52 protein-coding genes and 1 tRNA gene (1 of these 53 running past the window's edge) are annotated in these 56,432 nt (G+C 70.0%); 26 read left to right on the top strand and 27 right to left on the bottom strand.

Annotated elements, in window-relative coordinates:
* Positions 1-234: 234 nt before the first annotated feature.
* Complete coding sequence (locus tag ACWGKT_RS11995; protein ID WP_453273472.1) at positions 235-2,490, top strand: transglycosylase domain-containing protein; 2,256 nt, start codon at positions 235-237, stop codon at positions 2,488-2,490.
* A gap of 129 nt (positions 2,491-2,619) precedes the next feature.
* Positions 2,620-4,128 (top strand): glycosyltransferase family 87 protein, encoded by a 1,509-nt coding sequence (locus tag ACWGKT_RS11990; RefSeq protein WP_453273471.1) that lies wholly within the window; start codon positions 2,620-2,622, stop codon positions 4,126-4,128.
* A gap of 91 nt (positions 4,129-4,219) precedes the next feature.
* Here the strand turns inward: ACWGKT_RS11990 and ACWGKT_RS11985 are convergent, their stop codons facing one another.
* From ACWGKT_RS11985 to ACWGKT_RS11975, 3 genes are all read right to left on the bottom strand, one after another.
* Positions 4,220-5,251, bottom strand: a complete 1,032-nt coding sequence (locus ACWGKT_RS11985) for an alanine racemase (protein WP_453273470.1) — start codon at positions 5,249-5,251, stop codon at positions 4,220-4,222.
* 65 nt (positions 5,252-5,316) lie between these two features.
* Positions 5,317-6,438 (bottom strand): peptidoglycan bridge formation glycyltransferase FemX, encoded by a 1,122-nt coding sequence (gene femX, locus ACWGKT_RS11980; protein ID WP_235451733.1) that lies wholly within the window; start codon positions 6,436-6,438, stop codon positions 5,317-5,319.
* Positions 6,439-6,617: 179 nt separating this feature from the next.
* A complete protein-coding gene (locus ACWGKT_RS11975) occupies positions 6,618-6,932 on the bottom strand; it encodes a hypothetical protein (protein WP_356143662.1) in 315 nt (104 codons plus the stop codon).
* A 273-nt stretch (positions 6,933-7,205) separates the two neighbouring features.
* On the opposite strand from ACWGKT_RS11975, the gene rpsF reads away from it, so the two are divergent.
* From rpsF to rplI, 4 genes are all read left to right on the top strand, one after another.
* Positions 7,206-7,496: a 30S ribosomal protein S6 gene (gene rpsF, locus ACWGKT_RS11970; RefSeq protein ID WP_005482942.1), complete on the top strand. Its 291-nt coding sequence runs from the start codon at positions 7,206-7,208 to the stop codon at positions 7,494-7,496.
* Between the two features lie 75 nt (positions 7,497-7,571).
* A complete protein-coding gene (locus ACWGKT_RS11965) occupies positions 7,572-8,168 on the top strand; it encodes a single-stranded DNA-binding protein (protein WP_453273469.1) in 597 nt (198 codons plus the stop codon).
* Positions 8,169-8,225: 57 nt separating this feature from the next.
* A complete protein-coding gene (gene rpsR, locus ACWGKT_RS11960) occupies positions 8,226-8,462 on the top strand; it encodes a 30S ribosomal protein S18 (protein WP_003949403.1) in 237 nt (78 codons plus the stop codon).
* Positions 8,463-8,480: 18 nt separating this feature from the next.
* Positions 8,481-8,927, top strand: a complete 447-nt coding sequence (gene rplI, locus ACWGKT_RS11955; protein ID WP_356143658.1) for a 50S ribosomal protein L9 — start codon at positions 8,481-8,483, stop codon at positions 8,925-8,927.
* Positions 8,928-9,087: 160 nt separating this feature from the next.
* Here rplI and ACWGKT_RS11950 read toward each other — a convergent pair whose 3' ends face one another.
* Positions 9,088-10,425 (bottom strand): MATE family efflux transporter, encoded by a 1,338-nt coding sequence (locus ACWGKT_RS11950; protein WP_453273468.1) that lies wholly within the window; start codon positions 10,423-10,425, stop codon positions 9,088-9,090.
* A 460-nt stretch (positions 10,426-10,885) separates the two neighbouring features.
* Here ACWGKT_RS11950 and dnaB point away from each other — a divergent pair, with 460 nt between their 5' ends.
* Positions 10,886-12,361 (top strand): replicative DNA helicase, encoded by a 1,476-nt coding sequence (dnaB, locus tag ACWGKT_RS11945; protein ID WP_235451728.1) that lies wholly within the window; start codon positions 10,886-10,888, stop codon positions 12,359-12,361.
* Between the two features lie 107 nt (positions 12,362-12,468).
* Positions 12,469-13,848, top strand: coding sequence for a serine hydrolase domain-containing protein (locus tag ACWGKT_RS11940; protein ID WP_453273467.1), 1,380 nt, complete (start codon positions 12,469-12,471; stop codon positions 13,846-13,848).
* 56 nt (positions 13,849-13,904) lie between these two features.
* Here the strand turns inward: ACWGKT_RS11940 and ACWGKT_RS11935 are convergent, their stop codons facing one another.
* Both ACWGKT_RS11935 and ACWGKT_RS11930 read right to left on the bottom strand, forming a co-directional pair.
* Positions 13,905-14,357, bottom strand: a complete 453-nt coding sequence (locus ACWGKT_RS11935) for an N-acetyltransferase family protein (protein ID WP_453273466.1) — start codon at positions 14,355-14,357, stop codon at positions 13,905-13,907.
* A 9-nt stretch (positions 14,358-14,366) separates the two neighbouring features.
* Positions 14,367-14,825, bottom strand: coding sequence for a MarR family winged helix-turn-helix transcriptional regulator (locus ACWGKT_RS11930; protein WP_356143650.1), 459 nt, complete (start codon positions 14,823-14,825; stop codon positions 14,367-14,369).
* A 142-nt stretch (positions 14,826-14,967) separates the two neighbouring features.
* Here ACWGKT_RS11930 and ACWGKT_RS11925 point away from each other — a divergent pair, with 142 nt between their 5' ends.
* A complete protein-coding gene (locus ACWGKT_RS11925; protein ID WP_356143648.1) occupies positions 14,968-16,176 on the top strand; it encodes an MFS transporter in 1,209 nt (402 codons plus the stop codon).
* A gap of 108 nt (positions 16,177-16,284) precedes the next feature.
* Positions 16,285-16,707: a GlcG/HbpS family heme-binding protein gene (locus ACWGKT_RS11920; protein WP_453273465.1), complete on the top strand. Its 423-nt coding sequence runs from the start codon at positions 16,285-16,287 to the stop codon at positions 16,705-16,707.
* Between the two features lie 114 nt (positions 16,708-16,821).
* On the opposite strand, the gene ACWGKT_RS11915 is transcribed toward ACWGKT_RS11920, so the two are convergent.
* A complete protein-coding gene (locus ACWGKT_RS11915) occupies positions 16,822-17,688 on the bottom strand; it encodes a GNAT family N-acetyltransferase (protein ID WP_453273464.1) in 867 nt (288 codons plus the stop codon).
* A 596-nt stretch (positions 17,689-18,284) separates the two neighbouring features.
* On the opposite strand from ACWGKT_RS11915, the gene ACWGKT_RS11910 reads away from it, so the two are divergent.
* Entirely contained in the window at positions 18,285-19,787 is a 1,503-nt protein-coding gene (locus tag ACWGKT_RS11910) for a globin domain-containing protein (RefSeq protein WP_453273463.1), read from the top strand.
* Between the two features lie 4 nt (positions 19,788-19,791).
* Here ACWGKT_RS11910 and ACWGKT_RS11905 read toward each other — a convergent pair whose 3' ends face one another.
* From ACWGKT_RS11905 to ACWGKT_RS11885, 5 genes are all read right to left on the bottom strand, one after another.
* Positions 19,792-20,274 (bottom strand): NUDIX domain-containing protein, encoded by a 483-nt coding sequence (locus ACWGKT_RS11905; protein ID WP_235451720.1) that lies wholly within the window; start codon positions 20,272-20,274, stop codon positions 19,792-19,794.
* An 89-nt stretch (positions 20,275-20,363) separates the two neighbouring features.
* Positions 20,364-21,263, bottom strand: a complete 900-nt coding sequence (locus ACWGKT_RS11900) for a LysR family transcriptional regulator (protein ID WP_453273462.1) — start codon at positions 21,261-21,263, stop codon at positions 20,364-20,366.
* A 226-nt stretch (positions 21,264-21,489) separates the two neighbouring features.
* Complete coding sequence (locus tag ACWGKT_RS11895; protein WP_453273461.1) at positions 21,490-22,671, bottom strand: cystathionine gamma-lyase; 1,182 nt, start codon at positions 22,669-22,671, stop codon at positions 21,490-21,492.
* Entirely contained in the window at positions 22,668-23,159 is a 492-nt protein-coding gene (locus ACWGKT_RS11890) for a low molecular weight protein-tyrosine-phosphatase (protein ID WP_453273460.1), read from the bottom strand. Before ACWGKT_RS11890 ends, ACWGKT_RS11895 begins: the two co-directional genes overlap by 4 nt.
* Before the next feature lie 7 nt (positions 23,160-23,166).
* Positions 23,167-23,544 (bottom strand): phage holin family protein, encoded by a 378-nt coding sequence (locus tag ACWGKT_RS11885; RefSeq protein ID WP_453273459.1) that lies wholly within the window; start codon positions 23,542-23,544, stop codon positions 23,167-23,169.
* Between the two features lie 59 nt (positions 23,545-23,603).
* Here ACWGKT_RS11885 and ACWGKT_RS11880 point away from each other — a divergent pair, with 59 nt between their 5' ends.
* The 4 genes from ACWGKT_RS11880 to ACWGKT_RS11865 all read left to right on the top strand — a co-directional run bounded on the left by ACWGKT_RS11880 (position 23,604) and on the right by ACWGKT_RS11865 (position 25,872).
* Entirely contained in the window at positions 23,604-23,921 is a 318-nt protein-coding gene (locus ACWGKT_RS11880; RefSeq protein ID WP_235451715.1) for a cupin domain-containing protein, read from the top strand.
* A 143-nt stretch (positions 23,922-24,064) separates the two neighbouring features.
* The gene (locus ACWGKT_RS11875; RefSeq protein WP_235451714.1) at positions 24,065-24,277 is read left to right on the top strand and encodes a DUF5326 family protein; all 213 of its coding nucleotides are present in this window, start codon (positions 24,065-24,067) and stop codon (positions 24,275-24,277) included.
* 197 nt (positions 24,278-24,474) lie between these two features.
* The gene (locus tag ACWGKT_RS11870; RefSeq protein WP_356143631.1) at positions 24,475-25,335 is read left to right on the top strand and encodes an IclR family transcriptional regulator; all 861 of its coding nucleotides are present in this window, start codon (positions 24,475-24,477) and stop codon (positions 25,333-25,335) included.
* A 99-nt stretch (positions 25,336-25,434) separates the two neighbouring features.
* A complete protein-coding gene (locus ACWGKT_RS11865) occupies positions 25,435-25,872 on the top strand; it encodes an SsgA family sporulation/cell division regulator (RefSeq protein ID WP_453273458.1) in 438 nt (145 codons plus the stop codon).
* A gap of 91 nt (positions 25,873-25,963) precedes the next feature.
* Here the strand turns inward: ACWGKT_RS11865 and ACWGKT_RS11860 are convergent, their stop codons facing one another.
* Positions 25,964-27,442, bottom strand: a complete 1,479-nt coding sequence (locus tag ACWGKT_RS11860) for a YibE/F family protein (RefSeq protein WP_453273457.1) — start codon at positions 27,440-27,442, stop codon at positions 25,964-25,966.
* 241 nt (positions 27,443-27,683) lie between these two features.
* On the opposite strand from ACWGKT_RS11860, the gene thiC reads away from it, so the two are divergent.
* A complete protein-coding gene (gene thiC, locus ACWGKT_RS11855; protein WP_453273456.1) occupies positions 27,684-29,477 on the top strand; it encodes a phosphomethylpyrimidine synthase ThiC in 1,794 nt (597 codons plus the stop codon).
* Positions 29,478-29,574: 97 nt separating this feature from the next.
* On the opposite strand, the gene ACWGKT_RS11850 is transcribed toward thiC, so the two are convergent.
* From ACWGKT_RS11850 to ACWGKT_RS11840, 3 genes are all read right to left on the bottom strand, one after another.
* The gene (locus ACWGKT_RS11850; protein ID WP_453273455.1) at positions 29,575-30,441 is read right to left on the bottom strand and encodes a hypothetical protein; all 867 of its coding nucleotides are present in this window, start codon (positions 30,439-30,441) and stop codon (positions 29,575-29,577) included.
* Positions 30,442-30,622: 181 nt separating this feature from the next.
* Positions 30,623-31,699, bottom strand: a complete 1,077-nt coding sequence (locus ACWGKT_RS11845; RefSeq protein ID WP_453273454.1) for a metallophosphoesterase — start codon at positions 31,697-31,699, stop codon at positions 30,623-30,625.
* A gap of 261 nt (positions 31,700-31,960) precedes the next feature.
* On the bottom strand, positions 31,961-33,073 hold the full coding sequence (locus tag ACWGKT_RS11840) for a LacI family DNA-binding transcriptional regulator (RefSeq protein ID WP_453273453.1): 1,113 nt from the start codon (positions 33,071-33,073) through the stop codon (positions 31,961-31,963).
* Between the two features lie 438 nt (positions 33,074-33,511).
* Here ACWGKT_RS11840 and hisC point away from each other — a divergent pair, with 438 nt between their 5' ends.
* The 4 genes from hisC (at position 33,512) to cydD (ending at position 41,164) form a co-directional block, all read left to right on the top strand.
* Positions 33,512-34,591 (top strand): histidinol-phosphate transaminase, encoded by a 1,080-nt coding sequence (hisC, locus tag ACWGKT_RS11835; RefSeq protein ID WP_235451706.1) that lies wholly within the window; start codon positions 33,512-33,514, stop codon positions 34,589-34,591.
* 391 nt (positions 34,592-34,982) lie between these two features.
* The gene (locus ACWGKT_RS11830; protein ID WP_356143617.1) at positions 34,983-36,491 is read left to right on the top strand and encodes a cytochrome ubiquinol oxidase subunit I; all 1,509 of its coding nucleotides are present in this window, start codon (positions 34,983-34,985) and stop codon (positions 36,489-36,491) included.
* 20 nt (positions 36,492-36,511) lie between these two features.
* The gene (gene cydB, locus ACWGKT_RS11825) at positions 36,512-37,516 is read left to right on the top strand and encodes a cytochrome d ubiquinol oxidase subunit II (protein ID WP_453273452.1); all 1,005 of its coding nucleotides are present in this window, start codon (positions 36,512-36,514) and stop codon (positions 37,514-37,516) included.
* Between the two features lie 60 nt (positions 37,517-37,576).
* Positions 37,577-41,164, top strand: a complete 3,588-nt coding sequence (gene cydD / locus ACWGKT_RS11820; protein WP_453273451.1) for a thiol reductant ABC exporter subunit CydD — start codon at positions 37,577-37,579, stop codon at positions 41,162-41,164.
* A gap of 60 nt (positions 41,165-41,224) precedes the next feature.
* On the opposite strand, the gene ACWGKT_RS11815 is transcribed toward cydD, so the two are convergent.
* The 6 genes from ACWGKT_RS11815 to ACWGKT_RS11790 all read right to left on the bottom strand — a co-directional run bounded on the left by ACWGKT_RS11815 (position 41,225) and on the right by ACWGKT_RS11790 (position 47,577).
* The gene (locus ACWGKT_RS11815) at positions 41,225-42,112 is read right to left on the bottom strand and encodes a Cof-type HAD-IIB family hydrolase (RefSeq protein ID WP_453273450.1); all 888 of its coding nucleotides are present in this window, start codon (positions 42,110-42,112) and stop codon (positions 41,225-41,227) included.
* A gap of 102 nt (positions 42,113-42,214) precedes the next feature.
* Positions 42,215-43,126 (bottom strand): LLM class flavin-dependent oxidoreductase, encoded by a 912-nt coding sequence (locus ACWGKT_RS11810; protein ID WP_356143609.1) that lies wholly within the window; start codon positions 43,124-43,126, stop codon positions 42,215-42,217.
* Between the two features lie 154 nt (positions 43,127-43,280).
* On the bottom strand, positions 43,281-43,829 hold the full coding sequence (locus ACWGKT_RS11805) for an RNA 2'-phosphotransferase (RefSeq protein WP_356143607.1): 549 nt from the start codon (positions 43,827-43,829) through the stop codon (positions 43,281-43,283).
* A gap of 122 nt (positions 43,830-43,951) precedes the next feature.
* Positions 43,952-44,902, bottom strand: coding sequence for a MerR family transcriptional regulator (locus ACWGKT_RS11800; protein WP_453273449.1), 951 nt, complete (start codon positions 44,900-44,902; stop codon positions 43,952-43,954).
* 69 nt (positions 44,903-44,971) lie between these two features.
* Entirely contained in the window at positions 44,972-46,738 is a 1,767-nt protein-coding gene (locus ACWGKT_RS11795) for an SDR family oxidoreductase (RefSeq protein WP_453273448.1), read from the bottom strand.
* Positions 46,735-47,577 carry a M24 family metallopeptidase gene (locus ACWGKT_RS11790; RefSeq protein WP_356143601.1) on the bottom strand — a complete coding sequence of 281 codons (843 nt, stop codon included), beginning with the start codon at positions 47,575-47,577 and terminating at the stop codon, positions 46,735-46,737. The genes ACWGKT_RS11795 and ACWGKT_RS11790 overlap by 4 nt, the downstream gene beginning before the upstream one ends.
* A 215-nt stretch (positions 47,578-47,792) precedes the next feature.
* On the opposite strand from ACWGKT_RS11790, the gene ACWGKT_RS11785 reads away from it, so the two are divergent.
* The 5 genes from ACWGKT_RS11785 (at position 47,793) to ACWGKT_RS11765 (ending at position 51,676) form a co-directional block, all read left to right on the top strand.
* The gene (locus ACWGKT_RS11785; RefSeq protein ID WP_356143714.1) at positions 47,793-48,758 is read left to right on the top strand and encodes an ABC transporter ATP-binding protein; all 966 of its coding nucleotides are present in this window, start codon (positions 47,793-47,795) and stop codon (positions 48,756-48,758) included.
* On the top strand, positions 48,748-49,656 hold the full coding sequence (locus ACWGKT_RS11780) for an ABC transporter permease (RefSeq protein WP_453273447.1): 909 nt from the start codon (positions 48,748-48,750) through the stop codon (positions 49,654-49,656). The genes ACWGKT_RS11785 and ACWGKT_RS11780 overlap by 11 nt, the downstream gene beginning before the upstream one ends.
* A complete protein-coding gene (locus ACWGKT_RS11775) occupies positions 49,653-50,564 on the top strand; it encodes an ABC transporter ATP-binding protein (RefSeq protein WP_235459565.1) in 912 nt (303 codons plus the stop codon). The genes ACWGKT_RS11780 and ACWGKT_RS11775 overlap by 4 nt, the downstream gene beginning before the upstream one ends.
* A gap of 10 nt (positions 50,565-50,574) precedes the next feature.
* A complete protein-coding gene (locus ACWGKT_RS11770) occupies positions 50,575-51,294 on the top strand; it encodes an ABC transporter permease subunit (protein ID WP_235459564.1) in 720 nt (239 codons plus the stop codon).
* Positions 51,295-51,457: 163 nt separating this feature from the next.
* A complete protein-coding gene (locus ACWGKT_RS11765) occupies positions 51,458-51,676 on the top strand; it encodes an SGM_3592 family protein (protein WP_453273446.1) in 219 nt (72 codons plus the stop codon).
* Between the two features lies 1 nt (position 51,677).
* Here the strand turns inward: ACWGKT_RS11765 and ACWGKT_RS11760 are convergent, their stop codons facing one another.
* The gene (locus tag ACWGKT_RS11760) at positions 51,678-51,905 is read right to left on the bottom strand and encodes a hypothetical protein (protein ID WP_453273445.1); all 228 of its coding nucleotides are present in this window, start codon (positions 51,903-51,905) and stop codon (positions 51,678-51,680) included.
* Between the two features lie 492 nt (positions 51,906-52,397).
* Here ACWGKT_RS11760 and ACWGKT_RS11755 point away from each other — a divergent pair.
* Positions 52,398-52,482 (top strand) — tRNA-Ser (locus tag ACWGKT_RS11755).
* 72 nt (positions 52,483-52,554) lie between these two features.
* Here ACWGKT_RS11755 and ACWGKT_RS11750 read toward each other — a convergent pair.
* The 4 genes from ACWGKT_RS11750 to efeB form a co-directional block, all read right to left on the bottom strand.
* Positions 52,555-53,358 (bottom strand): HAD family hydrolase, encoded by an 804-nt coding sequence (locus ACWGKT_RS11750; RefSeq protein ID WP_453273444.1) that lies wholly within the window; start codon positions 53,356-53,358, stop codon positions 52,555-52,557.
* On the bottom strand, positions 53,355-54,632 hold the full coding sequence (gene serS, locus ACWGKT_RS11745; protein WP_356143589.1) for a serine--tRNA ligase: 1,278 nt from the start codon (positions 54,630-54,632) through the stop codon (positions 53,355-53,357). The genes ACWGKT_RS11750 and serS overlap by 4 nt, the downstream gene beginning before the upstream one ends.
* Before the next feature lie 530 nt (positions 54,633-55,162).
* Complete coding sequence (gene pheA / locus ACWGKT_RS11740) at positions 55,163-56,095, bottom strand: prephenate dehydratase (RefSeq protein WP_356143587.1); 933 nt, start codon at positions 56,093-56,095, stop codon at positions 55,163-55,165.
* Between the two features lie 79 nt (positions 56,096-56,174).
* Positions 56,175-56,432 carry the end of an iron uptake transporter deferrochelatase/peroxidase subunit gene (gene efeB, locus ACWGKT_RS11735; protein ID WP_453273443.1) on the bottom strand. It continues 1,032 nt past the right edge of the window, so 258 of the gene's 1,290 nt are visible here — the last part of the coding sequence; the start codon falls outside the window, past its right edge — the gene reads right to left on this strand; the stop codon is at positions 56,175-56,177.

The raw sequence follows: 56,432 nt of genomic DNA, 5'->3' as shown, positions 1-56,432 counted from the left end.
TCCCAGGACTCGGGAGGTGCAGAGCAGTACGGCAGCCGTGCCGAGGCGCGGCGCGCGGCACAGAGAAGCGGAGGGAGTCGCCGCAGAGCGGCCGACAACGTGGGGCCGGGCGGCAGGCGCGGCGGTCCGGGCGGACCGACCGGGCCCGGGCGTGGCAGGGGCCGCGCGACCGCACCCGGAAAGAAGCGGTTCATCGACTACCCCCGGACGGGCAGGTTCGGATGGCGCCGCTGGGTGCCCTCCTGGAAGCTCGTCACCGGACTGTTCGTCGGCTTCGTCGGCAGCCTCGTCGCCATGGTCGGCGTCGGTTACGCCATGGTCTCGATCCCCAACGAGAACGACGCGGCACAGTCCCAGAACAACGTCTACTACTGGTCCGACGACACCCAGATGGTCGCCACCGGCACCGGTACGAACCGTCAGAACGTCACCATCGACCAGATCCCCAAGGCCATGCAGTGGGCGGTGATCTCGGCCGAGAACAAGAGCTTCTACACGGACTCCGGCGTCGACCCCATGGGTATCGCGCGCGCCCTGGTCAACATGGCGCGCGGCGGTCAGACCCAGGGTGGTTCCACGATCACCCAGCAGTTCGTCAAGAACACCTACCTGAGCCAGGACCAGACGCTGTCCCGGAAGTTCAAGGAGATGTTCATCTCCATCAAGGTGGGGACGAAGCTCAAGAAGGAGCAGATCCTTCAGGGCTACCTGAACACCTCGTACTACGGCCGTGGCGCCTACGGCATCCAGGCCGCCGCGCAGACCTACTACGGCAAGGACGCGGTCGACCTCAAGCCGAGCGAGTGCGCCGTCCTCGCCGCGCTGCTCAAGGGTCCGACCTACTACGACCCGGCCGGCAACCAGGACCTCGACACCGCGGCGACGCCCAAGGCCAACCGCACGCGCTCCGAGGAGCGCTGGCGCTGGATCCTCGGCGAGATGCACAAGGACAAGCGCATCACCGACACGCAGTACCAGACGGCCATCGCGAAGTACCCCGTGCCCCAGGGCCGCAAGGCGACCAAGGGCATGACCGGCCAGATCAGCTACCTGGCCGACACGGCGAAGAAGTACGTCCTGGCCCACTCCCACATCACGGAGGCGGAGTTCGACAAGGGCGGCTTCCAGATCTACACGACCTTCGACAAGAAGAAGGTCAACGCCCTGAGCGCGGCCGTGAAGAAGATCGAGAAGCAGCGCCTCAACCCGAAGCGCGAGCTCGACAAGTACGTCCAGTTCGGTGCGGCGTCGGTGGTGCCCAATGACGGCGCGATCGTCGCGCTCTACGGTGGCGCGGGCTACGAGAACAACCACTTCACCAACAACGCCGACACCTCCGGTGTCCCCGTCGGTTCGACGTGGAAGCCGTTCGTGCTCGCGGCGGCCATGCAGTACGGCACCTACCAGTCGGACGGTGTCGGTGTCTCGCCGCTGAGCAAGTACAACGGCAATGACCATCTCAAGGTCAGAAACCAGGACGGTACATTCGTCCTGAACAAGGACAACTCGGTCTTCTATCAGAACAACGAGAGCAACCACCGCTGGGGCTACATCACCCTGCGCAAGGCGATGGAGCAGTCCATCAACACGCCGTTCGTCCAGCTCGGATGGGACGTGGGGATGTCCCACGTGAAGGACGTGGCCAAGCGGTCCGGCATCCTGGACGGCAGCTTCGCCACGCTCAACCCGTCCTTCGCGCTCGGCACCTCGACCCCCAGCGCGATCCGTATGGCCGACGCCTACTCGACCTTCGCCGCCTCCGGCAAGCACACGGAGCCGTACTCGGTCACCAAGGTCAAGCAGGACGGGCAGGACCTGTCCGGTTTCACCAAGCCCAAGTCGACCCAGGCGATGCCGACGGACGTGGCGAACAACGTGACGGACACGCTCCAGAACGTCATCCAGAACGGTACGGGTCAGAACGCCAAGGCCCTGGGCCGTACGGCGGCCGGCAAGACCGGTACCACCGACAGCAACAAGTCGGCCTGGTTCGTCGGCTACACCCAGCAGCTGTCGACGTCCGTCGCGATGTTCCGCGAGAACCCCAAGGACCACGAGCTGCTCTCCATGAACGGCACGGCGGGCGTCGCGTCCATCCACGGTGGTGACATTCCGACGTCCGTGTGGACCGAGTACATGAAGGCCGCGCTCAAGGGGAAGTCCGACCCCGGCTTCCCGGACGCCGAGAAGATCGGTGAGATCACGGACGAGGCGGGCGCTCCCTCCCCGACCCCGTCCGTCACCATCACGCCGAGCCAGACGCCCAGCGACACGCCGAGTCCCACGCCCAGTGAGACGCAGACGTCACCGTCGCCCACGCCCAGCGACACCTGCAATGGCGGCCTGGGCAACTGGAAGTGCGGCAACAGCGGAGGCCAGGACGGTGGCACCACAGGTGGAGTCACCCCCTCTCCGACGGCCACCGATACGAGTGGAACGAGTACGAGAGGCAACGGGAACGGAGGCATCTTCGCCGGGCAGAACGGCTAGCCGAGGCCTCGGCCGATGAGCGGTCATATCGCCCGCCATGGGTGTTTCACGTGAAACACGGGCCGCCGCACCCCACCGGGTGCGGCGGCCCTCGGCGTTTTCTCAGACAGGTACGGCAGGATGTGGCCCATGCCCAGTGCAGAAACGACGCCCGCGAGCGTGCACGAGCCGGAACCGGTGCGGCCGACCCGCGAGGACGAGATCGCCGCGGCCGGCAGCGAGCTGATCGGCGGCCCCATCGGGCGGCGCGCCCTGCTCGGGACGTCCTGGTGGACCCCCGTACGGATCGTCGCGCTCGTGGCGATCGGCATGTTCGCCCTCGGCCTGGTCCAGAAGCTGCCCTGCTACGACGGCGGCTGGTTCTTCGGTGCCAGTTCGCAGTACACGCACGCGTGCTACTCGGACATCCCGCACCTCTACCAGGGGCGCGGCTTCGCCGACGGACGCGTGCCGTACTTCGACAAGCTCCCCGGCGACATGGAGTACCTCGAATACCCGGTGCTCACCGGTGTGTTCATGCAGGTCGCCGGCTGGCTCACGCCTCACAGCGGCAGCATCCAGCACCAGGAGCAGTGGTACTGGTTCGTCAACGCCGGGCTGCTGATGGCTTGCGCCGCCGTCATCGTGGTCTGTGTGAGCCGTACGCACGCCCGGCGGCCCTGGGACGGCCTGCTGGTCGCCCTGGCGCCCGCCTTCGCGCTCACCGCCACCATCAACTGGGACCTGCTGGCGGTCGCTCTGACGGCCGCGGCGATGCTGATGTGGTCGAGAGGCCGTTCCCTCGCGTTCGGCGTCCTGCTGGGCCTTGCCACGGCCGCCAAGCTGTATCCCGTGCTGCTGCTCGGCCCGCTGCTCTTGCTGTGCTGGCGCGCGGGCAAGTGGCGGGACTTCGGCAAGGCCCTGGGCGGCGCGGCGATCGCCTGGCTCGTAGTGAACCTGCCGGTGATGATGTTCGCCTTCGAGGGCTGGTCGAAGTTCTACACGTTCAGCCAGGAGCGGGGCGTGGACTTCGGTTCCTTCTGGCTGATCTGGGCGCAGAACACGAGCAACCCGCCCTCCACCGACACCGTCAACATGCTCGCCACGCTGCTGATGCTGCTGTGCTGCGCGGGCATCGCGGCGGTCACCTTCACCGCCCCGCGCCGACCCCGCTTCGCCCAGCTCGCGTTCCTGATCGTGGCGGCCTTCATCGTCACCAACAAGGTCTACTCGCCCCAGTACGTGCTGTGGCTGGTGCCGCTGGCGGTGCTGGCCCGTCCGAAGTGGCGGGACTTCCTGATCTGGCAGCTGTGCGAGGTGGCGTACTTCCTGGGGATCTGGATGTACCTCGCGTACACGACCAGCGGAGACGCCCACAAGGGCCTGCCCACCCACGGCTACCAGTGGGCCATCGCTGTGCACCTGCTGGGCACGCTCTACCTGTGCGCGATGGTCGTGCGGGACATCCTCATGCCGGAGCGGGACGTGGTGCGCCGGTCCGGCGACGACGACCCGTCGGGCGGGGTGCTCGACGGTGCCGAGGACGTCTTCGTCCTCGGTGCGGCGGCCCATCCCCCGCGCCACGCCGCCCACTTCGACGGTCCCCCGGTGGAGTGGGGCAGCCAGGGACAGGACCCCTCCCACGACCGTTCGCTCTGAGCGAACTGAGGCGCCGCCGACCGGCCCAGGAAACGGAAAAGGCCGTACACGGGAGAACCGTGTACGGCCTTTCGGCTGCCAGGGGGCTTTCTCAGCGGTCCACGATCCGGTCGAACTGGGTGGTGGTGTGCCGCAGATGGGCCACCAGCTCCTCGCCGACCCTCGGCTCGGGCGCGTCGACCGGCACGAACAGGATCGACACCTGCATGTGCGGCGGCTCCGCGAACCAGCGCTGCTTGCCGCCCCAGACGAACGGCGAAAGGTTCCGGTTCACCGTGGCCAGGCCGGCCCGTGCGACGCCCTTGGCGCGCGGCATGACGCCGTGCAGAGCCTTCGGGGCCTCCAGGCCCACCCCGTGCGACGTACCGCCCGCCACGACCACCAGATAGCCGTCGGAGGCCGCCTTCTGCTGGCGGTAGCCGAAACGGTCGCCCTTGGCGACGCGGGTGACGTCCAGGACGGCGCCGCGGTACTCGGTGGCCTCGTGGTCCCCCAGCCACAGCCGCGTGCCGATGCGGGCGCGGAACCGGGTCTGCGGGAACTGCTGCTGCAGCCGGGCGAGTTCGTCGGCCTTGAGGTGGCTGACGAACATCGTGTGCAGCGGCAGCCGGGCCGCGCGCAGCCGGTCCATCCAGCCGATGACCTCCTCGACGGCGTCCGAGCCGTCGGTGCGGTCCAGCGGCAGGTGGATGGCGAAGCCCTCCAGCCGGATGTTCTCTATGGCGGAGTGCAGCTGCGGAAGGTCCTGCTCGCTGATGCCGTGCCGCTTCATCGTGGACATCACCTCGATGACCACACGGGCACCCACGAGGCCGTACACGCCGTCGATGGACGACACCGAGCGGATGACCCGGTCGGGCAGCGGAACGGGCTCCTCACCGCGCCGGTAGGGCGTCAGCACCAGCAGGTCGCCGCCGAACCAGTCCTTGATGCGCGCGGCCTCGTACGTCGTGCCGACGGCGAGGACGTCCGAGCCCAGTCGCGTGGCCTCCTCGGCCAGCCGTTCGTGCCCGAAGCCGTAGCCGTTGCCCTTGCAGACCGGGACGAGTCCCGGGAACTGCTCCTGCACGTGCTTGTGGTGCGCCCGCCAGCGCGCGGTGTCGACGTAGAGCGTGAGCGCCATGGCCGGACCTGGAACCTTTCTGGTGGCTGCGGTGTGTCAGAGGTATGGAATCACTGAATGTGACGTCAGCGGCGCGACATGTAGATGTCGAGCGCCTTGTGGAGCAGCTTGTTCAGCGGGAAGTCCCACTCGCCGAGGTATTCGGCGGCCTGCCCACCGGTGCCCACCTTGAACTGGATCAGGCCGAAGAGGTGGTCGGTCTCGTCCAGCGAGTCGGAGATGCCGCGCAGGTCGTAGACGGTGGCGCCGAGCGCGTAGGCGTCGCGCAGCATCCGCCACTGCATCGCGTTCGAGGGCCGGACCTCACGGCCGATGTTGTCGGAGGCGCCGTAGGAGTACCAGACGTGTCCGCCGACGATCAGCATCGTCGCTGCTGAAAGGTTCACGCCGTTGTGGCGGGCGAAGTACAGCCGCATGCGGTTGGGGTCCTCGGTGTTGAGGGCCGACCACATGCGCTGGAAGTACGACAGCGGGCGCGGCCGGAAGTGGTCGCGCACGGCCGTGATCTCGTACAGCCGCTGCCACTCCTCCAGGTCCTGGTAGCCGCCCTGGACGACCTCGACACCGGCCTTCTCGGCCTTCTTGATGTTGCGGCGCCACAGCTGGTTGAAGTTCTTGTGGACCTCTTCCAGGGAGCGGTTGGCCAGCGGCACCTGGAACACGTAGCGCGGCTGCACGTCACCGAAGCCGGCACCGCCGTCCTCGCCCTGCTGCCAGCCCATGCGGCGCAGCTTGTCCGCCACCTCGAAGGCGCGCGGCTCGATGAAGTCGGCCTCGATGTCGCGCAGGCGCTTCACGTCCGGGTCCTGGATGCCCTGCTTGATGGAGTTGGCCTCCCAGCGCCGGATGATCACCGGCGGGCCCATCTTCACGGAGAAGGCGCCCTGCTGCTTCAGGTGGGCCAGCATCGGCTGGATCCAGTCGTCCAGATTCGGCGCGAACCAGTTGATGACCGGGCCCTCGGGGAGGTAGGCGAGGTAGCGCTTGATCTTGGGCAGCTGGCGGTAGAGGACCAGGCCCGCGCCGACCATCTCGCCGGTGCGGTCGTCGAACCAGCCCAGGCTCTCGGAGCGCCACTCCGCCTTGACATCGGCCCAGGCCGGGACCTGCATGTGGCTCGCCGCTGGCAGGCTCTGGATGTAGGCCAGATGCTGCTCGCGGCTGATGGTCCTCAGGGTCAGGCTCATGTCGGGGCGCTCCTCGGGCTGGTGTGTCCCCATGGGTACAGGGGCTCCGGCTCTCGCGCCGAAGCCTACTGCGCCGTGCGAGCGCCCCGACTGGGCGTACGGGACCTTCGCCCCGGCTTGCCGACCGCCAGGGCGTTCGAGGGTGTTCTACCGATGTTCGGAGGACGCTGTCCGGACGGTCAACCGATTCCGCCGAACAGACCGCCGTGTGCCATGCCGAGGTAGAAGCCGACACCCGAGGCACCGAGACCCAGGATCAGACCGAGGCGCTCACGCGTGGTCTCCGAGATCCACTGCCCGTACGCGCCGGTGAAGATCCCCACCAGGCCCGTCCAGGAGCTGAGCAGGTGGAGGCTGTGGAACATCGCCGTGATGAAGGACGTCAACCCCAGAACCAGCGTCACCACGGTCAGCGCGTCCTGGAGCGGATGGGGTTTGCCGTCCGTCGCGAGGAAGGATCCGGCGGTGTTGGGTCGCAATGCCTGTTGTGCCATGGGGCACCTCCTGCGAAAGGCGGCGCATCGTAGCGCCTTACACACCCGACGTGTACAGACTGACGGTCCTTGCCACCGGATTTCAACCGGAAGCCGGTGTGCGGGTACTCTGTACCGTCTGCACCGGTGTCTGCCCAGGCCGCGACAGGGACTCCCCACGGGAGTCCCGATTGTCAGTGGCGGCTGTTTTACTCAGACACTGTTGCGTACGCATCACAACCCTCCTGCCACGGAACGACCGTGGCCGCTGAGTCCAAAGGAGGTGGGTTCCACATGCGTCACTACGAGGTGATGGTCATCCTCGACCCCGATCTGGAGGAGCGCGCTGTCGCCCCCCTGATCGAGAACTTCCTCTCCGTCGTCCGTGAGGGCAACGGCAAGGTTGAGAAGGTCGACACCTGGGGCCGTCGTCGTCTCTCGTACGAGATCAAGAAGAAGCCCGAGGGCATCTACTCGGTCATCGACCTGCAGGCCGAGCCTGCGGTCGTCAAGGAGCTCGACCGCCAGATGAACCTGAACGAGTCGGTCCTCCGGACCAAGGTCCTCCGCCCCGAGACCCACTGAGCTCTCCCGCTCAGCTGATCTCGGGATTCGAGTAGCAGCAAGCAGCCAGCAGCAAACCCGCCGAGAGGTTCCCCCATGGCAGGCGAGACCGTCATCACGGTCGTCGGCAATCTTGTCGACGACCCCGAGCTGCGCTTCACCCCGTCCGGTGCGGCGGTCGCGAAGTTCCGCGTCGCGTCCACTCCCCGCACCTTCGACCGCCAGACGAACGAGTGGAAGGACGGCGAGAGCCTCTTCCTCACCTGCTCGGTCTGGCGTCAGGCGGCGGAGAACGTCGCCGAGTCGCTCCAGCGAGGCATGCGCGTCATCGTGCAGGGCCGGCTGAAGCAGCGGTCCTACGAGGACCGCGAGGGCGTCAAGCGCACGGTCTACGAACTGGACGTCGAGGAAGTCGGCGCCAGCCTGCGCAACGCCACGGCCAAGGTCACCAAGACCGCCGGTGGTGGCGCTCGTGGTGGCCAGGGTGGTTACGGCGGCGGTGGCGGCGGCCAGCAGGGCGGCGGCTGGGGCGGCGGCTCCGGTGGCGGCCAGCAGGCCGGCAGCGCTCCGGCCGACGACCCGTGGGCGACCGGCGCTCCCGCCGGTGGCGGCCAGCAGGGCGGCGGCTGGGGCGGTGGCTCCGGCGGCGGTGGCGGTGGCGGTGGCGGCTACTCGGACGAGCCCCCCTTCTAGGTCTTCGGACCGGGGGCGGGGCATACCCAAACTTCTTGATCACACAGGAGAAACACCATGGCGAAGCCGCCTGTGCGCAAGCCGAAGAAGAAGGTCTGCGCTTTCTGCAAGGACAAGGTCACGTACGTGGACTACAAGGACACGAACATGCTGCGGAAGTTCATTTCCGACCGCGGCAAGATCCGTGCCCGCCGCGTGACCGGCAACTGCACGCAGCACCAGCGTGACGTCGCCACGGCCGTCAAGAACAGCCGTGAGATGGCGCTGCTGCCCTACACGTCCACCGCGCGATAAGGGAGGGGTGACCGACACATGAAGATCATCCTCACCCACGAGGTCTCTGGCCTCGGTGCCGCCGGCGATGTCGTCGACGTCAAGGACGGTTACGCTCGCAACTACCTGATCCCGCGGAAGTTCGCTATCCGCTGGACCAAGGGTGGCGAGAAGGACGTCGAGCAGATCCGTCGTGCTCGCAAGATCCACGAGATTCAGACCATCGAGCAGGCCAACGCTGTGAAGGCCCAGCTCGAAGGTGTGAAGGTCCGCCTGGCCGTCCGCTCGGGCGACTCCGGCCGTCTCTTCGGGTCCGTCACCCCGGCCGACGTCGCTTCCGCGATCAAGGCTTCCGGTGGCCCCGAGGTCGACAAGCGCCGCATCGAGCTCGGCTCGCCGATCAAGACCCTGGGCGCCCACGAGACGTCCGTGCGTCTGCACCCCGAGGTTGCCGCCAAGGTCAGCATCGAGGTTGTCGCGGCCTGATCGCTGCGCTCTGCTTGAGCAGTTGCAAGGGGGCCGCACCCTTCCCGGGTGCGGCCCCCTTCGCATGGCCGCAGGCGGTTGCGGAGTGTGTGGCAGGCGGCTGTGCAGCGAGCCCGTTTCACGTGAAACGGGACGGCCGGCGGTGTTTCACGTGAAACGGTCAGCGGGTCGCGCCGGTCACGATCCAGCGGCCTGAGCGTGCGCGCAGCCAGAGCGTGAGCATCCGCACGGTCATCATCAGCGTCATGGCGGCCCAGAGGGTGGTGAGTCCACCACCGAGGGCGGGGACGAGGAGCGCCACCGGAGCGAAGACCGCGAGCGTCACCAGCATCGCTCCCGCGAGATACGGTCCGTCTCCCGCGCCCATGAGGACGCCGTCGAGGACGAAGACCACGCCGCAGATCGGTTGGGAGAGCGCCACCATGAGCAGCGCGGGCACCGCGGCGCCCCTCACCACGGAGTCACTGGTGAACAGAGGCAGAAAGACCGGGCGGGAGGCGATCACCAGCAGCCCGAGGAGCACGCCCACGGCCATGCCCCACTGGACCATGCGCCGGCAGGCGTCGCGGGCGCCCTGGGCATCGTCCGCACCGAGGTAGCGCCCGATGATGGCCTGGCCCGCGATGGCGATGGCGTCGAGGGCGAAGGCCAGCAGGCTCCACAGGGACAGGATGATCTGGTGGGCGGCGATGTCGGCGTCCCCGAGGCGGGCCGCGACGGCCGTGGCGATCATGAGGATCGCCCGCAGCGAGAGCGTGCGTACGAGCAGTGGGACGCCGGCTTGTGCGGAGGACCGTATCCCGGCGGCATCTGGACGCAGCGAGGCTCCGTGTTCCCGGGCTCCCCGGACCACCACGGCGAGATAGACCGCCGCCATGCCGCACTGGGCGATGACCGTGCCCCAGGCGGAGCCGGCGATGCCGAGACCGGCGCCGTACACGAGCCCCACGTTGAGGACGGCGTTGGCGACGAAGCCGGCCACGGCGACGTAGAGCGGAGTCCTGGTGTTCTGGAGTCCGCGCAGTACGCCGGTCGCGGCGAGCACGACCAGCATCGCCGGGATGCCCAGGGACGAGATGCGGAGATAGGTCGTGGCATACGGGGCCGCGGTGTGCGAGGCGCCGAAGAGGGCGACGAGGTGTGGCGCCAGGGGCAGGACGGCAACGATGACGGCGGCGCCGAGCAGCAGCGCCAGCCAGATGCCGTCCATGCCTTGGCGGATGGCTGCCGGGAGGTCACCGGCGCCCACGCGCCGGGCCACGGCGGCCGTCGTGGCGTAGGCGAGGAAGACGAAGACGCTCACCGCGGTCGTCAGGAGAGCCGAGGCCACACCGAGGCCGGCGAGCTGGGCGGTGCCGAGATGGCCGACGATCGCACTGTCGGCCATGACGAACAGGGGCTCGGCGACGAGTGCGCCGAAGGCCGGAACGGCCAGTGCGACGATCTCGCGGTCGTGCTGTCTGGGGGTGGCCTCGGGGACCGCGCAAGCCTGTGGCATGAGCACTAATCTAATCGTCCACAGGTAAGAGGTGCAAACCGCCACTGCTCCTTACTGCCGGTTGTCTGGCGTGCGGGCTCGCGCGCTGTTTGACGTGATCTTGGTCCGACTGGGGAAGTTTTTCTTCTGCACAGCCGGTGGACGATAAAAGCCCAGGTCAGAGCGATTCGAAGGTGAGTATCGAGGGCTTGTTCACAGGGCTGTCCACCGGGTCGTGCACAGGTTTTGCCAGGTTCTCCACAGCATCCGGGCCGTCGTCCACATGGCCTGTGGATAACCAGATTGGCTGACGCCTCCGAGGGGCCTACCGTGGTCCGGCGCCCGCTCCTTGTGTCGGCCTCGCAAGCGTCACACAACTGACGTGCAAGAACCGGAGTTGGGCCTCTCAATTTGTCAGTGCCGTGCCGTAGAAAAGAGGGGCACGGCGAGGTCCGCTCGGCGGACGGGAGGGGGTTGCTCGGTGAGCATTTCCGAGCCCTTGGACGACCCGTGGGCCGACAACGGACCGAGTGATCGTCTGCCGTCCTCCCGCCGGGGCGGGGACTTCGGACGCCGTGGCGAACAGCACGACCGGGGCCGGGAGAACGGGGACTGGGACGGCGGCGGTTCGTCCTTCGAGCGGGTTCCCCCGCAGGACCTGGACGCCGAGCAGTCCGTGCTCGGCGGCATGCTGCTCTCCAAGGACGCGATCGCCGACGTGGTCGAGGTCCTCAAGGGCCACGATTTCTACAAGCCCGCCCACGAGACGATCTACCAGGCGATCCTCGACGTCTACGCCAAGGGTGAGCCGGCCGACCCCATCACGATCGCCGCCGAGCTCACCAAGCGCGGCGAGATCAACAAGGTCGGCGGAGCCTCGTATCTGCACACGCTCGTCCAGACCGTGCCGACGGCGGCGAACGCCGAGTACTACGCGGAGATCGTCCACGAACGGGCCGTCCTGCGTCGCCTCGTGGAAGCCGGCACCCGCATCACCCAGATGGGATACGCGGCCGACGGCGATGTCGACGAGATCGTCAACAGCGCCCAGGCCGAGATCTACGCCGTCACCGAGCAGCGCACCAGCGAGGACTACCTGCCGCTCGGCGACATCATGGAGGGCGCCCTCGACGAGATCGAGGCGATCGGCTCGCGCAGCGGGGAGATGACGGGTGTGCCCACGGGCTTCACCGACTTCGACTCCCTCACCAACGGCCTGCACCCGGGCCAGATGATCGTCATCGCGGCGCGTCCCGCCATGGGTAAGTCCACGCTGGCGCTGGACTTCGCGCGAGCGGCCTCCATCAAGAACAACCTGCCGAGCGTCATCTTCTCGCTCGAAATGGGCCGCAACGAGATCGCGATGCGTCTGCTGTCCGCCGAGGCCCGCGTCGCCCTGCACCACATGCGCTCCGGCACGATGACCGACGAGGACTGGACCCGGCTCGCCCGCCGGATGCCCGACGTCTCGGCCGCCCCGCTCTACATCGACGACTCCCCGAACCTGTCGATGATGGAGATCCGCGCCAAGTGCCGACGCCTCAAACAGCGCAACGACCTCAAGCTCGTCGTCATCGACTACCTCCAGCTGATGCAGAGCGGCGGCTCCAAGCGCGCCGAGAGCCGTCAGCAGGAGGTCTCGGACATGTCCCGTAACCTCAAGCTGCTCGCCAAGGAGCTGGAGGTCCCGGTCATCGCGCTCTCGCAGCTGAACCGTGGCCCCGAACAGCGCACCGACAAGAAGCCGATGGTCTCCGACCTGCGTGAGTCCGGCTCCATCGAGCAGGACGCCGACATGGTCATCCTGCTGCACCGCGAGGACGCGTACGAGAAGGAGTCCCCGCGCGCGGGCGAGGCCGACCTGATCGTCGCCAAGCACCGTAACGGCCCCACCGCGACGATCACGGTGGCCTTCCAGGGCCACTACTCACGCTTCGTGGACATGGCGCAGACCTGAGTTGCGCACCCCGGTCCCGTCCCGGAGAAAGTCGCGCCCCGGAGAAAAACCCCGCCCCCGGGAGAAATGAGCTCGACGCATGCCGTCCCACCCGGTGGACTGGGGCCATGACGACATCGCAAGAAGACCTGCTCCCCGCCACGCGGCGGGCCCTGTTGCACCGCATCGCCGTGGCGCAGGCCGAGGGGCGGGCGCCGTCGCTGGTCGCGGCCGTCGTGCGGGACGGGCGGGCCGTGTGGCACGGGGCGCGGACCTCGGTGGAGGGGCACGGCCCGGACGAGAACGTGCAGTACAGGATCGGGTCGATCACCAAGACCTTCACCGCCGTCCTCGTGCTGCGGCTGCGCGACGAGGGAGTGCTCGACCTCGCCGATCCGCTGGAGAAGCATCTGCCGGGCACCGGTGCGGGGGAGGCCACCGTCGCCGAGCTGCTGGCGCACACGAGCGGGCTGGCGGCGGAGTCGCCCGGGCCCTGGTGGGAACGCACTCCGGGGTCGCTGCGTCCTGAGCTCTCCGACGTCCTCGGCGAGAAGCCCTTCCTGCACCCCGTCGGCCGGCGCCACCACTACTCGAACCCCGGGTTCACGTTGCTGGGTGCGCTGGTCGAGGAGCTCAGGGGCGCGCCCTGGGAGGAGGTCCTGCGGCGCGAGGTGCTCGAACCGCTGGGTCTGAGTCGTACGAGCGCGCAGCCCAGAGCTCCGCACGCGGGCGGCTGGGCCGTGCATCCGTGGGCCGATGTCATGCAGCCCGAGCCCGCCGAGGATCTGGGGAGGATGGCTCCCGCCGGTCAGCTCTGGTCCACCACGGGGGACTTGGCGCGGTTCGCCGTCTTCCTGGCCAAGGGTGACGACCGTGTGCTGAGCGCCGAGTCCGTGCGGGAGATGCGGACGCCGGCCACTCCGGCCGAGGCCGCGGATGTGGTGGACGGTGTCTCGTACGGGCTCGGTATGCAGATCCAGCACCGGAACGGGCGGTTGCTCGTGGGGCACTCGGGGTCACTGCCGGGCTTCCTGGCGAATCTCACCATCAGCGTGGCGGACGACGTCGCGGCCGTGGTCCTGGCCAACTGCACCTCGGGGCCGCCGCTGTCCGTCGTGGGCGCGGATCTCGTCCGCATCGTCGCCGAGGCCGAGCCGCGGATCCCCGAGCCGTGGCGGCCGCTGTCCGAGGCCGATCCGTCCGTGGTGGAGTTGGCGGGGCAGTGGTACTGGGGGACGTACGCCTTCGGGTTGCGGGTGACGGCAGACGGGCTCATCTCCCTGGGGCCGCTGTCCGGCAACGGGCGCAGCTCGCGTTTCCGGGCCAACGGGGACGGCACCTGGACGGGGCTGGAGGGCTACTACGCCGGAGAGCTCCTGCGGGCCGTACGGCGGCCGGACGGGGCCGTGAGCCACCTCGACCTCGGGTCGTTCGTGTTCACGCGTCAGCCGTACGAGGAGGGCGCCCCGGTGCCGGGCGGCGTGGAGGGGTGGCGCGGGATCGGCTAACGGGTCCGCATCAGGGGCGGTGTGTTTCACGTGAAACACACCGCCCCTTTCTGTTGTCAGAGCTGGAGCTTGAAGCCCACGTGTGAGGCGGTGAAGCCGAGCCGCTCATAGAAACGGTGGGCGTCGGTGCGCGTGTTGTCGGAGGTCAGCTGCACCAATTGGCAGCCCTGGCACCGGGATTCCTGGATCGCCCACTCGATGAGCTGGGTGCCCAGGCCGCTGCCGCGTTCGTCCGCGTGGATGCGGACACCCTCGATGATCGACCGGGTGGCGCCCCGCCGCGACAGCCCGGGAATGACCGTGAGCTGGAGCGTGCCGACGACGCGGCCCTCGCGGACGGCGACGACCAGGTGCTGGTTCGGATCGGCGTTGAGCCGTTCCAGGGCGGTCAGGTACGGAGTCAGGTCGTCCGGTGACTCGCGCTGTGCGCCCAGGGGGTCGTCGGCGAGCATGCCGACGACAGCGGGGATGTCGTCGGCGACGGCGGGGCGTATGTCGAGGTCTCCCATGCCCGCACTCTAGGCGGGGACGTTGAGCGACTCCACGACCCGGACCAGTGGGGCGAGTTCGGGGGTCTTGGCCGCCTCGTCGAGGGCCTCGCGCAGGGCGGCGTCATTGGTGGGACGCGCCTCGCCGAGCAGTTGCAGGCCCGCCTCGGTGACGTTCGTGTAGATGCCGCGGCGGTCGGTGGGGCACAGATAGCGCTCCAGGAGGCCGCGGTCCTCAAGGCGGGTCACCAGTCGGGTGGTGGCGCTCTGGCTGAGGACGACCGCGTCGGCGACCTGCTTCATCTGCAGATGGCCGCCCTCGCCGTCGTGCTGCCGGCTGAGCACGTCCAGCAGGGAGTACTCGCGGACGCTCAGGTCGTGCTTCGTCTGCAGGGCCCGCTCGATGTGGGCCTCGATCCTCCCGTGCAGCAGGGAGAGGGCGCACCAGCCCTGGGCGAGGGCGGTGAGCGCGGGGTCCGTCGCTGTCATTGGCGTTTCCTCCGTCCCGGGGCGGCTGTGACCAGGATAGGGCAACACCGCGATAGACCGCATTTGCCTATAGCCCGCGTCTGCAACTATTGTGAACGGAGGCAAAGCGCTCCTGCAATCTTCTGGGAAGGTGTACCCCCACATGCCTCTCGCGCTCCTGGCCCTCGCGATCGGGGCCTTCGGCATCGGAACGACCGAATTCGTGATCATGGGCTTGCTGCCCGAGGTCGCCGGTGACTTCGGAGTCTCCATCCCGACCGCGGGCCTGCTCGTGACCGGCTACGCGCTCGGCGTGGTGATCGGCGCTCCGCTGATGACCGTGCTCGGCACCAAGGTCTCGCGCAAACGGATGCTGATGCTGTTGATGGGCCTGTTCATCGCAGGAAACCTGCTCTCCGCCGTCGCCCCCGCCTTCGCGATCATGCTCCTCGGACGGGTGATCGCCTCCCTCGCCCACGGCGCCTTCTTCGGCATCGGCTCGGTCGTCGCCGCCGAACTGGTCGCCCCGGACAAGAAGGCGGGAGCCATCGCGATGATGTTCACCGGCCTGACCGTTGCCAATGTCGTCGGTGTCCCGCTGGGCACGCTCGTCGGGCAGCACGTCGGCTGGCGCGTGACCTTCGGCATCGTCGCCGCCCTCGGCGTGGTCGGTCTCGCGGGCATCGCCAAGCTGGTCCCCGAGCTGCCCCGGGCCGAGGGCGTGCATCTGCGCCACGAGCTGGCCGCCTTCAAGAACGCGCAGGTCCTGCTCGCCATGGCGATGACCGTCCTCGGCTTCGGCGGCGTCTTCGCGGCCGTCACTTACATCGCGCCGATGATGACCCATGTCGCCGGCTACGCCGACGGCTCCGTCACTTGGCTGCTGGTCCTCTTCGGCCTCGGCATGGTCGGCGGGAACCTCGTCGGCGGCAGGTTCGCCGACCGAGCCCTGATGCCCATGCTGTACGTCTCCCTGGGCGCCCTCGCCGTCGTGCTCGCGCTCTTCACGTTCACCGCGCACAACAAGATCGCGGCGGCCGTGACCATCGCCCTGATCGGCGCCCTGGGCTTCGCGACCGTCCCGCCACTGCAAAAGCGCGTCCTCGACCAGGCGCACGGCGCTCCCACCCTGGCGTCGGCCGTGAACATCGGCGCCTTCAACCTGGGCAACGCGCTCTCCGCCTGGCTCGGCGGCATCGTGATCGCCGCGGGCCTCGGCTACACCGCCCCCAACTGGGTCGGTGCCGCCCTCGCCGCCGCCGCCCTCGTCCTCGCCGTCCTCTCGGCCGCCCTGGAGCGCCGCGCCACCGCCCCCAGCGCCGTGGTGGCCAGCGGGACGCCCACCGAGCCGCGGGCGGCCGCCCACCGCTGAATCACGCCGTCCCGGCCGCTCCGTCGCCGCCGGGACCACTCCCCCCCAACATCACCCAGCACGACCGCTGCCGGACCGCCCGGCGCCACTGAAGGAGACCCGCCCTCCATGAGCACCACCACCGCTGTCGCCCCGCTCACCACCCAGGACGCCGAGAGCCTCGTCACCGTGGCCCGTCGCGCGGCGGAGGCCGCCGGGGTCACCGTCAGCGTCACCGTCCTGGACGCGGGCGGCCACCTGCTCGCCTTCCGGCGGGACGACCGGGCCGTGCTGATCTCGGGGGAGACCAGCACCCGCAAGGCCTACACCGCACTCCAGTTGAACGCCCCCACCGCCGACCTCGTCGACGCCGTCCAGCCCGGCGGCCTCTTCCACACCCTGCCCACCGCGCTCGACCGGCCGCTGCTGTTCATCGCGGGCGGTATCCCGGTCCACCGTGACGGCCGGCTGATCGGCGCGATCGGTGTCGGCGGCGGCGCTCCGGAGCAGGACCACGGCTTCGCTCTCGCCGCCGTGGAGACGCTCGCCTGATCCGGTGCGACGTCAGCGACAAGGCCGGCCCCGCCACAGCGGGAGCCGGCCTTCGTCGTGGGGAGCCCGCGGGTCGACGTCCCGCGCAGGGCCGGTGACCGCCCGGTAGGCTCCTCAGGCCGCCGCCACGGTCACCGGGGCGAACCGCCTGGTCCAGTCACCGGGCAGCTCGGTGACGCCGTACGTCATCACGGCGTTGCTGCCCGCGGATGCCAGGCCCCGCTCCTTCGCCCAGGCCAGCAGTTCCTCGTGCCGTACATCGATGTCGGTGCGCAGCCGGCGGTCGGTGTGGGCGGCGAGCGAGGCGATGAGTGCCTGTGCCGTCTCGGTGTCCCGCGCGATCAGCGGCCCGACCACATGGGTGTCCATGTTGGGCCAGGCGGCCGCGTACCCGGTGATCCGGCCGTTCTCCTCGGCGACGCGCAGTTGGTCCGCGAAGGCGGGCAGCCGCGTGACGATGTGCGTGCGATCGGCGCCGAACACCTCCTCGTCGAGCCGCAGGATCGAGCCGAGGTCCTCGGCCGTGGCCGCGCGCGTCCCTGCCCGGGGCTCCGGCCCTCCCGGGCTGAAGTGGCCGCGGACCATCTCGGCCCGGCCGGTGACCTTGAAGCCGAGCTCCTCGTACAGCGGACGGCCGTACGGCGTGGCGTGCAGCGTCAGCGGCGTGGCCCCCATGTCGGCGACGACGTGGTGCATCAGCCGCCGTCCGATGCCCTGGCGGGCGTGTCGCTCGGCGACCAGGACCATGCCGATGGCGCCCAGATCCGGACGGTCCCGTCGGCCGTACTCCGTGACGACACAGGCGGCGACGAGGCCGCCGTCGGGATCGTCGATGCCGTAGCCCTTCCCGGCCGTGAGGAGGAAGCCCCACTTGTGTTCCTCGCGCGGCCACCCCCGATCCTCTGACAGGTCGGCGCAGGCGGTGCGATCGCGAGGCGTCAGACGGCGAATGGGCAGAGCAGCGAGGGAAGGAGTCGGCACGCAGGTCAGGCTGTCCGACCAGCACCCATGGCGTCCACCTGTTTCAGGGCAGACGTACGTGCTTTTGGCCATGTCGTGGCCAGCCGTACAGCGGATGGACGGGTGCAGGATGTTTCACGTGAAACATCCGAGCCCCCGCGCCCGGCAGTGAAGACGGTGGCACTCGTTCGCCGGTTCCGTTGATCCGGGGGAGTTCTCGACTCCGCGGCCGGTTGTCGGTAAGTGGCCTACGGCGCCCGGCAATTGAAGGAGTTGGCGGTTCGCGTTTCGTACCACTCGTGGGGGAGCAAGGGGGGACTTGTGCGCACGGCGTCGGCCGGTAGGGTCGACTCCGGTTCACGTCCGGGGTGAGGCGCAGATGCCCCGTGCGTGCTGAGACCAGGGCAATGCGGCCTGACGGGACGGAGTGATCGAAGAACCGAATTTCCGGGTATGCGGCCGGGGCGCACCTTCAGGGTGCGATGCTGCGGGGTGAGTGCGGCCCGATGGGCCGTGAACCGGAACGGGAACGTCAAGCCGTCAGCGGGGGAAAGCAGGCACTCTCCGATCCAGGAAGTGCGCAGACCGACCGAAAGATGTTCGAGGCGAGGCACACCATGGACGCTCCGACCACCACGTCGGCGGACAACGGCACGGCCGGCGGGGGAGGCTGGTTCACACCCCGGAAGGTGCCGCCGGACGCGCCGCCGACCAGTGATCGGGAAGCGACCGAGGAGCGCCGTCCGGGCGAGGAGCGAATACCGCCGACCGACCCCCCAGTCCATGCGCCTCCCGTCGCGCAGGTTCCTCCCGCCACGGAGGCTCCTCCCGTCGCGCAGGCCGCTCCTCCCGTCGCGCAGGCCGCTCCCACCGCCGCGCAGGCCGCTCCCACCGCCGCGCCGGCTGCTCCCGCCGTCCCGCAGGGAGCCTTTGCCGCCCCGCCGGCTGCCCCGCTCCACGAACAGCGGGTGCCTCCCCAGCGCGCCGCCCCCGCCCCCGAGGAGGGTTCTCCGGACGCCATCCTCATCCGCCGCACCATGGCCGAGGTCGCTCCCGTCGCCGACAAGGTCACCTCGTACTTCTACGCCCTCCTCTTCGTCCGCTACCCCGATCTGCGGCCCCTCTTCCCGGCCGCGATGGACACCCAGCGGGATCGCTTGCTCAAGGCGCTGCTCACCGCGGCCGAGCACATCGACAACACCCCCGTACTCGTCGACTACCTGCGCAACCTCGGGCGCGGCCACCGCAAGTACGGAACGCGGGCCGAGCACTACCCGGCCGTCGGCGAATGCCTCATCGGCGCCCTCAGCAAGTACGCCTCCGCCGTCTGGAGCGCGGAGATGGAGGCGGCCTGGGTGCGGGCGTACACGACGATGTCGCAGGTGATGATCGACGCGGCGGCCGCGGACGAACTGCGGGCCCCTGCCTGGTGGTACGCGGAGGTCGTCACCCATGACCTCAGGACGCCGGACGTCGCGGTCCTCACCGTTCGCCCCGATCAGCCCTATCCCTTTCTCGCCGGGCAGTACACGAGCGTGGAGACGCCCTGGTGGCCGCGGATCTGGCGGCACTACTCCTTCGCTTCCGCGCCCCGCTCCGACGGGCTGCTGACGTTCCACGTGAAGGCCGTTGCGGCGGGCTGGGTCTCCAACGCGCTGGTGCACCGCGCCCGCCCGGGTGACGTCATCCGTCTCGGCCCGCCGTCCGGTTCGATGACCGTCGACCACAGCACCGACAGCGGACTGCTCTGCCTGGGCGGCGGTACCGGCATCGCCCCCATCAAGGCGCTGGTCGAGGACGTGGCCGAGCACGGCGAACGCCGCCAGGTCGAGGTCTTCTACGGCGCCCGCACCGACCACGACCTCTACGACATCGACACGATGCTCCGGCTCCAGCAGTCCCATCCCTGGCTCTCGGTCCGCGCGATCATCGACCAGCAGGCGCACCTTCAGCTCCCGGACGCGGTACGCGCGTACGGCCCGTGGATCGAGTACGACGCCTTTGTCTCCGGCCCGCCCGGGATGATCCGCAGCGGTGTCGACGTCCTGCGGGACGTGGGTATCCCGTCGCACCGCATACGGCACGACTCGGTCGAGGAACTGGTCGTCGTCGGGGAGTGAGTGGTCAGCCGAGGTCGGGGGCGTGCATGGCGCGTACGCCCTCGATGTTGCCGTCCAGGTAGTGCCGCAGCGACAGGGGCACAAGGTGGACCGAGGCGATGCCGACCCGGGTGAACGGCACACGGACGATCTCGTACTCGCCTGCGGGCTCGTCGACTTCGGGACCGTGGCGCAGAGACGGGTCCATGGACTCCAGTCGGCAGACGAAGAAGTGCTGCACCTTCACGCCGGTCGCGCCGCCGTCCTCACCGATGTGCTCCACGGTGTCCACGAAGCAGGGCACCACATCGGTGATCTTGGCGCCGAGTTCCTCATGCACCTCGCGGTGCAGGGCGTCGACGACGGTCGTGTCCTCCGGGTCGACTCCGCCACCGGGCGTGACCCAGTAGGGATCGACACCGGGCTTGGTGCGCTTGATCAGAATCAGGTCGTCGCCGTCCAGGAGAACGGCGCGTGCGGTGCGCTTGACCACGGGTCGGACGGTCATGGATGAAATGTGGCCCGGCTGGTTCCACGTGAAACATCACATAGCGCCACCTGGCCACCGCACGGTGTGACCTGGCCGATCGGGGGCGCTCAGCACCAGTCCGCGGCCGCCCGTTGGAGCCACTCGTGGGCCCGCGCGATGTGCGGCATGGCCAGCGTGCCGGTGCGCACCACCAGGAAGTACGTCCGCAGCGGCGGCACCGCCGGGTCGTGCAGGGCGATGACGTCGCCGGAGGCGAGGGCTGGAGCGCACAGATAGCGGGGCAGTACCGCCACTCCAGCGCCCGTGATGGCACACGCGAGGACCGCGCGCAGGTCGGGCACGATGACGGTGCCCGAGGCGGCCGGGCGGGAGTCGAAGACGGAGGCCCAGTAGCGGGAGACGAAGGGCAGTGACTCGTGGACCTCGACGACGGGGAGGTTCTCCAGAGCGGGCGCGCCCTTGCGGCGCAGCGCCTCGGGGCCGATCTGCTTGGCCCAGCGCGGGGCGGCCACGAGCACATGCTCCTCGTCGCAGAGCGCAGTCGCCGTGAGCAGGGCGCCGCGCGGGCGGGCCGTGCTGATGGCCAGATCATGATGTCCGGCGGCGAGTCCCTCCAGGGTCTCCTCGGCGTTCCCGAAGGAGGCGCGTAACGCGAAGCGGTCGTCGCCGGTGAGTTCCGTGAGGGCGGGCAGGGCGCGTTCGGCGGTGAACTCGGGCGGACCGGCCAGATGCAGGGTCCGTAGCGAGGAGTCGTCGTCCAGCCCGGTCTCCGCTATCTCCACCAGGGCGTCGAGATGCGGTGCGGCCTTGTGGGCGAGTTCGTCGCCGATGGTCGTGGGCGTCACGCCGCGGGCCTGCCGCAGGAACAGCGGGCGGCCCAGCTGTCTTTCCAGGGTGCGGATCTGGGAGGTGACGGCCGGCTGTGAAAGGCCGAGAAGCGCGGCGGCGCGGGTGAAGGAGCCGGCCCGGTGCACGGTCACGAAGGTCCGCAGCAAGGCCAGATCCATGGCGCGCCCTCCCTTCCCCTGCCCTTCCCCGGCCCTCGGACAGGGCCCAACTATAAATAAGTCGATAGGTTTCTGTCGCTACAGTGATTGGACACTGACACAGAGTCAACTAGCCTTGTTCGCGCGGTTCTTCGCGCGCGGAACCGGGACGGTCCGAGCCACGAGGGGGGAGGCTCGGACCGTCCGCTATGCGTAGCCGGAGCCCCGGTCGACGTTCGTCATCCGGTCACTTTGCCGACGCGTCGAGCGCGCGGAGCACATCGGCCACGAGGTCCTCGGGATCCTCCGCGCCGACCGACAGCCGGATGAAGCCCTCCGCGACGGCGTCCCCGCCCCAGCGGCCGCGCCGCTCGGCCGTGGAGCGCACGCCGCCGAAGCTCGTCGCGTCGTCCACGAGCCGCACCGCGTCGAGAAAACGCTCGGCACGCTCGCGCGTGGGCAGCGTGAAGGAGACCACGCAGCCATAGCGCAGCATCTGCCGCGAGGCCGTCCTGTGCGCGGGATCGTCGGGCAGCCCGGGATGGCGCAGCCCGCTCACCTCGGGCCGCTCCCGCAGGGCCTGGGCGAGTACGAGGGCGGTGGCGTTCTGCCGGTCCACCCGCAACTGGAGCGTGGCGAGGGACCGGTGCGCGAGCCACGCCTCCATAGGCCCGGCGATCGCCCCGACGATCTTGCGCCAGCGCCGTACGGCGGCCATGGCCTCGGCGTCGCGACCGGTGACGTATCCCAGGAGGACGTCCCCGTGCCCGGTGAGCTGCTTGGTGCCGCTGGCCACGGAGAAGTCGGCGCCCAGCGCCAGAGGGCGCTGCCCGAGCGGCGTCGCGAGCGTGTTGTCGACGGCGACCAGGGCGCCACCCGCGTGAGCCGCCTCGACGAGCCGCCTGATGTCGCAGACGTCGAGTCCGGGGTTCGACGGCGACTCGATCCACAGCAGTTTCGCCCCGTCGAGCACCTGGAGCTGGGCGTCGCCACCGGTCGGCGCGGTGCGCACCTCGATGCCGAACGCCTCCAGCTGGGCGCGCAGCAGGGGCAGCACCTGGTAGCCGTCGGAGGGCAGCACGACCGCGTCACCGGCGCGCAGCTGCGAGAACAGGACGGAGGCGATGGCAGCCACCCCGGAGGCGAACACCAGCGTCTCGACGCCGTCCTGGCCGGGCGCCTCCAGCTCGCCGATGGCGCGCTCCAGCAGGGTCCAGGTGGGGTTGTCGTCGCGGCCGTACGCGTACGGCCCCGTCACCTCGCCCGGGAGGTGGAAGTGGGCCGCGAACACCGGCCCGGGCAGGGTCGGCTCGTGCTTGACCGGCTCGGGCAGCCCGGCACGCACCGCGCGGGTGCCGTCGCCGATGCCCGGGAGGGAGCCGCTCTCCGTGCCCCTGCCCGCGTCGTCTTCCGCGGCCCAGTCGCTCATGCCGCCCGTCCCTCCAGGTGCTCGCGCACGGCGGCGAGCAGTCCCTCGCTCGCCGCCTCCACCATCTCAAGGCACTCCTGGAAGCCGTCCAGGCCGCCGTAGTACGGATCCGGTACGTCGAGGTCGTCGGCCGCCGTGGGGTCGTACGAGCGCAGCAGCCGCACCTTCCGCGCGTCCTCCTCCGTCGGCGCCAGGCGACGCAGCGCCTTGAGGTGGCCGGAGTCGAGGGCGACCACCAGGTCACGGCCGGCGAACCAGGACGCCTGGAACTGCCGTGCCGTGTGGTCGCCGCTGTATCCGTGCTCCTCCAGGACGGCCACGGTGCGCGGATCGGCGCCGTCGCCCTCGTGCCAGCCGCCGGTACCGGCGCTGTCGACCTCGACCAGGTCCTCCAGGCCCGCCTCCGCCACACGCGCGCGGAGGACGGACTCGGCCATCGGGGAGCGGCAGATGTTGCCGGTACAGACGAAGCAGACGCGGTAGGCCATCGGGTGCTCAGTCCTCGTCGGGCAGGACGACGTTCAGTGCCCAGGACACGATCGAGATGATCAGGCCACCGACGACCGCGGTCCAGAAGCCCTCGACATGGAAGCTCAGATCGAGCTTGCCGCACACCCACGAGGTCAGCAGCAGCATCAGGGCGTTGACCACCAGGGTGATCAGGCCGAGAGTGAGGATGAACAGCGGGAAGGTCAGCACCTTCACGACCGGCTTGACCAGCCAGTTCACCACGCCGAAGATCACGGCGACGATTATCAGCGTGCCGATCTTCTTGCCCGTGCTGTCACCCGTCAGGGTGATCTTGTCCAGCAGCCATACGGCGACCGCCAGGGCGCCCGCGTTGGCGATCGTCTTGACTACGAAATTCTTCATGTGTCTGATCGTGGCAGACGAGACGGTCGACGAGCAGTGGGGCGAGGGCGGCAAGTGCGATGAAGTCATTCCGGCTGGACGAACTGGAGGCGGAGCGAGCCGCCAATGAGGGTGCTTACCTGCAGTTTCTGCGCGAGCGGAACATGTCGGTCGGCCTCTACGCCCTGAACGCGGGTGAGCACGACCCGCAGACGCCCCACAACCAGGACGAGGTGTACTTCGTCGTGAGCGGCCGCGCCGCGATCACGGTGGGCCTGGAGACCACCCAGGTCGCGCGGGGCAGCGTGGTGTACGTGCCGGCCGGGGTCGCCCACAAGTTCCACCACATCAGCGAGGACCTGAGGGTCCTGGTGATCTTCTCTCCGCCCGAAGCCTGACCCCGTCCCTCAGGGTTCCCTAGGGGAACGGTCAGGGGAGGACAAGGGATGCGGAGCCCCCGCCGGGCCCCTGGCGGCCCTAGCATCGAGTGCAGGACATCGAAACCGTTCGAGAACGCACGAGAAAGCAGAGGACGAGGGCGATGCGAGAGATCTTCGCGGGACTGCCGTGGTGGGTGAAGTGGGTCGCGGTGCCGGTCATCGCCCTGGTCGTGTTCGGCAGCCTGATAGCCACGGTGGTCGGCTTCGTGATCGGCCTGCTCTTCAAGGCGCTGATCTTCGTGGCCCTGGTCGGCGGACTGGTGTACGTCGTGCGGAAGTTCATGTCGAACTCGTCGTCGCGCAGCGACTGGTGAGAGTCGTGGGAAACCGGTGGCGGTAACAGGAATCACCGGTTCCCTCGCGCGAGGGAAGTTTTCCGGGCACGCCGCCGGACCGCGGCGGCAGGCCGTTAAAGTCCGGAATTCGCCGCGGGGTTCAGCCCCGCGGGCGGCGTACACCCCCACCCGTGCTCTTTCGCACGGGCTGCCCCCTCGCGCTTCGGGAGTGACCCTTGGCCACGGCTGACACGGCACCCGCAGTACCGCACGCACCTCCCCCGCAGCCGCGCTCCGCCCCACGCCCCGTGCGGCGGCCGCCCTCCGCGGCGGTCCCCGAACAGCCGAACTCGGCGACCCTCATCGGATCCGTGCAGCGCGCGATGCGCCTGCTGGAATCGGTCGCCGAGCACGAGCACGGCGCTCCCGCCAAGCAGCTGGCCCGCGAGACGGGCCTCGCCCTCCCGACGGCCTACCACCTGCTGCGGACCCTGGTGCACGAGGGCTATCTCCGTCGGGACAAGGGCCTGTTCTTCCTCGGTGAGGCAACCGAGCGGCTGGGCAGCAGCGGCGCGGAGCAGAAACGTCGCGGCACCGTCGCCGACGCGCTCGCCCAGTGGCGTGATTCGATCGGTGCGCCCGTCTACTACGCGATGTACCGCGAAGGCGAGATCGAGGTCGTCTGCGTCTCCGACTCGCCGGGCAGTCCGGCGGTCGAGGAGTGGGCCGACTTCCGCGAGACCGCGCACGCACACGCGATCGGGCAGTGCCTGCTGTCCCAGCTGGACGAGGACGCCCGCCGCGACCACCTCGCCCGCTATCCCGTGCAGCCCCTCACCCCGTACACGGTTCGTGACGGACACGCCCTGCTGCGGCGCCTGCAGCGGATGCGGCGGATGGAGCCCGTGACGGAGCGGCAGGAATACGCGCTGGGTACGGTCTGCGCAGCGATCCCGATCACCATGGGCACCGTCGCGGCCACCGTGGCCATCTCCCTGCCCTCCCACCAGGCCGACCGGCTGCTGCCCGCGGCCCAGCGGCTGCAGACCGAGATCGGGGCGCATCTGGGGTCACTGGCGTTCTCTATCAGTATCTGAAAACTCACTCCTTGTGATCTCTCGTGTACTTTCAGCAAGATTTGACCAGTGTCACAGGGATCATTCCCGGCCAGTCGGTGTCATATGACGGGGTAGGCGATGCGCGAGTCCGTACAGGCAGAGGTCATGATGAGCTTTCTCGTCTCCGAGGAGCTCTCCTTCCGCATTCCGGTGGAATTGCGCTACGAGACCTGTGATCCCTATGCCGTACGGCTGACCTTCCATCTCCCCGGAGACGCACCGGTGACCTGGGTGTTCGGGCGCGAGCTGCTGATCGACGGGGTGGGGCGGGCGTGCGGGGACGGCGATGTGCACATCGCGCCCACCGACCCCGACTCGCTGGGCGAGGTGCTGATCAGGCTTCAGGTGGGCGGCGACCAGGCGCTGTTCCGCTCCTCCACGCCACCACTCGTGGCCTTCCTGGACCGTACGGACAAGCTGGTGCCGCTCGGCCAGGAAGGGGCGCTCGCCGATTTCGACGCCCATCTCGACGAGGCGCTGTGCCGCATCCTGGCCGAGGAGCAGAGCGCCGGCTGAGACGGGGCGGCAGTGAGCGCGGGGCGCCCCGCAGGATCGCCGAGGACCGTGCAGTAACGCTTCTCCTCGCGGCCCGTCAGGTCGGCCGAGGTCACTTCTTCCGGCGCCGGCCCCTGCCGCCCCGTGCGGCCGCCGGCTGGGCCTCCAGGGGCCTTGCCGGCTCCTGCCCCGGCCGGTCGGCCGACACCACGAGCGCGGCCAGCGCCGTGGTGACCGGGACAGAGGCCACCAGGCCGATCGAGCCCACCAGCGTCCGCACGATCTCCTCCGCCACCAGCTCGCTGTTCGCGACCGCCCCCACGCTGCTCTGCGCGATCGAGAAGAGCAGCAGCAGCGGCAACGCGGCACCGGCATAGGCGAGGACGAGGGTGTTCACGACCGAGGCGATGTGATCACGGCCGATGCGGATGCCCGCCCGGTACAGCCCGCGCCAGCCCATGGTCGGATTGGCCTCGTGCAGCTCCCAGACGGCGGAGGTCTGAGTGACGGTCACGTCGTCCAGGACGCCGAGCGAACCGATGATGACGCCGGCCAGCAGCAGACCGCTCATGTCGATCGACGGGTACAGCCCGTGGATGAGGCCGGTGTTGTCGTCCGTGTTGCCCGTCAGCGCGGCCCAGTCGATGAACTCCGAGCCGAGGATGCCGATCAGCAGGAGCGAGACCAGGGTGCCGAGCACCGCGACCGACGTCCGGGCCGACAGCCCGTGACAGGTGTAGAGCGCGATCAGCATGATGGCGCTCGACCCCACGACGGCCACCAGCAGCGGATTCGAGCCCTGCAGGATCGCGGGCAGGATGAAGAGCGTCAGCACCATGAAGCTGACGGCCAGCGCGACCAGCGCCATGACGCCGCGCAACCGGCCCACCGCCACGACGGCGAGCGCGAAGATGCCGGCGAGCAGCGCCATCGGGAACTTGCGGTTCACGTCGGCGACCGAGTACTGCAGGTCCTTCGGCGCCGAAGGCTCGTACGCGACCACGACCTTCTCGCCCTCGTGCAACTGCCGTGACTGGTCGGGCTGCACGATCTCCGTGAACGTACGGCCCTGGTCCTTGCCGGTGTCGACCCGGACCGTGGCCTTCTTGCAGGTGCCGCCCGCCTCCTGCTGTGCGGAGTTGCCCTCGGCGGTGGAGGTGTCGCCGGTCGGGGTTTCCCCCGAGGAGTTCACCGACTTGCAGCTCACCTCGACGACCCGGGTCACCGTGGCCTGCTGGGTCTGCCGGTCGAAGCCCACCCCGGTGCGCTTGTGCGACGGGGCTCCGCCGGGCCAGAGCACCATGAGCCCGACCACCACCGCCACCGTGAACGGGATCAGGATGGCCGCGATGACCTTGCGCAGGTGCTTGGAGACCGGCGCGGCGGGTCCATGGCTGTGACTGTGCGAGTGGCCGTGGCCGCCGCCGGATCCGGAGCCCTGACTGTGCCCGTGGTCCGGTCCGTGGCCGTATTCATGGTCGTGGCCGTCACCGGCGCCGCGGGCATCCCGGCCGCGTCCGCCGCCCTGGCCGGAGCCGGGCCGGCGCGGCGGCTCGGGCGGCGGATACGGGTACTGCTGTGTCGTGGTCACCGCCCGATCATCGCAAGAACGGCAGGGGCCCTCTGTTCACCGCGCCCGAATTGACGCTAGCGTGGAGGCACCTTTGCACACGCGGGAGCTCGGAGCACCGGGCTGAGAGGACGCTGACCTCCGTATTCGCGCTGTTTCACGTGGAACGAGTGATGTTTCACATGAAACACCGGCACACGGAATCCGCTGCGTCGACCGCCGAACCTGTTACCGGGTAATGCCGGCGTAGGGAGTAGGTCTCATGACCATCAAGGACGCACGCACGCCTGCCTCCACGCAGAACGCGACCACCGCGAACGACGGGGAGGCCGGGAAGTCCATCGGCTGGCACAAGGCGTACGTCGAGGGTTCGCGCCCCGACCTGCGCGTGCCGGTTCGTCAGGTGCACCTCACCAACGGGCAGTCGGTCACGTTGTACGACACCTCCGGCCCATACACCGATCCACTCGTCGAGACCGATGTCCGCAGGGGCCTGCCGCCGCTGCGGGAGAACTGGATCATCGCCCGCGGCGACACCGAGGAGTACGCGGGCCGTCCCGTCCGTCCCGAGGACGACGGGATCAAGCACACCTCGCCCCGTGGCGGCCTGCGCAACCTCGACGCGGTCTTCCCGGGCCGGCCGCGCCAGCCGCGCCGCGGCCGCGACGGCGTGGCCGTCACGCAGCTGGCCTACGCCCGCCGGGGCGAGATCACGCCCGAGATGGAGTACGTGGCCGTCCGCGAGAACGTCTCTTCCGAGGTGGTCCGCGAGGAGATCGCGGCGGGTCGGGCCGTGCTGCCGGCCAACGTCAACCACCCGGAGATCGAGCCGATGATCATCGGCAAGCGGTTCCTGGTGAAGGTCAACGCCAACATCGGCAACTCCGCGGTGACGTCCTCCATCGAGGAGGAGGTCGAGAAGATGACCTGGGCGACCCGCTGGGGCGCCGACACGGTCATGGACCTGTCCACCGGCCGCAACATCCACACCACTCGCGAGTGGGTGCTGCGCAACTCCCCCGTCCCCATCGGCACGGTGCCGCTCTACCAGGCCCTGGAGAAGGTCGACGGCAGGGCCGAGGAACTGACCTGGGAGATCTACAAGGACACGGTCATCGAGCAGGCCGAGCAGGGCGTGGACTACATGACCGTCCACGCGGGAGTACGTCTCCCGTATGTCCCGCTCACCGCGAACCGCAAGACCGGCATCGTCTCCCGCGGCGGCTCGATCATGGCGGCGTGGTGCCTCGCGCACCACAAGGAGTCGTTCCTGTACGAGAACTTCGAGGAGCTCTGCGAGATCCTCGCCGCGTACGACGTCACGTACTCGCTGGGCGACGGCCTGCGCCCGGGGTCGATCGCGGACGCCAACGACGAGGCGCAGTTCGCGGAGTTGCGCACGCTCGGGGAACTCAACCGGATCGCGAAGCGTTTCAATGTTCAGACCATGATCGAGGGCCCGGGCCATGTCCCGATGCACAAGATCAAGGAGAACATCGACCTTCAGCAGGAGATCTGCGATGAAGCTCCGTTCTATACGCTCGGCCCGCTGACGACGGACGTCGCGCCGGCGTACGACCACATCACCTCCGGCATCGGTGCCGCGATGATCGCCTGGTGGGGCACAGCCATGCTCTGCTACGTCACGCCCAAGGAGCACTTGGGCCTGCCCAACCGTGACGACGTCAAGACCGGCGTCATCACCTACAAGATCGCCGCCCACGCAGCCGACCTCGCCAAGGGGCACCCAGGTGCGCAGGAGTGGGACGACGCGCTGTCGGACGCCCGCTTCGAGTTCCGGTGGGAGGACCAGTTCAACCTCGCCCTGGACCCGGACACGGCACGGGAGTTCCACGACGAGACACTCCCGGCGGAGCCTGCCAAGACGGCCCACTTCTGCTCGATGTGCGGGCCGAAGTTCTGCTCCATGAAGATCTCCCAGGACATCCGTCGTGAACACGGTGGCAGCCGGGGGGAGATCGAGGAGGGCATGGCTCAGAAGTCGAAGGAGTTCGCTGCGGCGGGCAACCGGGTGTACCTGCCCATCGCGGACTGAGCCGGGCCCCCGCGCACGAGCGGTACTCGACGACGGTCGGCCGGGGCGGAGGTCGGTTGCCCGACCTGCGCCCCCGGTGGGGGCGCAAGCCGGGGGGTTATTCCGGCAGGTGCTCCGGGCCTCCGAAGTCCGGACTCGTGTAGTCCGGGCTGCTGAAGCTCGGGCGCGGGCCCGCGGTGGTGCCGTCGTCGGGGCTGCTGAAGCCCGGACGGCCGTAGCCGAGGCGCGGCATGCGGCTGGTCGGCGTCGGCGGGGCCGTTTGCTGCAGTGCGGTCGTGCCCGGGTCGGCGAGCGCGTCCCGCAGGAACGGCATGATGCCGCGCTCCAGTAGCGCATCCCGCCAGGCTTCCCTGGCCCGGCTCACTTCCGCGTTCGCCGCGCCGTAGGCTCCGGCCTCCAGCGAGGGGCTATTGCGCAGGGCGGTGAGCAGCAGCCCCACGGCGGCGATGAGGGTCGCGGCGGCGGCCACGGCGCCGAAGACCCAGCCGGCGGTCAGCATCGTCTGGGCGAAGGCCGGCGCGGGGTCGATCATCTTCAATATGTAGCCGACGAGCAGGAAGATCGCCGCGGCGGTTCCGGCAAGGACGGGAGCGAGGACCGCGACGATGGCGACGGCGCCCGCGCCGGCGGTCTCGGCGGCCTCGCCGAGGGAGGTGGCGAGCCCCATCGCGCCCGAGCCCGGCTCACCGGAGCCGGGGGCGCGGGTCGAGGACGGGGTGGACGGCGCCGGTTGGCGCAGTTCCTCGCGAACCTTCACGTAATGCTGGTACTCGGTCGCCGCGGCCGCCGTGATGAGTGCGGTGGCGTTGAGCGCCATGGTGCGCAGCTGTTCGGGATTGAGCCGCTGTCCCATAGCGGCCAGTTCCGGCCGGTTTGGTGCGGAGCGCAGCGCCTCATCGAGGATCCGCTCGTACTCTTGGCGGTCCTCGCTGTGCAGGTGCTGCGGAACGCTGTTCATGTGCATCCCCCGATGCTCCGTAGGGCTTGGGGCTCGCACGCCGGCGAGCCGTCGGGCAGAAACGGAGGGGAGCCTGCTACGGATAAGCCGATGGTAGAGCCGCGACGGCACGCGGTGACAGGGGGTTGCCGGAAATTGGGTGCTGGCCTGCGCGTACGCCGTCGTGAGACCCCTGCCCGTTGAACGCTCAGATATCCAGGGGCAGTTGCTGGACCAGCAGTTTTCCGGCCATGGTCACTCCGCCGTCCATCGCGATGGCGAGCCCGTCGGCGTAGACGTGCGGTCCCTCGACCAGGGGGCCGCTGCCCTCCTCGTCGTCCTCGGAGCCGACCTCGCCCAGGAGGTACGGGATGGGGCTGTGACCGTGAACGATGCGCGTGCCGCCGTACGTGTCGAGGAGGGAGCGCACGGCGTCGGCTCCGCCCTCGTCGCGGAAGGAGAAGCGTTTGGTGAACTTGCGGAACAGATCCCAGACCTCGTCCGCGTCGTTGCGGGTGATGGTCTCGCGGACGGTGTCGTTGACCGCCTCGATCGAGTCGCCGTAGTCGAGGTAGGCCGTGGTGTCGGAGTGCACGAGCAGATAGCCGTCGACCTCCTCGACGGCGTCCAGGCGGGCCATCCACTGGAGGTGGTGGTCCTGGAGGCGGTCCATGTCGGTCTTCTGGCCGCCGTTGAGCAGCCAGGCGGCCTGGAAGGTCGCGGTGCCCGCACCGGAGTTGACGGGGGTGTCGCCGAACCGCTTGGCACCGAGCAGCAGCAGCTCGTGGTTGCCCATGAGCGCCTTGCAGTAGCCGCCGGCCGCGGCGGCCTCGGCGGACAGCCGCATCACGAGCTCGATGACGCCGATGCCGTCCGGGCCGCGGTCGGTGAAGTCGCCGAGGAACCACAGCCGGGTGGTGCCCGCGCACCACTGGCCCTCCGAGTCGATCAGACCCTTCTCCTGGAGGGCGGCGATCAGTTCGTCGACATAGCCGTGCACGTCCCCGACGACGTACAGCGGGCCCGGCCCGGTGACGGGCTGCGGGGCCGCGGCGGCGGCAGGCTCGACCGGGACCTGAAGCGTGTCACCCCGATTGATGACGGGCAGGTCGCGCTGGGTGGGCGTGTACCCCTCCGGGTAGCCCTCCTCGACGGGGGCGACGGTGTCGCCGGGGTGCGTGTTCTGGCCGTACGGACCGGTCTCGTGGACGTAACCGGGTACCCGGAAGTCGCGCAACGTAGCCGTCCGCTCCACCTCGGGTCCCTGACCGGCCCCCTGAGTCATCCGACCCCTCCACCATCGCGCCGCAGCTGCACCGCTTCGGACTGCCTGGTCGCAGCGGCCCGCGGTGTCGTGGGCCCATCATAGGAATGCGGATCGCGCCATGTGATGACCCAGGGGTGGTGAATCAGAGCAAGACTCCAGTTCAACGCGGCTTTCGCCCCGTTTGGGCAGGGGTTTCGCGGCCTGATGACGGTCCGGTGACCATCTGACCGGTCGGCCGGACGGCCGATCCGCCCCTTCCCCTCCCGCGTGGCCCGCGCGCTACTTCTCCTCCGGAACCCGCGGCGGGCTGACCGTCGTGCGCGGCGGACGACGCTGCGAGGACGTGCGCACGATCAGTTCGGTCGGTATCACCTGCTCGACCGGGTGGTCCGAATCGACCCCCTCGATGGCGTCGATGAGGAGCTGGACCACCGCCGTGCCGATGCGGCGCGGCTTGAGGGAGAGCGTGGTGATGGGCGGCTCGGTGTTGGCGTACACCGTGGACTCGCTGCAGCACACCAGCAGCAGGTCGTCCGGGACGCGCAGCCCGTAGCGGCGGGCGGCGGCCAGCAGATCGGTGCCGTTGGGGTCGAACAGGCCGTAGACGGCGTCGGGACGGTCCGGGCGGGCCAGCAGTCGGTCGGCGGCTACGGCGCCCGCGCACGGGTCGTGCGCCGGGTAGGCCTCGTACACCGGGTCCTGGCCGACCCGTTCGCACCAGCGCAGGTACGCCGTGGTCGACAGATGGGTGTACGTGTCCGTCGTCGTCCCGGTGAGCAGGCCGATGCGGCGGGCGCCCGCGTCGGCGAGGTGGTCCAGGATGCCGAGGACGGCCGCCTCGTGGTCGTTGTCGACCCAGGCCGTGACGGGGAGCGAGCCGGCCGGGCGGCCGTCGGAGACGACCGGGAGGCCCTGCCGGACCAGTTCGCTGACCACCGGGTCCTGGTCGGACGGGTCGATGACCACCGTGCCGTCCAGGGCCACGTTGGACCACACGTCGTGGCGCGAGGTCGCGGGCAGGATGACGAGGGCGTAGCCGCGGGCCAGCGCGGCGGAGGTGGCGGCCCGGGCCATCTCGGCGAAGTACGCGAACTCCGTGAAGGTGAAAGGTTCATCCCCGTACGTCGTCACGGTCAGGCCGATGAGTCCCGACTTCCCCGTGCGGAGGGTGCGGGCGGCGGCCGAGGGGCGATACCCCAGCCGGTCGGCGACCTCACGGACATGGCGCCGGGTGGCGTCCGGGAGCCGGCCCTTGCCGTTGAGGGCGTCGGAGACGGTCGTGATGGAGACCCCGGCGGCGGCGGCCACGTCTCTGATGCCCGCCCGACCCGGCCGGCTGCCTCGACGTGAGGTTTCCGCGCGGCTCACCTGGTGCTTCCCTGCTGCTGTCATGGCGAGCCGATAGTAGGGCTCATGCGGTGGGGTAGTGCGGACGCATATGCACGCGTTGACAGGCACGTTTCTGCATGGTCAAAAAGGGTCAACTGCCTTAGAAAGAAAGTCAGTTGAACGCTCCAATGGCAAGACGTGACTTGTCGGCACGCATGGGCCTGCCAACTGTCCGATGTCTCGAAGAGGTCTCAACTCACCTTCACGGGTGATGCGCGCCAGGGCGTGAGCCACCGGCGCGTAGATATATGTGCGACGCGCCCCCCGATTGATACGGCTTCGTGGGGTGATGCCCGTGATGCCGGTGGGACATATGAGGTTTGCGTCTCACTTTTCTCGGCGCTCCTCACCTGTACGCACGCGCGCCGAATCCTCATAAGGTGAGCAGTATTGGAAGCCGGCGGCGCTGACGGTCCGCCGGTGGTCGCGAGGAGGACTGCGGTGAGCGAGACGAGCCCCAAGCTGCGCGCCGAGCTGGAGGGTATCCCCACCTACAAGCCGGGCAAGCCCGCCGCGGCCGACGGCCCGGTGGCCTACAAGCTGTCCTCCAACGAGAACCCGTATCCGCCGCTGCCCGGGGTCATGGAGAGCGTGACCGCCAGTGCCGCGTCCTTCAACCGCTACCCGGACATGGCGTGCACCGGGCTGATGAACGAGCTGTCGGAGCGCTTCGGCGTCCCGGTCTCCCACCTGTCCACCGGCACCGGCTCCGTCGGCGTGGCCCAGCAGCTCGTCCAGGCCACCAGCGGCCCCGGCGACGAGGTCATCTACGCCTGGCGGTCCTTCGAGGCGTACCCGATCATCACCCAGATCAGTGGCGCGCGATCGGTGCGGGTGCCGCTCACCCCGGGCGATGTGCACGACCTGGACGCGATGGCCGACGCGATCACCGACCGGACCCGGCTGATCTTCGTCTGCAACCCCAACAACCCGACCGGCACCGTCGTACGACGGGCCGAGCTGGAACGGTTCCTCGACCGGGTGCCGCGCGATGTCCTGGTGGTGCTGGACGAGGCCTACCGGGAGTTCATCCGCGACCCCGAGGTGCCGGACGGCGTGGAGCTCTACCGCAACCGGCCGAACGTCTGCGTCCTGCGCACGTTCTCGAAGGCGTACGGCCTGGCCGGGCTGCGCGTCGGCTTCGCGATCGGGCACGAGCCGGTGGCGGCGGCGCTGCGCAAGACGGCGGTGCCGTTCGGCGTGAGCCAGATCGCGCAGGAGGCGGCCATCGCCTCGCTGCGTGCCGAGGACGAGCTGCTCGGCCGGGTCGGCTCGCTGGTGTGCGAGCGCAATCGCGTGGTCGACGGGCTGCGCGCCCAGGGCTGGACGGTGCCCGAGACCCAGGCCAACTTCGTCTGGCTGCGGCTGGGGGAGCGCACGGCCGCCTTCGCGGAGGCCTGTGAGCGGCACGGGGTCGTGGTCCGGCCGTTCCCCGGCGAGGGTGTGCGGGTGACGATCGGCGAGAACGAGGCGAACGACATCTTCCTGAAGGTCTCCGAGGGGTTCCGCAAGGAGTTCTGACGGGGCCTCGGCTCGTGGCCGAGTGAGCCCTGCTCGGCCACGAGTTCCACCCGTACGGGGTCGCGGTCGCGAACCGTCGCCAGGAGACGGGCGTCGCCGTCGGCGCAGAAGACCACCGCGCCCGACGCGACGACCGGCCGGGCGTCCGTTTCACGTGGAACGGACCCACCTGTGTCGAAGTGGCTCCGTCGGCATGGGCCCCGGCTCCCACCTGCGGGGACCTGTCGGTCCGCATTAGGGACCCCCCGCCCCTCCAACGTCGAACGAGTATGCGTCATAATTGCTTGTGAATGTGAACGCGTTCACAAGCGTGTCCCGATTGCTCCAGTGATGCGTGCGACAAAAGGGGCAAACTGCCGCCGATCCCAGGCGGAGTAAGGAGACTGGCGACGTGGAGTTGGCTTTGGCGCCGGAGACACTGGCGCGCTGGCAGTTCGGCATCACCACCGTCTACCACTTCCTGTTCGTGCCCCTGACGATCTCGTTGGCCGCCCTCACGGCCGGTCTGCAGACGGCATGGGTGCGCACGGAGAACGAGAAGTACCTCAGAGCGACCAAGTTCTGGGGCAAGCTCTTCCTGATCAACATCGCGATGGGTGTCGTCACCGGCATCGTGCAGGAGTTCCAGTTCGGCATGAACTGGTCGGACTACTCGCGCTTCGTCGGCGACATCTTCGGCGCTCCCCTCGCCTTCGAGGCGCTGATCGCCTTCTTCTTCGAGTCCACCTTCATCGGCCTGTGGATCTTCGGCTGGGACAAGCTGCCGAAGAAGATCCACCTCGCCTGCATCTGGATGGTCTCGATCGGCACGATCCTGTCGGCGTACTTCATCCTCGCGGCCAACTCGTGGATGCAGCACCCCGTCGGCTACAAGATCGACAAGGTCAGGGGCCGTGCGCAGCTCACCGACTTCTGGGCGGTACTGACCCAGAACACCGCGCTCAGCCAGGTCTTCCACACCCTGTCGGCGGCGTTTCTGACCGGTGGCGCGTTCATGGTCGGCATCGCCGCCTACCACCTGGCCCGCAAGAAGCACGTCCGCGAGATGAAGACCTCGCTGCGGCTCGGCCTGGTGACCGTGGTCATCGCCGGCCTGCTCACGGCGGTCAGCGGTGACGTCCTCGGCAAGGTCATGTTCAAGCAGCAGCCGATGAAGATGGCCGCCGCCGAGGCCCTGTGGGACGGCGAGGACTCCGCGCCGTTCTCGATCTTCGCCTACGGCGACGTGGAGAAGGGCCACAACACCGTGGCCATCGAGATACCGGGCGTGCTGTCCTTCCTCGCCAACGACGACTTCACCTCGTACGTCCCCGGCATCAACGACGTCAACAAGGCCGAGCAGCAGAAGTTCGGGCCCGGCGACTACCGGCCCAACATCCCCGTCACGTTCTGGGGCTTCCGCTGGATGATCGGCTTCGGCATGTCGTCCTTCGCGCTCGGCCTGGCCGGACTGTGGCTGACCCGCAAGAGGTTCATGCTGCCGCAGCATCTGCGGGTCGGTGAGGACGAGGTGCCGCACCTGGTGCTGTTCAAGAACAAGGCGCTCAGCCCGAAGCTGACCACCTGGTACTGGCGCATCGCGATCTGGACCCTGGCCTTCCCGCTGATCGCCAACTCCTGGGGCTGGATCTTCACCGAGATGGGCCGCCAGCCGTGGGTCGTCTACGGCGTCCTGCAGACCCGGGACGCGGTCTCCCCCGGTGTCTCCCAGGGCGAGGTTCTCACCTCGATGATCGTCCTCACGGCGCTGTACGCCATCCTCGCCGTCGTCGAGATCAAGCTGCTGGTCAAGTACGTCAAGGCCGGCCCGCCCGAGCTCACGGAGGCCGACCTCAACCCGCCCACGAAGATCGGCGGCGACTCCCGTGACGCCGACAAGCCGATGGCCTTCTCGTACTAGGCTGAGGGAGCTGCACAGTCATGGAACTGCACGACGTCTGGTTCGTCCTGATCGCCGTCCTGTGGACCGGCTACTTCTTCCTGGAGGGCTTCGACTTCGGGGTCGGCATCCTCACCAAGCTGCTCGCCCGGGACCGGGCCGAGAAGCGGGTGCTGATCAACACCATCGGCCCCGTCTGGGACGGCAACGAGGTCTGGCTGCTCACGGCCGGCGGCGCGACCTTCGCGGCCTTCCCCGATTGGTACGCCACCCTCTTCTCCGGCTTCTACCTGCCTCTGCTGGTCATCCTGGTCTGCCTCATCGTCCGGGGTGTCGCCTTCGAGTACCGGGCGAAGCGGCCCGAGGAGAACTGGCAGCGCAACTGGGAGACCGCGATCTTCTGGAGCTCGCTGATCCCCTCGTTCCTGTGGGGTGTCGCCTTCGGCAACATCGTGCGGGGCGTGAAGATCGACCAGCACTTCGAGTACGTCGGTACCTTCTGGGACCTGCTCAACCCGTACGCGCTCCTCGGCGGTCTGGTGACGCTGACGCTGTTCACCTTCCACGGTGCGGTGTTCACCGCGCTCAAGACGGTCGGGGACATCCGGGAGCGGGCGCGGAAGCTGGCGACCCGGGTCGGCATCGTCACGGCGGCGGTGGCGGTGGTCTTCCTGCTCTGGACGCAGGTCGACAACGGTGACGCCAAGAGCCTGGTCGCCCTGGTCGTGGCCGTCGTCGCGCTGGTCGCCGCTCTCGTGGCGAACCAGGCGGGCCGCGAGGGCTGGTCGTTCGCCCTGTCCGGCATCACCATCGTGGCCGCAGTGGCGATGCTCTTCCTGTCGCTCTTCCCGAACGTCATGCCGTCGTCGCTCAACGAGCACTGGAGCCTCACCGTCACCAACGCCTCGTCGAGCCCGTACACCCTGAAGATCATGACCTGGTGCGCGGCGGTCGCCACGCCGCTCGTGCTGCTCTACCAGGGATGGACGTACTGGGTGTTCCGCAAGCGGATCGGCACACAGCACATCGCCGAACCCGCACACTGAGTCCGTCGGGGGGTGTGTTTCACGTGAAACGCACCCCCTGGACCGAAGGGCATGTTTCACGTGAAACCAATCGATCCGCGCCTTTTGCGGTACGCCCGCGCCACGCGCCGCTTCCTGGTGGCGGTCGTCGGTCTGGGGGCCGTCGGGGCAGTTCTGGTCATCGCCCAGGCGATGCTCATCGCCGATGTCGTGGTCGGGGCGTTCCAGCACGGCCAGTCGGTGGCTGAACTCCGCACTCCCCTGCTGCTGTTGGCCGCTGTGGCGGTGGGTCGATCGGTTGTCGCGTGGCTCACCGAACTCGCGGCCCATCGCGCGAGCGCGGCCGTGAAGTCGGAGCTGCGGGGGCGGCTGCTCGACCGGGCCACGGCGCTCGGGCCGGGCTGGCTGAGCGGGCAGCGGACCGGCTCGCTGGTCACCCTCGCCACCCGGGGCGTGGACGCGCTCGACGACTACTTCTCGCGCTATCTGCCGCAGTTGGGGCTCGCGGTGGTCGTGCCGGTCGCCGTGCTCGCGCGGATCGTCACCGAGGACTGGGTGTCGACGGCGATCATCGTCGGGACGCTGCCGCTCATCCCGTTGTTCATGGTGCTGATCGGCTGGGCCACCCAGTCCCGGATGGACCGTCAGTGGCGCTTGCTCTCCCGGCTGTCCGGGCACTTCCTCGACGTGGTCGCGGGCCTGCCCACGCTCAAGGTGTTCGGGCGGGCCAAGGCGCAGGCCGAGTCGATCCGGCGCATCACCGCCGAGTACCGACAGGCGACGATGCGGACTCTGCGGATCGCCTTCCTCTCCTCCTTCGCGCTGGAACTGCTCGCCACGCTGTCCGTCGCGCTCGTCGCGGTGACGATCGGAATGCGGCTCGTCCACGGGGACATGGACCTGTACATCGGGCTGGTCATCCTGGTGCTGGCGCCCGAGGCGTATCTGCCGCTGCGCCAGGTGGGGGCGCAGTACCACGCGGCGGCGGAGGGACTCGCGGCCGCAGAGGAGATCTTCGCCGTGCTGGAGACGCCGGTTACGCCCTCCGGCACCGACGCGGTGCCCGCGGGCGCGCCGGCCTTCGAGGGAGTGACGGTCCGGTACCCCGGGCGGTCGTCCGACGCCGTGACGGACGTCTCCTTCACCGTCGAGCCCGGCGAGACCGTGGCCCTGGTCGGGCCGAGCGGCGCGGGCAAGTCGACGCTGCTCAACGTCCTGCTGGGCTTCGTCCGGCCCACCGAGGGGCGGGTGCGGATCGGGGGAGTCGATCTCGCGGACATCGACCTGGAGCAGTGGCGCTCGCGGATCGCCTGGGTGCCGCAGCGCCCGCACCTGTACGCCGGGACGATCGCGGAGAACGTACGGCTCGCGCGACCCGAGGCGGACGACGGCGCCGTGCGGCGGGCGCTCGCCGACGCGGGGGCGCTGGAGTTCGTGGACGCGCTGCCCGAGGGTGCCGGGACCGTGCTCGGCGAGGACGGGGCCGGGCTCTCCGCCGGGCAGCGGCAACGGCTGGCACTGGCGCGGGCGTTCCTCGCCGACCGGCCCGTGCTGCTGCTGGACGAGCCGACGGCCGCGCTGGACGCGGCGACCGAGTCGGAGGTCGTGGCGGCGGTCCGACGGCTCGCGGTGGGGCGGACGGTCCTGCTGGTGGTCCACCGGCCGGCGCTGCTGGGCGTCGCGGACCGCGTGGTGCGCCTCCAGGGGGCCTCTCCCGCCCCCACGGCCGTCTCCGGTGAACTTGCTGCTTCCCCCGCGTCCTTCGCGGCCGAGGGGCGCCTGGAGGCCGACGGGGATCTGAGCGTGGATGCGGCCGACGAGGCCGCGGGCGTCCCGACCGCGGCGGCGGACGGCGACGGTGTCCGGAGCAGCGGTGTGCCGGGTGCGGTGACCGGCGGCGGTGGCCGCGGCGGGACACGGCGGGGTGTTCTCGCCCGGGTGCGGGGCATGTCCGGCCCCCGGCGCGGGCGGCTCGTCCTCGCGCTGCTGCTCGGCAGTCTCGCGCTCGGCTCCGCCGTGGGGCTGATGGCCACCTCCGGGTGGCTCATCTCGCGGGCCGCGCAGCAGCCGCCCGTGCTGTATCTGATGGTGGCCGTGACGGCGACACGGGCCTTCGGGATCGGGCGTGCCGTGTTCCGGTACGCGGAGCGGCTGGTGTCGCACGACGCCGTGCTGCGGATGCTGGCCGACACCCGGGTCGCCGTGTACCGGCGGCTGGAGCGGCTGGCCCCCGCCGGGCTCCGTACGGCCCGCCGGGGCGACCTGCTCTCGCGGCTGGTGGCCGATGTGGACGCGCTGCAGGACTACTGGCTGCGCTGGCTGCTGCCGGCCGGGGTGGCGGTCACGGTCTCGGCCGCGTCCGTCGGTTTCGCGGCCTGGCTGCTGCCCGAGGCCGGGGCCGCGCTCGCGGCGGGTCTGCTCGCGGCCGGAGTGGGCGTGCCGCTGCTGACGGCCACCGTGGCCAGGCGCGCCGAGCGGCGCCTCGCGCCCGCCCGAGGAGTGCTCGCGACGCGGGTGACCGACCTGCTCACCGGCACCGCCGAGCTGACGGTCGCCGGCGCGCTGCCGGCTCGTACGCACGAAGCCCGGCGGGCCGACGGCACGCTCACCCGGATCGCCTCGCGCGCCGCCACCGCCACGGCGCTCGGCGACGGGCTCACCGCGCTGATCTCCGGACTGACCGTGGCGGCCGCCGCGCTCCTGGGCGTCCAGGGCGTCGCCGCGGGCCGGTTGAGCGGTGTCGCCCTGGCCGTGGTCGTCCTCACCCCGCTGGCCGCGTTCGAGGCCGTGCTCGGGCTGCCGCTCGCCGTGCGCTACCGGCAGCGCGTGCACCGGAGCGCCGAGCGCGTGTACGAGGTCCTGGACGCCCCCGAGCCCGTACGGGAACCGGAGCTGCCGCGGCAGGCACCGGCGTCGCCGTTCCCGGTCGTCCTGAAGGCACTCACCGCCCGGCACGCCGGTCAGCACCGGGCGGCACTGGCCGGGCTCGACCTGACGCTGGCGCGGGGGCGCCGCGTCGCCGTGGTCGGACCCTCCGGCTCCGGCAAGACGACGCTCGCCCAGGCGCTGCTGCGGTTCCTCGACCCCGAGGCCGGCTCCTACACGCTGGCCGGCGTGGACGCGTTCGCGCTGGACGGTGACGACGTGCGGCGGCTGGTCGGTCTGTGCGCGCAGGACGCGCACCTCTTCGACAGCTCCGTGCGCGAGAACCTGCTGCTCGCCAAGAAGGGCGCCACCGAGGCCGAGCTGCGCGACGCGCTCTCGCGGGCCCGGCTGCTCGACTGGGCGGACGGGCTGCCCGACGGGCTCGACACGCTCGTCGGCGAGCATGGAGCCCGGTTGTCCGGAGGACAGCGGCAGCGGCTGGCACTCGCCCGCGCGCTGCTCGCCGACTTCCCGGTCCTCGTGCTCGACGAGCCCGCCGAACACCTGGACCTGCCCACGGCCGACGCGCTCACCGCCGATCTGCTGGCCGCCACCGAGGGCCGTACGACACTGCTCATCACGCACCGGCTCGCCGGGCTCGACGCCGTGGACGAGGTGATCGTGCTCGACGAGGGGCGGGTCGTGCAGCGGGGGCCGTACGCCGAACTGGCCGCAGTGGACGGGCCGCTGCGCGCGATGGCGCAGCGGGAGGCGGAGGCGGAGCAACTGGTCGCCGCCGGCTGACCCGTACGGCCCCGAGCGGGCCGCGGTGGGGGCGCCGGAACCGCCGACCGGGCGGGCGGACTACAGGCGGGCCGCCAGCAGCTGCTCGATGACGACCGCCACGCCGTCCTCGTTGTTGGCCACCGTCCGTCCCGACGCGGCGGCGATCACGTCCGGGTGCGCGTTGCCCATCGCGTACGACTGGCCCGCCCAGGTCAGCATCTCGACGTCGTTGGGCATGTCCCCGAAGGCCACGACCTCCTCGTGCGAGATGCCGCGTTCGGCGCAGCACAGGGCCAGCGTGCTGGCCTTGGAGACGCCGGGGCCGCTGATCTCCAGCAGGGCGCTGGGGCTGGAGCGGGTGACGGTCGCGCGGTCGCCGATGGCGAGCCGGGCGAGGGTGAGGAAGGCGTCGGGGTCGAGATCGGGGTGGTAGGCGAGGATCTTGAGCACGGGCTCGCCGGCGCCCGGACCGTCGTCCGCGAGGAGTCGTTCCGCGGGGAGCAGGTGGTCGGGTATCTCCATGTGCAGCTTGGGATAGGCCGGTTCCTGGTGGAAGCCGTACGTCTGCTCGACCGCGTAGACCGTGCCGGGCGCCGCGCCGCGCAGCAGCCGTACGGCGTCCAGCGCGTTGTCCCGGGCCAGTTCGCGCACCTTCACGAACCGGTGGGCGCCGGGCCCGCCGTGCAGGTCCACCACGGCGGCGCCGTTGCCGCAGATCGCCAGGCCGTGACCGTGGACGTGGTCGCTGACGACGTCCATCCAGCGGGCCGGGCGGCCGGTGACGAAGAAGACCTCGATGCCCGCCTCCTCCGCGGCCGCCAGCGCGGCGACCGTTCGCGGGGAGACCGACTTGTCGTCGCGCAGCAGGGTGCCGTCCAGATCGGTGGCGATCAGTCGCGGCGGGACGGCGGGGGCCGGGGTCTCGAACGTTCGGGTCGCTGAGGTCACCGGGTCATTCTCGCGCATATGCCAGCACGCCCGTGCGGGAGACCGCACAGATGAGACACAGATGACGTGCGGCCTAAGACAGGGCGGCCGCGCGCCGATGTGTGGGGGTACGTGCGGGGGTCAACGCAGCTGCGCCGGAGCCTCCATGGCGATCTGCTCGAAGACCTTCTCGTCCGCGGCGAAGTCCGAGTCGGGGATCGGCCAGTGGATCACGAGCTCGGTGAAGCCCAGTTCCTGGTGGCGGCCCGCGAAGTCCACGAACGCGTCCAGGGACTCCAGCGGTCGGCCCCGGTCCGGGGTGAAGCCGGTGAGCAGGATCTTGTCGAGCTCGTTCACGTCCCGGCCGAGCGCGGCACAGGTCTCGGCGAGCTTCTCGGCCTGTCCGCGCAGCGCCTGGACCGACTGCTCCGGCGTGCCGTTCTCGTAGAGCCTGGGGTCGCCGGTGGTCACCCACGCCTGTCCGTGCCGCGCGGCGAGCCTGAGCCCGCGCGGGCCGGTGGCGGCCACCGCGAAGGGCAGCCGGGGGCGCTGCACGCAGCCCGGTATGTTGCGCGCCTCGTGCGCCGAGTAGTACGTGCCCTCGGACGACACGGAGTCCTCGGTCAGCAGCCGGTCCAGCAGCGGCACGAACTCCGCGAGCCGGTCGGCGCGCTCGCGCGGGGTCCAGGGGTCCTCGCCGCTCTTCAACAGGGCTGTGGAGTCGAAGCCGGTGCCGCCCGCGCCGATGCCCAGCGTGACGCGGCCGCCGGAGATGTCGTCGAGGGAGATCAGCTCCTTGGCGAGGGTCACCGGGTGGCGGAAGTTCGGCGAGGTCACGAGGGTGCCGAGGCGAAGCCGCTCGGTGGCGGCCGCGGCGGCGGTCAGCGTGGGGATCGCGCCGAACCACGGGCCGTCGCGGAAGCTGCGCCAGGACAGGTGGTCGTAGGTGTACGCGGTGTGGAAGCCGAGCTGCTCGGCGCGGATCCAGGCCGCACGGCCGCCTTCGTTCCAGCGGCGGTACGGGAGGATCACGGTGCTCAGGCGCAGACTCATGCGATCGAGACTAAGGGGAGGCCCCGGCATCGGGCGAAAACGGTCACCGTGCGCGGGCGCTCGGACACGGGGTGCGGTGGGTCGGCGGCCCGGATGCGGCACGGCGGCGTGCATGCGCCGGCACGGCGTGGTCGCGATCACACTCCGGGCAGGGTCAGCGCGGCTCGGGGAACCGCAGGTACCGGGGCGGTACGGCCTTCGTCAGCCACACTCCGTTCGCGCTGACGTGGAAGACGTGGCCGTCGCGGTGCATGGCACCGGCGTCGACGCAGAGGACGACGGGGCGGCCGCGGCGGGCGCCGACGCGGGTCGCGGTCTCGCGGTCGGCCGAGAGGTGCACGTCGTGCCGGCTCATGGGCCGCAGTCCCTCGGCGCGGATCGCGTCCAGACTGCGGGCCACGGTCCCGTGGTAGAGGTACGGCGGCGGGGTCGCCGGGGGCAGGCCGAGGTCGACCTCGACGCTGTGGCCCTGGCTGGCGCGGATCCGGGTGCCCTCGATCGCGAACCGCTTCTTGTCGTTGGCGGCCACCACGTGGTCGAGCTCGGCGCGCGTGAAGCGGAACCCGTGCGCGGCGGCCGCGGCCATCAGCGTGTCGATCTCCACCCAGCCGCCCTCGTCGAGGGTGAGGCCGATGCGTTCGGGTTGGTGGCGCAGGTGTTTCGAGAGGTACTTCGACACCGTCACGGTGCGTCTTTCGTTCATCCCGCCAGGGTGCCGGGAGAGACGCGGATCACGCACATTATTTTGGCCCCGAGGTTTGGTCCACAGCCAAGTGCGGTTATCCACAGGGGAATTGACGAGGTTGTGGACAAGTCGTGTGTGGTTCAGGGCGTTTCGTCAAGATCATTGTGCCCGAGGTGCGTTGCCGCCAGGTCGTCCAAGGTCCGTGCGCGTACCTCCCGTTCGGTGGCCAGCGTGACGAATGTGGCGGCCCGGCCGGGACCAACCAGCTTCTCCACGGCGTGCATTGTCTCGGCCGGGAGCGGCACGGAGCGGGTCTGTGCCAACGATTCCGGCGTCTCCCCCGTGCCGAGTTGCCGGCGCAGGTGCCGGGTGGCGAACAGGCGCATCGCGCGGGCCAGTTCGGCGTCGACGGTCTGCTGCGCGAGGGGGCGCAGGCGGCGGACGAGGGAGGCCGCTTCGGCCGCGTCGGCGTCGGTGCGGTGGTGGGGTCCGTCGAGGTAGCGGGCGAAGACGTGCTCGGTGGTGAACTCCAGGAAACGGGCGGCTATGTGCTCCACCTGGACCCGCAACTCCCGCAGGTGGCCCGCGATCGCGCTGAGCGGGACCCCCGACGCGTGCAACTCCACGGCCACGGCCAGCTCTTGGGGGCTGGGTACGAGGAAGGAGTCCGGGTCTCCCGGGACGGGTTCCAGCACGCCGAGCTCGACCGCCTCGGCCACGGCGGCGGCGTCGGGGGTGCCGCCGAAGCGGGCGCCCAGTTCGGCGCGGGAGACGCGGGACGGCTCCTCGTCGGTCCACGGGCCCTCGACCTCGGTGACCAGCCCGAGCACGCCGGCCAGGCCGCGGCCGGTGTCCCAGGCCTCCAGGAGTTCCTTGATGGAGGCGAGGGTGTAGCCGCGGTCGAGGAGGTCGGCGATCTGGCGGAGGCGGGTGATGTGGGCGTCGGAGTAGACGTTGGCCCGGCCCCGGCGTTCGGGGCGGGGGAGCAGACCGCGGTCCTGGTAGGCGCGGATGTTCCGCACCGTGGTGGCGGCGTGGTGGGCCAGGTCCTCGATGCGGTAGGGCGGTGTGGGGGCCGGAGGGTCGGTCATGTGGTGTTCCTGTCGGTTTGCCCGGTGTTGGTGCGGGGCGGGGCGGGATCGCTGACCCCCGCCCCCTTCTCACACCTTCGGGTCCACCCGTGCGATCGCCCTCAACACCCCCGGCAGGAAGCGGGACATGAAGTGGGCACCGTGGGCTTCCGGGGTCACCGGGGCCAGGGGTGTGTTGTCGGCGACCGCCCGGAGGATCGCGGAAGCGACCTTCTCCGGCGGGTAGTTGCGCATCCCGTACAGGCGGGCCGTGCGCTTCTGGCGGCGGCGTTCCTCCTCCGCGGACACGCCCGTGAAGCGAGCTGTCGCGGTGATGTTGGTGTTGACGAATCCGGGGCAGACCGCGGAGACGCCGATGCCCTGGCCGGCGAGTTCGGCGCGCAGGCACTCCGTGAGCATCAGGACCGCCGCCTTGGACGTGCTGTAGGCGGGCAGGGCCTTGGAGGGCTGGTACGCGGCCGCCGAGGCGATGTTGACGATGTGGCCGCCCTGCCCGCGCTCCGCCATCTGCCCGCCGAAGAGGCGGCAGCCGTGGATGACGCCCCACAGGTTGACGTCCAGGACCTTGCGCCAGTCGTCGGACGTCGTGGCGAAGAACGACCCCGACAGGCCGATCCCGGCGTTGTTGACCAGCACGTCCACGACGCCGTACTCCGCGGCCACCTTGTCGGCCAGCTTCTCCATGGCCTGCTCGTCGGAGACGTCGACGGTCTCCGCCCAGGCCGCCGGCGCGCCGAGCAGGCGGGACAGCTCGGCGGTGCGCCTGGCGGACTCGGCGTCCCGGTCGACGGCCACCACGCGCGCACCGGCCTCCGCGAACGCGAACGCCGTCGCCCGCCCGATGCCGCTGCCCGCGCCGGTGACCAGTACGAGCTGCCCGCCGAAGCGGTCGGCGTAGCGGCCCGCGGGCCGGGCCGGCTCCGGACGGCCGCCTTCCACCTGGGTCACGAACTCGTTGATCCAGGAAGTCAGTTGGTCGGGCCGCGAGCGCGGGATCCAGTGCTTGGCCGGAAGGGTGCGCCGGGTCAGCTGCGGAGCCCACCGCTCCAGCTCGTCGTACAGCTTCTCCGACAGGAACGCGTCGCCCAGGGGCGTGATGAGCTGCACGGGCGCGTGCGCGTACGCGTCGGCGCGCGGCCTGAGCAGCCGGGGCCGTACGTTGTCCCGGTACAGCCAGGCGCCGTGCGCCGCGTCCGTGGCCAGCGACGGAGTCGGGTAGGCGTCGCCGGGGACCTTCTCCATCCGCTCCAGGATCTTCGGCCAGCGCTTGCCGAGCGGGCCGCGCCAGGCCAGTTCCGGCAGGACCGGCGTGTGCAGGAGGTACACGTACCAGGACTTGGCGCCCTGACCGAGGAGCTGGCCCACCCGGCGGGGCGTCGGCCGCTTCACGCGCGCGTTGATCCAGTGACCGAAGTGGTCCAGGGACGGGCCGGACATCGAGGTGAACGAGGCGATCCGGCCCTCGGTGCGCTTGACCGTGACGAACTCCCACGCCTGCACCGAGCCCCAGTCGTGCCCCACCAGGTGCACCGGCCGGTCCGGGCTCACCGCGTCCACGACCGCCAGGAAGTCGTCGGTGAGCTTCGCCAGGGTGAAGCCGCCGCGCAGCGGCTTGGGCGCCGTCGAGCGGCCGTGGCCCCGGACGTCGTACAGCACGACATGGAATCCGCACTGCTCGGCGAGGCGGACGGCGACCTCCGACCACACCTCCTTGCTGTCCGGGTAGCCGTGCACCAGCACCACCGTCGGCCGGGTCGGGTCCCCCAGTTCCGCCACGCACAGCTCGACCCCGCCCGTGCGCACCCGGCGCTCCCGCGCGCCCTTCAGCGTCGTCACTTGTCCTCCGCCCAGCGCCGCACGTGCGGCAGATCGTCGTCCAGCCAGAAGGCGCTCTGCTCGGGGTCCCGGGAGTCGGTGACGACCAGGATCTCCTCGAACTTCGCGCCCGTACCCCGGAAGCCCAGGTGGGGTTCCACCGCCCACAGGCCCGGCCTCGGCGGGTGGTCGGAGAAGCGGTACGGGGACCACAGGGGTGACCAGCCCTCGCGGTGACCGTGCAGCGCGTCGGACGCCAGCCCCTTCAGGGACTGCGTGCCGAACCCGAACAGGTGCGGCGACCGGCGGCGCTGCGGCACCCGGTCCACCTTGTGCGCGATCACGCCGAACGGGTAGGCGCGGTGCCGGTTGGCGTACCCCTGGCGGACCATGAGGCGGTCCACGTCCTCGTAGATCTCGCGCAGCGGGCGCTTCTCGCGCACCTCCCGCAGGATCAGCTCACGGTGCGCCTCCAGGTCGGCCATCAGCCGGTCCTGCACCGGGTTGAGGCCGAGCGAGCCCGAGTAGCCGATGTCCGCCGTGTATCCCTCGTACACCGGGGCCATGTCCAGGATGAACGGCATCCCGGGCTCCAGCCGCCGGTTGGTCGGGAAGAACTGGAGCGGCACGCGGAAGTTCACGAACGCCGTGCGGTCCCCGAACCAGGCGAAGGGCAGGTGGAACCAGTCCCTGACCCCTCTCTCGCGCAGCCACTCGCGCTGCATGCGCGCCGCCTCGCGCTCGGTCACACCCGGCTCCAACCGTGCCGCGACCGCCTCCGCGCACTCGTAGGCGAGGCGCTGGACCCGCCTGAACCCCCGCAGCTCCACGGAGAGTTCGCTGTTCACTGCCGTCGTCATGCCGCCCCGTCCCGTTGACTGCGGTACGCGTCCGTAACTTGACACTGGCGAATGTGACAGTTGTTAGAGGTGGCGTCAATAGGCGGGATCATGGCTGTGGATAACTCTCAGGCAGGGGATCCCGTAGGGCCCCGTACGTCTGAAGTCTGATGTCAAGACGGCTCTGCGGTCTGACGACCCCCGTGGCGCGTTTCACTACCGTCGAAGACGTGACTGTGATCGCGACCGAAAGCCTGAGCAAGCGGTTCCCCCGGGTGACCGCGCTTGACCGGCTCTCCGTGGACGTGGGACCCGGCGTGACGGGGCTCGTGGGTGCCAACGGAGCCGGCAAGTCCACACTGATCAAGATCCTGCTGGGTCTGTCCCCCGCCTCCGAGGGCCGCGCCGAGGTGCTCGGCCTCGACGTGGCCACCAAGGGCGCCGCCATCCGCGAGCGGGTGGGCTACATGCCGGAGCACGACTGCCTGCCGCCCGACGTCTCGGCCACCGAGTTCGTCGTGCACATGGCGCGCATGTCCGGCCTGCCGCCCACCGCCGCGCGCGAGCGCACCGCCGACACGCTGCGCCACGTCGGCCTGTACGAGGAGCGCTACCGCCCCATCGGCGGCTACTCGACGGGCATGAAGCAGCGCGTGAAGCTCGCCCAGGCGCTGGTCCACGACCCGCAGGTGGTCTTCCTGGACGAGCCGACCAACGGCCTCGACCCGGTCGGCCGCGACGAGATGCTCGGTCTGATCCGCCGGATCCACACCGACTTCGGCATCTCGGTCCTGGTCACCTCGCACCTGCTGGGCGAACTGGAACGCACCTGCGACCACGTCGTCGTCATCGACGGCGGCAAGCTCCTGCGCTCCAGCTCCACCCGTGACTTCACGCAGACCACGGCCACGCTCGCGATCGAGGTCACCGACACCGACGAGCACCCCGACGGCACCCGCGCGGTGCGCGACGCGCTCCACGCGCGCGGGGTGAGCACCCACGACGACGGCACCGGCCTGCCCGGCGCCGGACACGTCCTGCTGCTCACCGCCCCCGACGAGCAGACGTACGACGTCGTCCGCGACGTCGTCGCCGACCTGGGCCTCGGCCTGGTGCGCATGGAACAGCGCAGGCACCACATCTCGGAGGTCTTCCGGGACAGCGACGAGCAGCGGAAGGAGGCGGTCGGCCATGGCGGTTGAGCACCCCGTAGCGACTCCGGCCGGTGACCAGACCCGGATCCACAACATCGGCTACCGCACGTACGACGGCCCGCGCCTGGGCCGTGCCTACGCCCGCCGGTCCCTCTACTCGCAGTCCCTGCGCGGCGCCTACGGCCTCGGCCGCTCGGTCAAGTCCAAGGTGCTGCCGATGCTGCTCTTCGTGGTGATGTGCGTGCCCGCGGCCATCATGGTCGCCGTCGCGGTCGCCACCAAGGCCAAGGACCTGCCGCTGGACTACACCCGCTACGCGATCGTCATGCAGGCCGTCATCAGCCTGTACATCGCCTCGCAGGCGCCCCAGTCCGTCTCGCGCGACCTGCGCTTCAAGACCGTGCCGCTGTACTTCTCACGGCCGATCGAGACGGCCGACTACGTACGCGCCAAGTACGCGGCGCTGGCCTCGGCGCTGTTCATCCTGACCGCCGCCCCGCTGCTCGTGCTCTACGTGGGCGCGCTGCTGGCCAAGCTCGACTTCGCCGACCAGACCAAGGGATTCGCACAGGGACTGGTCTCCGTGGCACTGCTCTCGCTGCTCTTCGCCGGCATCGGCCTGGTCATCGCCTCGGTCACCCCGCGTCGCGGCTTCGGCATCGCCGCCGTCATCGCGGTGCTGACCATCTCCTACGGCGCCGTCTCGGTCCTCCAGGGCATCGCCGAGACCCAGGGCAGCTCCGAGGTGATCCCCTGGATCGGCCTCTTCTCGCCGGTCACGCTCATCGACGGCCTGCAGTCCGCGTTCCTCGGGGCCACCTCCGCCTTCCCCGGAGCGATCGGCCCGACCAAGGGCGAGGGCGTGGTGTACGTGCTGTTCGTCCTGGGCCTGATCGCCGCCAGCTACGGCCTTCTGATGCGCCGCTACCGGAAGGTGGGCCTGTGACCACGCTCTCCATCGACCACGTCTCCCGCTGGTTCGGCAACGTGGTCGCCGTCAACGACATCACCATGACCATCGGCCCCGGCGTCACCGGCCTGCTCGGCCCCAACGGCGCCGGTAAGTCCACCCTGATCAACATGATGGGCGGCTTCCTGGCCCCCTCCACGGGCACCGTCACCCTCGACGGGCAGCCGGTGTGGCGCAACGAGGCGATCTACAAGCACATCGGGGTCGTCCCCGAGCGCGAGGCGATGTACGACTTCCTCACCGGCCGCGAATTCGTCGTCGCCAACGCCGAGTTGCACGGACTGGGCGCCAAGGCCGCCCAACGCGCCCTGGCCACGGTCGAGATGGAGTACGCGCAGGACCGGAAGATCGCCACGTACTCCAAGGGCATGCGGCAGCGCGTGAAGATGGCTTCCGCGCTGGTCCACGACCCCTCCCTGCTGCTGCTCGACGAGCCCTTCAACGGCATGGACCCGCGCCAGCGCATGCAGCTCATGGAGCTGCTGCGGCGGATGGGGGACGAGGGCCGCACGGTGCTGTTCTCCTCCCACATCCTCGAAGAGGTCGAACAGCTCGCCTGGCACATCGAAGTCGTCGTCGCCGGACGGCACGCGGCCAGCGGCGACTTCCGCAGGATCCGCCGTCTGATGACCGACCGCCCGCACCGCTACCTGGTGCGCTCCAGCGACGACCGCGCACTGGCGGCCGCGCTGATCGCCGACCCGTCGACCTCCGGCATCGAGGTCGACCTGACGGAGGGCGCGCTGCGGGTCCAGGCCGTCGACTTCGGCCGGTTCACGACCCTGCTGCCCCGGGTCGCCCGCGACCACGGCATCCGGCTGCTCACGGTCTCGCCGTCCGACGAGTCCCTCGAATCCGTGTTCTCGTATCTGGTCGCGGCGTAGGAGGCCGAAGATGTACGACCCCACTGTCGCCCGGCTCACCTACCGGGCCCTGCTCGGCCGGCGCCGGGCCCTCATCCTCGGCGCGCTGCCGCTGCTGCTGATCGTGATCTCCCTGGCCGTGCGCGCCCTCGCGGGCGCCGACGACCAGACGGCGTCGGACGTGCTGGGCGGCTTCGCGCTGGCCACCATGGTGCCGATCATCGGCGTCATCGCCGGCACCGGCGCGATCGGTCCGGAGATCGACGACGGCTCCGTGGTCTACCTGCTCTCCAAGCCGCTGAAGCGGCCCACGATCATCTTCACCAAGCTGATCGTGGCCATCGCGGTGACCATGGTGTTCTCGGCGGTGCCGACCCTGATCGCCGGCCTGATCCTGAACGGCAACGGCCAGCAGATCGCCGTCGCCTACACGGTGGCCGCGCTGGTCGCCTCCATCGCCTACGCGGCGCTGTTCCTGCTCCTGGGCACGGTGTCCCGGCACGCCGTGGTCTTCGGTCTCGTCTACGCGCTCGTCTGGGAGGCCCTGTTCGGTTCCCTGGTGCCCGGCGCGCGCACGCTGAGCGTCCAGCAGTGGGCGCTGGCCGTGGCCCACAAGGTCGCCGGCGGGGACCTGGTGACCTCCGACGTCGGGCTGACGACGGCGACGATCCTGCTGGTGGCGGTCACCGTGCTGGCCACCTGGTACGCGGGACAGAAGTTGCGGTCGCTCACGCTGGCGGGCGAGGAGTAGGCACGCCGCCGGGCCCGACGGGGTCCGGTTTTGGACCGGGCCCCGCTCTGGGCGGGGCCCGCTCCAGACGGAGGACCGCTCTTGACGTGGATCGCCCTTGACGGGGGCTTCACCCCCGGCGGGGCACACTGGCTCCAGGGATGCACCGCTGGGAGGCACGGACATGTCCGACGAGGCGCTGCCGTACGACGAATGGGACGCGGTCGTCCTGGACGAGGACTTCATACGGTCCGCCGGGACGACCGAGCCGTCCGCCCGTGCCCGGATGCTCGCCGCCCGCTGGCGCGCCGAGTCGCCGAAGCCGCAGCCGTGGCGCTCGGACGAGCCGCCCGCGGGATGGTTCTTCGGCAAGGCGCGTCGGCGCAGGTGGCGCCGCCGGTGACTCAGCCGACGTAGTCGGTGAGGACGCAGCCGTCGACCTGGGCCGGCTCGTTGCGGAACCCGGTCGGCGGGACGAAGTTGGGCGAGCAGTTGATCCCCAGCGTGCCGGCCCGAACGAGCGCCTCTTCCTCGTGGCTGCGGCCGTTGAGCCGGACCGCGAAATTCTGGCCGACGAAGTAGCGGGTGTCCGTGTCACCGTCCGACCGCTGGTACTTCTTGTAGGCGGCCATGCGCGGTCCTTGATGGAGAAGGCCTTGTTGGTGGCTTCTGTCCGGGCAGTCAAGGCAGCGTCGTCAGCGTAGTCACCGTCGATGTCGGCGAAAGTGTCCTCCTTGTCCCGGCCGAAGCCATCGCACTCGGTGACGGATTGGACGAGCTTCGCCACCCCGTTCATGTCGGCGGCCTTGCCCAGCCCGGCCTGTGCGGTCCTGCCGTTCCCGTGCCGTCATCGCCACCGCAGGCGACGGCGCTCGGTAAATCAGTGGCGTCCAACTCGGCGCACCGGCACAGTGGTTGTGTTCACACCGCCGGTCGGGGAACCGGCGCCACATTCTGGGAGAGGAGCCGGACGATGTCCATGCACGACAGTACGTCCAGCTCCCGTCAGGGCAGCCCGCGGCGGACTCCGGTGTAGTTACCCCACTGCGGAGTCCCCGCACGGGGAGCTGCCCGGGGCGGCCGCTTCGAGCACGCGATGTCGCTCTCGCGTGGGCCGCCCACCCGGAGGATTGGCCGAGTGGTAAGGCACCGGCTTGCTAAGCCGTGGTCGGGGGCAACCCCGCGCACGTTCGATCCGTGCATCCTCCGCGAGACGTTGTCACCGGTACTGGGCCGGTCTGTAGGGCCGGGGTGCGTCGAGAGGCACCCGAAGCCTTGGGCCTAGCCCAGCAACCGTTCCAGTACCACCGCGATGCCGTCCTCCTCGTTCGAGGACGTCACCTCGTCCGCCACGGCCTTCAGCTCCTCGTGGGCGCCCGCCATCGCCACGCCCCGCGCCGCCCAGGCGAACATCGGGATGTCGTTCGGCATGTCGCCGAAGGCGATCGTGTCGGCCGCCTTCAGCCCGAGCCGCCGGGCCGCCAGGGACAGCCCCGTCGCCTTGGACAGCCCCAGCGGCAGCAGCTCGACGATGCCCTCGCCCGCCATCGCGACCGTGACGAAACCACCCGCGGCCTGCCGGGCCGCCTCGGCCAGCTCGTCGTCCGAGAGCCCCGGGTGCTGTATGTAGATCTTGTTCAGCGGCGCGGCCCAGAGGTCCGACACGTCCGTGAACGGGGTCGCCGGGAGCTTCCCGGTGACCCCGTAGCCGGGCCCCACCAGCACCTCGCCGTCCAGCCCGTCGCGGCTCGCCGCCAGGTGCAGCCGCCCCACCTCGGCCTCGATCTTGGCCAGGGCGATGCCCGCCAGCTGCCGGTCCAGGGTGACCGAGGTCAGCAGCCGGTGCTCTCCGGCGTCGTACACCTGCGCGCCCTGACCGCACACGGCGAGACCCTGGTAGCCGATGTCGTCGAGGATGTGCCGGGTCCACGGGACGGCGCGCCCGGTGACCACGATGTGGGCCGCGCCCGCCGCGGTGGCCGCGGCGAGCGCGTCACGGGTGCGCCGCGAGACCGACTCGTCGGAACGCAGGAGCGTTCCGTCGAGGTCGGTGGCGATCAGTCGGTACGGGAGGCCGGCGCTCACTTGGCGACCGGCTCCAGGACCTCCCGGCCGCCGAGGTACGGACGCAGCACCTCGGGCACCCGCACGGAGCCGTCGGCCTGCTGGTGGTTCTCCAGGATCGCCACGATCGTGCGCGGTACGGCGCACAGCGTGCCGTTCAGCGTCGCCAGCGGGCGGACCTGCTTGCCCTCGCGGACGCGGATCGACAGGCGGCGGGACTGGAACTCGGTGCAGTCCGAGGTCGAGGTCAGCTCGCGGTACTTGCCCTGGGTCGGGATCCAGGCCTCGCAGTCGAACTTGCGGGAGGCCGAGGCGCCGAGGTCACCCGTGGCGACGTCGATGACGCGGTACGGCAGCTCCAGCGAGGTCAGCCACTGCTTCTCCCAGTCCAGCAGGCGCTGGTGCTCGGCCTGCGAGTCCTCGGGGGAGACGTAGGAGAACATCTCGACCTTGTCGAACTGGTGGACGCGGAAGATGCCCTTGGTGTCCTTGCCGTGCGAGCCGGCCTCGCGGCGGAAGCAGGGCGAGAAGCCCGCGTAGCGCAGCGGGAGGCGGTCCGCCTCGATGATCTCGTCCATGTGGTAGGCCGCCAGCGGCACCTCGGACGTGCCGACCAGGTACAGGTCGTCCTTGTCGAGGTGGTAGACGTCCTGGGCCGCCTGGCCGAGGAAGCCGGTGCCCGCCATCGACTGGGGGCGGACCAGCGCCGGGGTCAGCATCGGCGTGAAGCCGGCGGCCGTCGCCTGGGCGATCGCCGCGTTCACCAGGGCCAGCTCCAGCAGGGCGCCGACGCCGGTGAGGAAGTAGAAGCGCGAGCCGGAGACCTTGGCGCCGCGCTCGACGTCGATCGCGCCGAGCAGCCGGCCGAGCTCCAGGTGGTCCTTGGGCTCGAAGCCCTCGGCGGCGAAGTCGCGGATCGTGCCGTGCGTCTCCAGGGTGGCGAAGTCCTCCTCGCCGCCGACGGGCACGTCGGGGTGGACGAGGTTGCCGAGCCGGAGCAGCAGCTCCTGGGTCTCGGTGTCGGCCGCGTCGCGCTCGGCGTCGGCGGCCTTCACGTCGGCCTTGAGCTGCTCGGCGCGCTTGAGCAGCTCGGCCTTCTCGTCCGCGGGGGCCTTGGGGATGAGCTTGCCGAGCTGCCTCTGCTCGGCGCGCAGCTCGTCGAAGCGGACGCCGGACGACCTGCGCCGCTCGTCGGCAGACAGGAGGGCGTCGACGAGCGCGACGTCCTCTCCACGGGCGCGCTGGGACGCGCGCACACGGTCGGGGTCCTCACGAAGCAGGCGAAGGTCAATCACATGCTCAAGGCTACCGGTGCACGGTTGGCACCTACGACCCACCATTCCGAACAGTGGCGAAATGAGAATTACGTTCAGTTATGACGGAATTGCCGCGTGTGTCAAGGAAAAGTGTCTCACTCCCTGGGACGGGGCAAGCGGGAGGCGCCGGGTTGACTCGAATCCCTTGTGGAGAGCGGGACTTGGGGGCTGGGTTGTCCACAGGAGTCCGCACCCTCGGAAGAGTTATCCACAGGCTGTGTGGAAGACCTGTGGACACCGGAATTGATCACTCCGGAACGGTCGACCGCGCGGAAGAATTCCCGGTGCAAACCGGTGCGACACCTACTTTCGGGTGGAAATGGGTCGCCCCAAAAGATGAACCGAAGGAAACAGGTGGACGAAGGGTGAGGCGAGCGCCGGCGACCCCATCTGTGGGCCGCAGGGCGATTTGTCGACTGTGTGGCACGTTGTTGTCGACTTGTCCCCAGGTCGAGATGAGCGCCTGTGGATAACTCCTGTGGATAACGATGGTGTGCAGGTAGGACTGGCTAGAAACGGCCGTCCTGGCAGCGCGCCACCCAGTCCGCCGCGGCCACGAACTCCTGGTCCGAGGTCCCCGTCAGCGTGGGCCGGGCCTCACCCGGCTCGATGTCCGCACGCGGGTACGAACCGAGGAACCGTACCTGCAGACAGATGCGCTTCAGACCCATCAGGGCCTCGGCCATCCGACGGTCGGAGATATGCCCCTCGGCGTCGATGCAGAAGCAGTAGTTGCCGATACCGGCACCGGTGGGCCGGGACTGGAGCAGCATCAGGTTGATGCCCCGGGCGCCGAACTCGCCGAGCAGGTCGCGCAGCCCGCCGGGGTGGTCGTCGCGCTGCCACAGCACGACGGAGGTCTTGTCCGCGCCGGTCGGGGCCGCGGGCCGGGCGGGCCGACCCACCAGCACGAACCGTGTCTGCGCGTTCTCGGCGTCGTGGATGCCGGTCTCCAGGGGCACCAGGCCGTACCGGGCCGCGGCGAACTCGCCCGCGAAGGCGGCGTCGTACCGGCCCTCCTGGACCAGGCGGGCGCCGTCCGCGTTCGAGGCGGCCGACTCCCAGAGGGCGTCCGGGAGGTTTGCTTTGAGCCAGTTGCGGACCTGCGGCTGGGCGGCCGGGTGGGCGGTGACCGTCTTGATGTCCGTCAGCTTGGTGCCGGGCCGCACCAGCAGCGCGAAGGTGATGGACAGCAGCACCTCGCGGTAGATCATCAGCGGTTCGCCGGCGACCAGTTCGTCCAGGGTGGTCGTGATGCCGCCCTCGACGGAGTTCTCGATCGGCACGAACGCGGCCTCCGCCTCGCCGCCGCGCACCGCGTCCAGGGCGGACTGCACCGATACGTACGGGATCAGCTCCCGGGTCGCCGTCTCCGGAAGCGTGCGCAGGGCGACCTCGGTGAAGGTGCCCTCGGGGCCGAGATACGCATAGCTCGCTGGCATGTCCTCACCCTAATGGCCGTTCCGGAATGTGGCTGAGGTGTCTCACGACAGCCCCTCCCCTGAGTGAAATCCGCTCCCCTCAGCCCTCCAGCAGCCGCTGCCCGACGTACTCTCCCGTCGCCGCGCCGCCCGGCACCGCGAACAGTCCGCTCGCCTCGTGCCGTATGTACGTCGACAGTGCGTCCCCCCGGTCGAGCTTGCGCTGCACCGGCACGAAGCCGCGCAGCGGGTCGGCCTGCCAGCAGACGAAGAGGAGCCCGGCGTCGGGCACCCCGGCCGCGTCGATGCCGTCGTGGTAGGAGAACGGCCGCCGCAGCATGGCCGCGCCCCCGTTCTG

The organism is Streptomyces sp. NPDC054794, from assembly GCF_053611585.1.
Note: the sequence above shows the minus strand (reverse complement) of the source record. Positions and strands in the feature narration are given on the sequence as shown.

Coding starts and splice junctions, on each gene's coding strand:
- ACWGKT_RS11990 (WP_453273471.1), top strand. CDS start 2,620: ATGCCCAGTGCAGAAACGACGCCCGCGAGCGTGCACGAGCCGGAACCG.
- ACWGKT_RS11985 (WP_453273470.1), bottom strand. CDS start 5,251: ATGGCGCTCACGCTCTACGTCGACACCGCGCGCTGGCGGGCGCACCAC.
- femX (WP_235451733.1), bottom strand. CDS start 6,438: ATGAGCCTGACCCTGAGGACCATCAGCCGCGAGCAGCATCTGGCCTAC.
- ACWGKT_RS11975 (WP_356143662.1), bottom strand. CDS start 6,932: ATGGCACAACAGGCATTGCGACCCAACACCGCCGGATCCTTCCTCGCG.
- rpsF (WP_005482942.1), top strand. CDS start 7,206: ATGCGTCACTACGAGGTGATGGTCATCCTCGACCCCGATCTGGAGGAG.
- ACWGKT_RS11965 (WP_453273469.1), top strand. CDS start 7,572: ATGGCAGGCGAGACCGTCATCACGGTCGTCGGCAATCTTGTCGACGAC.
- rpsR (WP_003949403.1), top strand. CDS start 8,226: ATGGCGAAGCCGCCTGTGCGCAAGCCGAAGAAGAAGGTCTGCGCTTTC.
- rplI (WP_356143658.1), top strand. CDS start 8,481: ATGAAGATCATCCTCACCCACGAGGTCTCTGGCCTCGGTGCCGCCGGC.
- ACWGKT_RS11950 (WP_453273468.1), bottom strand. CDS start 10,425: ATGCCACAGGCTTGCGCGGTCCCCGAGGCCACCCCCAGACAGCACGAC.
- ACWGKT_RS11940 (WP_453273467.1), top strand. CDS start 12,469: ATGACGACATCGCAAGAAGACCTGCTCCCCGCCACGCGGCGGGCCCTG.
- ACWGKT_RS11935 (WP_453273466.1), bottom strand. CDS start 14,357: ATGGGAGACCTCGACATACGCCCCGCCGTCGCCGACGACATCCCCGCT.
- ACWGKT_RS11930 (WP_356143650.1), bottom strand. CDS start 14,825: ATGACAGCGACGGACCCCGCGCTCACCGCCCTCGCCCAGGGCTGGTGC.
- ACWGKT_RS11925 (WP_356143648.1), top strand. CDS start 14,968: ATGCCTCTCGCGCTCCTGGCCCTCGCGATCGGGGCCTTCGGCATCGGA.
- ACWGKT_RS11920 (WP_453273465.1), top strand. CDS start 16,285: ATGAGCACCACCACCGCTGTCGCCCCGCTCACCACCCAGGACGCCGAG.
- ACWGKT_RS11910 (WP_453273463.1), top strand. CDS start 18,285: ATGGACGCTCCGACCACCACGTCGGCGGACAACGGCACGGCCGGCGGG.
- ACWGKT_RS11905 (WP_235451720.1), bottom strand. CDS start 20,274: ATGACCGTCCGACCCGTGGTCAAGCGCACCGCACGCGCCGTTCTCCTG.
- ACWGKT_RS11900 (WP_453273462.1), bottom strand. CDS start 21,263: ATGGATCTGGCCTTGCTGCGGACCTTCGTGACCGTGCACCGGGCCGGC.
- ACWGKT_RS11895 (WP_453273461.1), bottom strand. CDS start 22,671: ATGAGCGACTGGGCCGCGGAAGACGACGCGGGCAGGGGCACGGAGAGC.
- ACWGKT_RS11890 (WP_453273460.1), bottom strand. CDS start 23,159: ATGGCCTACCGCGTCTGCTTCGTCTGTACCGGCAACATCTGCCGCTCC.
- ACWGKT_RS11885 (WP_453273459.1), bottom strand. CDS start 23,544: ATGAAGAATTTCGTAGTCAAGACGATCGCCAACGCGGGCGCCCTGGCG.
- ACWGKT_RS11880 (WP_235451715.1), top strand. CDS start 23,604: ATGAAGTCATTCCGGCTGGACGAACTGGAGGCGGAGCGAGCCGCCAAT.
- ACWGKT_RS11875 (WP_235451714.1), top strand. CDS start 24,065: ATGCGAGAGATCTTCGCGGGACTGCCGTGGTGGGTGAAGTGGGTCGCG.
- ACWGKT_RS11865 (WP_453273458.1), top strand. CDS start 25,435: ATGCGCGAGTCCGTACAGGCAGAGGTCATGATGAGCTTTCTCGTCTCC.
- thiC (WP_453273456.1), top strand. CDS start 27,684: ATGACCATCAAGGACGCACGCACGCCTGCCTCCACGCAGAACGCGACC.
- ACWGKT_RS11850 (WP_453273455.1), bottom strand. CDS start 30,441: ATGCACATGAACAGCGTTCCGCAGCACCTGCACAGCGAGGACCGCCAA.
- ACWGKT_RS11845 (WP_453273454.1), bottom strand. CDS start 31,699: ATGACTCAGGGGGCCGGTCAGGGACCCGAGGTGGAGCGGACGGCTACG.
- ACWGKT_RS11840 (WP_453273453.1), bottom strand. CDS start 33,073: ATGACAGCAGCAGGGAAGCACCAGGTGAGCCGCGCGGAAACCTCACGT.
- cydB (WP_453273452.1), top strand. CDS start 36,512: ATGGAACTGCACGACGTCTGGTTCGTCCTGATCGCCGTCCTGTGGACC.
- ACWGKT_RS11815 (WP_453273450.1), bottom strand. CDS start 42,112: ATGCGCGAGAATGACCCGGTGACCTCAGCGACCCGAACGTTCGAGACC.
- ACWGKT_RS11810 (WP_356143609.1), bottom strand. CDS start 43,126: ATGAGTCTGCGCCTGAGCACCGTGATCCTCCCGTACCGCCGCTGGAAC.
- ACWGKT_RS11805 (WP_356143607.1), bottom strand. CDS start 43,829: ATGAACGAAAGACGCACCGTGACGGTGTCGAAGTACCTCTCGAAACAC.
- ACWGKT_RS11800 (WP_453273449.1), bottom strand. CDS start 44,902: ATGACCGACCCTCCGGCCCCCACACCGCCCTACCGCATCGAGGACCTG.
- ACWGKT_RS11790 (WP_356143601.1), bottom strand. CDS start 47,577: ATGACGACGGCAGTGAACAGCGAACTCTCCGTGGAGCTGCGGGGGTTC.
- ACWGKT_RS11780 (WP_453273447.1), top strand. CDS start 48,748: ATGGCGGTTGAGCACCCCGTAGCGACTCCGGCCGGTGACCAGACCCGG.
- ACWGKT_RS11770 (WP_235459564.1), top strand. CDS start 50,575: ATGTACGACCCCACTGTCGCCCGGCTCACCTACCGGGCCCTGCTCGGC.
- ACWGKT_RS11765 (WP_453273446.1), top strand. CDS start 51,458: ATGTCCGACGAGGCGCTGCCGTACGACGAATGGGACGCGGTCGTCCTG.
- ACWGKT_RS11760 (WP_453273445.1), bottom strand. CDS start 51,905: ATGGCCGCCTACAAGAAGTACCAGCGGTCGGACGGTGACACGGACACC.
- pheA (WP_356143587.1), bottom strand. CDS start 56,095: ATGCCAGCGAGCTATGCGTATCTCGGCCCCGAGGGCACCTTCACCGAG.